The 46,866-nt window shown below is 40.4% G+C and carries 42 protein-coding genes, 2 tRNA genes and 1 pseudogene; 30 read left to right on the plus strand and 15 right to left on the minus strand.

Translation table 11 applies throughout. The annotated features are described in order from the left end of the window. Positions 1–5 precede the first annotated feature (5 nt). A tRNA-Asn gene (locus CWC17_RS11580) sits at positions 6–82 on the minus strand. 1,061 nt (positions 83–1,143) lie between these two features. Here CWC17_RS11580 and CWC17_RS11585 point away from each other — a divergent pair. From CWC17_RS11585 to CWC17_RS11605, 5 genes are all read left to right on the plus strand, one after another. Then, the gene (locus CWC17_RS11585; RefSeq protein ID WP_138612975.1) at positions 1,144–2,514 is read left to right on the plus strand and encodes an MATE family efflux transporter; all 1,371 of its coding nucleotides are present in this window, start codon (positions 1,144–1,146) and stop codon (positions 2,512–2,514) included. 4 nt (positions 2,515–2,518) lie between these two features. Next, positions 2,519–4,513 (plus strand): excinuclease ABC subunit UvrB, encoded by a 1,995-nt coding sequence (gene uvrB, locus CWC17_RS11590; RefSeq protein ID WP_138612976.1) that lies wholly within the window; start codon positions 2,519–2,521, stop codon positions 4,511–4,513. Next, positions 4,514–5,452, plus strand: a complete 939-nt coding sequence (locus tag CWC17_RS11595; protein ID WP_138612977.1) for a class I SAM-dependent methyltransferase — start codon at positions 4,514–4,516, stop codon at positions 5,450–5,452. It abuts the gene before it with no gap. Continuing rightward, entirely contained in the window at positions 5,453–6,124 is a 672-nt protein-coding gene (locus tag CWC17_RS11600; RefSeq protein WP_138612978.1) for a tRNA (adenine(22)-N(1))-methyltransferase, read from the plus strand. A gap of 101 nt (positions 6,125–6,225) precedes the next feature. Continuing rightward, a complete protein-coding gene (locus CWC17_RS11605; RefSeq protein WP_138612979.1) occupies positions 6,226–7,263 on the plus strand; it encodes a DEAD/DEAH box helicase family protein in 1,038 nt (345 codons plus the stop codon). Here CWC17_RS11605 and CWC17_RS11610 read toward each other — a convergent pair. Next, positions 7,260–7,502 carry a hypothetical protein gene (locus CWC17_RS11610; RefSeq protein WP_024034198.1) on the minus strand — a complete coding sequence of 81 codons (243 nt, stop codon included), beginning with the start codon at positions 7,500–7,502 and terminating at the stop codon, positions 7,260–7,262. The two genes, CWC17_RS11605 and CWC17_RS11610, sit on opposite strands and share 4 nt — an antisense overlap. Before the next feature lie 196 nt (positions 7,503–7,698). On the opposite strand from CWC17_RS11610, the gene CWC17_RS11615 reads away from it, so the two are divergent. Next, positions 7,699–8,148, plus strand: a complete 450-nt coding sequence (locus CWC17_RS11615; protein ID WP_138612980.1) for a methyltransferase family protein — start codon at positions 7,699–7,701, stop codon at positions 8,146–8,148. Positions 8,149–8,218: 70 nt separating this feature from the next. Here CWC17_RS11615 and queC read toward each other — a convergent pair whose 3' ends face one another. Further along, positions 8,219–8,875, minus strand: coding sequence for a 7-cyano-7-deazaguanine synthase QueC (gene queC, locus CWC17_RS11620; protein ID WP_138612981.1), 657 nt, complete (start codon positions 8,873–8,875; stop codon positions 8,219–8,221). A 145-nt stretch (positions 8,876–9,020) separates the two neighbouring features. Between queC and queE the strand changes: the two genes are divergently transcribed. From queE to CWC17_RS11645, 6 genes and pseudogenes are all read left to right on the plus strand, one after another. Next, positions 9,021–9,686, plus strand: coding sequence for a 7-carboxy-7-deazaguanine synthase QueE (gene queE, locus CWC17_RS11625; RefSeq protein ID WP_055016296.1), 666 nt, complete (start codon positions 9,021–9,023; stop codon positions 9,684–9,686). 532 nt (positions 9,687–10,218) lie between these two features. Next, positions 10,219–10,968, plus strand: coding sequence for a hypothetical protein (locus CWC17_RS11630; protein ID WP_138612982.1), 750 nt, complete (start codon positions 10,219–10,221; stop codon positions 10,966–10,968). Positions 10,969–11,089: 121 nt separating this feature from the next. Further along, positions 11,090–11,347: a LexA family protein gene (locus CWC17_RS11635; protein ID WP_138612983.1), complete on the plus strand. Its 258-nt coding sequence runs from the start codon at positions 11,090–11,092 to the stop codon at positions 11,345–11,347. Between the two features lie 282 nt (positions 11,348–11,629). Then, positions 11,630–12,151 (plus strand): GNAT family N-acetyltransferase, encoded by a 522-nt coding sequence (locus CWC17_RS11640; protein ID WP_138612984.1) that lies wholly within the window; start codon positions 11,630–11,632, stop codon positions 12,149–12,151. A 142-nt stretch (positions 12,152–12,293) separates the two neighbouring features. Next, positions 12,294–12,380, plus strand: a pseudogene (locus tag CWC17_RS19765) (twin-arginine translocation signal domain-containing protein); the annotation flags it as partial. A 72-nt stretch (positions 12,381–12,452) separates the two neighbouring features. After that, entirely contained in the window at positions 12,453–12,950 is a 498-nt protein-coding gene (locus CWC17_RS11645) for a lactoylglutathione lyase family protein (RefSeq protein ID WP_235576495.1), read from the plus strand. A gap of 88 nt (positions 12,951–13,038) precedes the next feature. On the opposite strand, the gene bcp is transcribed toward CWC17_RS11645, so the two are convergent. Both bcp and CWC17_RS11655 read right to left on the minus strand, forming a co-directional pair. Beyond that, the gene (gene bcp / locus CWC17_RS11650) at positions 13,039–13,518 is read right to left on the minus strand and encodes a thioredoxin-dependent thiol peroxidase (protein ID WP_055020355.1); all 480 of its coding nucleotides are present in this window, start codon (positions 13,516–13,518) and stop codon (positions 13,039–13,041) included. Positions 13,519–13,528: 10 nt separating this feature from the next. Next, positions 13,529–14,065 carry a glycine cleavage system transcriptional repressor gene (locus CWC17_RS11655; protein ID WP_138612986.1) on the minus strand — a complete coding sequence of 179 codons (537 nt, stop codon included), beginning with the start codon at positions 14,063–14,065 and terminating at the stop codon, positions 13,529–13,531. 360 nt (positions 14,066–14,425) lie between these two features. On the opposite strand from CWC17_RS11655, the gene bamC reads away from it, so the two are divergent. Next, positions 14,426–15,484, plus strand: coding sequence for an NlpB/DapX family lipoprotein (gene bamC / locus CWC17_RS11660; RefSeq protein WP_055016291.1), 1,059 nt, complete (start codon positions 14,426–14,428; stop codon positions 15,482–15,484). 71 nt (positions 15,485–15,555) lie between these two features. After that, positions 15,556–16,926 carry a YjiH family protein gene (locus tag CWC17_RS11665; protein ID WP_055016290.1) on the plus strand — a complete coding sequence of 457 codons (1,371 nt, stop codon included), beginning with the start codon at positions 15,556–15,558 and terminating at the stop codon, positions 16,924–16,926. A gap of 120 nt (positions 16,927–17,046) precedes the next feature. Here the strand turns inward: CWC17_RS11665 and CWC17_RS11670 are convergent, their stop codons facing one another. Beyond that, complete coding sequence (locus CWC17_RS11670) at positions 17,047–17,583, minus strand: acyloxyacyl hydrolase (RefSeq protein WP_138541829.1); 537 nt, start codon at positions 17,581–17,583, stop codon at positions 17,047–17,049. A 246-nt stretch (positions 17,584–17,829) separates the two neighbouring features. On the opposite strand from CWC17_RS11670, the gene CWC17_RS11675 reads away from it, so the two are divergent. Together CWC17_RS11675 and CWC17_RS11680 are read left to right on the plus strand one after the other, a co-directional pair. Continuing rightward, positions 17,830–18,423, plus strand: a complete 594-nt coding sequence (locus CWC17_RS11675) for an MlaC/ttg2D family ABC transporter substrate-binding protein (protein ID WP_004589167.1) — start codon at positions 17,830–17,832, stop codon at positions 18,421–18,423. Positions 18,424–18,632: 209 nt separating this feature from the next. Next, entirely contained in the window at positions 18,633–19,970 is a 1,338-nt protein-coding gene (locus tag CWC17_RS11680) for an ankyrin repeat domain-containing protein (RefSeq protein ID WP_138612987.1), read from the plus strand. Positions 19,971–20,082: 112 nt separating this feature from the next. Here the strand turns inward: CWC17_RS11680 and CWC17_RS11685 are convergent, their stop codons facing one another. Genes CWC17_RS11685 through CWC17_RS11705 form a run of 5 tightly spaced genes read right to left on the minus strand, consistent with a single transcriptional unit; the run spans position 20,083 to position 23,603 of the window. After that, entirely contained in the window at positions 20,083–20,526 is a 444-nt protein-coding gene (locus CWC17_RS11685) for a DUF2069 domain-containing protein (RefSeq protein ID WP_055016287.1), read from the minus strand. After that, positions 20,523–21,077, minus strand: a complete 555-nt coding sequence (gene wrbA / locus CWC17_RS11690) for an NAD(P)H:quinone oxidoreductase (RefSeq protein ID WP_138612988.1) — start codon at positions 21,075–21,077, stop codon at positions 20,523–20,525. The genes CWC17_RS11685 and wrbA overlap by 4 nt, the downstream gene beginning before the upstream one ends. Then, complete coding sequence (arsC, locus tag CWC17_RS11695; RefSeq protein WP_138612989.1) at positions 21,077–21,424, minus strand: arsenate reductase (glutaredoxin); 348 nt, start codon at positions 21,422–21,424, stop codon at positions 21,077–21,079. Before arsC ends, wrbA begins: the two co-directional genes overlap by 1 nt. Before the next feature lie 54 nt (positions 21,425–21,478). Beyond that, positions 21,479–22,936, minus strand: a complete 1,458-nt coding sequence (gene bepA / locus CWC17_RS11700) for a beta-barrel assembly-enhancing protease (RefSeq protein WP_138612990.1) — start codon at positions 22,934–22,936, stop codon at positions 21,479–21,481. Between the two features lies 1 nt (position 22,937). Further along, the gene (locus tag CWC17_RS11705) at positions 22,938–23,603 is read right to left on the minus strand and encodes a hypothetical protein (protein WP_138612991.1); all 666 of its coding nucleotides are present in this window, start codon (positions 23,601–23,603) and stop codon (positions 22,938–22,940) included. Between the two features lie 147 nt (positions 23,604–23,750). On the opposite strand from CWC17_RS11705, the gene CWC17_RS19575 reads away from it, so the two are divergent. From CWC17_RS19575 to CWC17_RS11760, 11 genes are all read left to right on the plus strand, one after another. After that, entirely contained in the window at positions 23,751–23,969 is a 219-nt protein-coding gene (locus tag CWC17_RS19575; RefSeq protein WP_055016282.1) for a hypothetical protein, read from the plus strand. Beyond that, positions 23,962–25,038, plus strand: a complete 1,077-nt coding sequence (locus tag CWC17_RS11715; RefSeq protein WP_138541822.1) for an AI-2E family transporter — start codon at positions 23,962–23,964, stop codon at positions 25,036–25,038. The genes CWC17_RS19575 and CWC17_RS11715 overlap by 8 nt, the downstream gene beginning before the upstream one ends. Before the next feature lie 126 nt (positions 25,039–25,164). After that, a complete protein-coding gene (locus CWC17_RS11720) occupies positions 25,165–27,390 on the plus strand; it encodes an aminotransferase class V-fold PLP-dependent enzyme (RefSeq protein WP_138612992.1) in 2,226 nt (741 codons plus the stop codon). A 340-nt stretch (positions 27,391–27,730) separates the two neighbouring features. After that, positions 27,731–29,377, plus strand: coding sequence for a glucose-6-phosphate isomerase (gene pgi / locus CWC17_RS11725; protein WP_138612993.1), 1,647 nt, complete (start codon positions 27,731–27,733; stop codon positions 29,375–29,377). 267 nt (positions 29,378–29,644) lie between these two features. Next, a complete protein-coding gene (gene zwf, locus CWC17_RS11730; RefSeq protein WP_055016278.1) occupies positions 29,645–31,117 on the plus strand; it encodes a glucose-6-phosphate dehydrogenase in 1,473 nt (490 codons plus the stop codon). Between the two features lie 3 nt (positions 31,118–31,120). Next, positions 31,121–31,831, plus strand: coding sequence for a 6-phosphogluconolactonase (pgl, locus tag CWC17_RS11735; protein ID WP_138612994.1), 711 nt, complete (start codon positions 31,121–31,123; stop codon positions 31,829–31,831). A 338-nt stretch (positions 31,832–32,169) separates the two neighbouring features. Further along, positions 32,170–32,877 carry a SapC family protein gene (locus tag CWC17_RS11740; RefSeq protein WP_138612995.1) on the plus strand — a complete coding sequence of 236 codons (708 nt, stop codon included), beginning with the start codon at positions 32,170–32,172 and terminating at the stop codon, positions 32,875–32,877. A 124-nt stretch (positions 32,878–33,001) separates the two neighbouring features. After that, positions 33,002–34,036 (plus strand): isoaspartyl peptidase/L-asparaginase family protein, encoded by a 1,035-nt coding sequence (locus CWC17_RS11745; RefSeq protein WP_138612996.1) that lies wholly within the window; start codon positions 33,002–33,004, stop codon positions 34,034–34,036. A 93-nt stretch (positions 34,037–34,129) separates the two neighbouring features. After that, entirely contained in the window at positions 34,130–38,017 is a 3,888-nt protein-coding gene (hrpA, locus tag CWC17_RS11750) for an ATP-dependent RNA helicase HrpA (protein ID WP_138612997.1), read from the plus strand. Positions 38,018–38,091: 74 nt separating this feature from the next. Continuing rightward, complete coding sequence (locus CWC17_RS11755; protein ID WP_055016273.1) at positions 38,092–38,472, plus strand: response regulator; 381 nt, start codon at positions 38,092–38,094, stop codon at positions 38,470–38,472. Positions 38,473–38,481: 9 nt separating this feature from the next. Continuing rightward, positions 38,482–38,778: a PilZ domain-containing protein gene (locus CWC17_RS11760; protein WP_055016272.1), complete on the plus strand. Its 297-nt coding sequence runs from the start codon at positions 38,482–38,484 to the stop codon at positions 38,776–38,778. Positions 38,779–38,875: 97 nt separating this feature from the next. On the opposite strand, the gene CWC17_RS11765 is transcribed toward CWC17_RS11760, so the two are convergent. After that, complete coding sequence (locus tag CWC17_RS11765) at positions 38,876–40,066, minus strand: class I SAM-dependent methyltransferase (protein ID WP_138541816.1); 1,191 nt, start codon at positions 40,064–40,066, stop codon at positions 38,876–38,878. A gap of 139 nt (positions 40,067–40,205) precedes the next feature. Between CWC17_RS11765 and CWC17_RS11770 the strand changes: the two genes are divergently transcribed. Further along, positions 40,206–40,862 carry an HD domain-containing protein gene (locus CWC17_RS11770; RefSeq protein WP_138612998.1) on the plus strand — a complete coding sequence of 219 codons (657 nt, stop codon included), beginning with the start codon at positions 40,206–40,208 and terminating at the stop codon, positions 40,860–40,862. Position 40,863: 1 nt separating this feature from the next. Continuing rightward, positions 40,864–41,292, plus strand: a complete 429-nt coding sequence (locus CWC17_RS11775; protein WP_138541814.1) for a VOC family protein — start codon at positions 40,864–40,866, stop codon at positions 41,290–41,292. On the opposite strand, the gene CWC17_RS11780 is transcribed toward CWC17_RS11775, so the two are convergent. Then, entirely contained in the window at positions 41,289–42,284 is a 996-nt protein-coding gene (locus CWC17_RS11780; protein ID WP_138541813.1) for a response regulator, read from the minus strand. The genes CWC17_RS11775 and CWC17_RS11780 overlap by 4 nt on opposite strands. A gap of 9 nt (positions 42,285–42,293) precedes the next feature. Beyond that, positions 42,294–45,626, minus strand: coding sequence for an MHYT domain-containing protein (locus CWC17_RS11785; protein WP_138612999.1), 3,333 nt, complete (start codon positions 45,624–45,626; stop codon positions 42,294–42,296). Positions 45,627–45,936: 310 nt separating this feature from the next. Between CWC17_RS11785 and CWC17_RS11790 the strand changes: the two genes are divergently transcribed. Continuing rightward, positions 45,937–46,587: a M48 family metallopeptidase gene (locus CWC17_RS11790; protein ID WP_138541811.1), complete on the plus strand. Its 651-nt coding sequence runs from the start codon at positions 45,937–45,939 to the stop codon at positions 46,585–46,587. Between the two features lie 62 nt (positions 46,588–46,649). Here CWC17_RS11790 and CWC17_RS11795 read toward each other — a convergent pair. After that, positions 46,650–46,734 (minus strand) — tRNA-Tyr (locus CWC17_RS11795). Positions 46,735–46,866 lie beyond the last annotated feature (132 nt).

Raw genomic sequence — 46,866 nt, forward strand, 5'->3', positions numbered from 1 at the left:
ATCATTGGCTCCCCCTCCCCGACTCGAACGGGGGACCTGCGGATTAACAGTCCGTCGCTCTAACCAACTGAGCTAAGGGGGAAGCGTCATGCCTTTCAACGGGGCGAAATATTAATGATGGAGCCGCAAAGTGTCAACATATAAAAGTCATAAATTTAAAAAAGTGGTTTATTCGTTGTTTTTATGTTCGATCTGCGCATTTTATAACTCTATTTATGCAAATCATAGAGATAAATCTGTATTTAAACTTACATCAATACGAAAAAAACAGCGCTCATGAATTAGTCATTGTTTAATTTATGTGTAAAAAATGCCAGTGAAGTAAAAGTTATCGCAGCTAATTAGTAAATTTGTATTTAATCCTATTGTCATAAAACCAAGTATAAATTTAGCTAGCAGAAGTTTTTTAAAAATCCAGTAATGGGTTTTTCTTCTACTGCAGTGTTTTAACATAGCCAATCGAGTAAACACGTTTCTTAGTAGTTTATTTTGAAAAGCTACACAAAAACAAAACTATCAATAAGTTGCTAAATAATTAGCTAAGATAAATAAGTGATATATGGAGGCATCCGAGGCAAAATTTTGCTTATCTTAATTTTTTGTTTGCAAGCATTGATAAGTTTTTAACTTTAGCATTTAGCAAAAGGGAAGCGAGAGCTAAATTATAGTCAGCGTGCAAGCCTTTATAAATGCGGGCTGGACTGAGTTATCCACGGTTTCTGTGGATAACTCTGTTTATGAAACTTTAAGAACAGTGTTCCGACCAGAGTTTATGGGCACTACAACGATTTCAAGCTTTTAAATCAATTTTTTTATTACATTTAAAAACATAGGCTTATAAATACATACTGAATTACCATGCGGTGATGAGTAAATTAATTTATTGCAATAATGATTAATACTGCGCTGTGTAAAAATTCAGCGAATTAGCAGGGGGTAATGTTAAAAAAGTGATAAAAATGTTCACTTATTGTTTTTTAGCGCTCTAAGAGTGTATTTATCTACAAATGCATAAAAGTTCGACTTTACCTAATTTTTATATTGCTGCTTTATTAATAGTACAAAATCCATTGATAAATCCGTGGCTTGAATTGCTATGATGCTTTAAAATGGCAAGCTCAGTAAAAGAGGCTTATTTATTCCATGCGCGAAACTTCACATTCTCAGTCACGCCCAGATTTACTTAACGATCCCATCTTGCCTACATTAAAGAAAATGACCATTCCGATGATCTTTGGCATGATCACACTAATGATGTTCAACATTGTTGATACATTTTTTATTAGTATGTTGGGCACAGAGCCCCTTGCGGCGGTAAGCTTTACGTTTCCGGTAACCTTTACGGTAATAAGCCTGGCCATAGGTTTAGGCATTGGCACATCAGCGGTGATAGCTAAAGCTTTGGGCAGTAATAAAATTGAAGAAGCGCGCTTTGATGCCAGTGTGTCGCTTATTGTAGCGCTACTACTAGTTATTTTACTTTCGTTTGTTGGATATTTACTAATAGACCCAATATTCACTTTATTGGGGGCCGGACAATTAGTGCTGCCACTTATTCATGAGTATATGAATATTTGGTTTATTGGTAGCGTATTTTTGATCACCCCCATGATAGGTAATTCGGTATTACGTGCCAGTGGCGATACTAAAACCCCTAGTATAGTAATGGGTGGGGCAGGGCTTATTAATGCCATACTCGATCCTATTTTAATATTTGGCTGGGGCCCAGTACCGGCATTAGGCATTCAAGGTGCCGCTATTGCCAGTGTTATTGCCTGGGGCGTTGCTGTTGTTATTATTCTATACGTGTTGGGTGTTAAAAAACGACTATTGAGCTTAAAAGCGGGTAATCAAACAGCGCTAAGTGCAATAACAAAAGTGCTTAAAATCGGCTTACCCGCAGCGGGGGCTAACATGCTTACCCCAGTGGCAATGGCTGTAATGACCGCACTCGTTGCTAATCATGGACCCGAAGCGGTTGCCGCTTTTGGTGTGGGCAGCCGTATTGAATCAATTGCCAGTATTTTAGTGCTGGCTTTGTCGATGACATTGCCTCCTTTTGTTAGCCAAAACTTTGGGGCGGGTAAATTAGGCCGCGTAAAAGAGGCGTACATTGGTACGCTTAAATTTGTGATGATATGGCAATTTGCTATTTATATTTTACTCATTGCGCTTTCAGGGGTAATAAGCCAATTATTTGGTAAAGAACAGGCTGTAATCGATGTTATTAAGCTCTTTATATACACCATACCGCTAAGTTATGGTTTTCAAGGGGTGATCATTTTATCAAATTCATCGTTTAATGCTTTACACAAACCTATGAATGCATTGTTTTTAAGTATTATTCGTTTGTTTGTTTTTTACCTGCCTTTTGCTTATGTAGGCAGTATGCTAGGTGGCTTGATTGGTTTATTTATTGGCGCTGCGATCGGTAATGTATTCACAGGGTTAGTCGCGTACAAATGGTTTATAAAAGAACTAGATGCAATATGTAGTAACACGGTAACGGAGTAAATGAATGAGTGATCACTTTGAGCTAAAGTCACAATTTAAACCCGCGGGCGATCAACCCACAGCGATTAAACAGCTTGAAGAAGGCTTAGAAGCCGGGCTTGCGCATCAAACCTTACTCGGTGCCACAGGTACAGGTAAAACATTTACCATGGCCAATATTATTAGCGATTTAAACCGCCCAACAATAATAATGGCGCATAATAAAACACTAGCCGCGCAGTTGTATGGAGAAATGAAAGAGTTTTTTCCTAATAATGCAGTTGAGTATTTTGTATCTTACTACGATTACTACCAGCCAGAAGCCTACGTGGTTGCAAGCGATACATTTATAGAAAAAGACGCCTCTATTAATGAGCACATAGAGCAAATGCGTTTAAGTGCTACTAAGGCACTGCTTGAGCGACGCGATACCATAATAGTGGCCTCTGTGTCGGCTATTTATGGTTTGGGCGACCCCGACTCATACATGAAAATGATGCTGCTTTTAAAAGTAGGCGAGCAGGTCGACCAACGGGATATGCTACGCCGCTTAGCTGAGCTGCAATATACTCGTAACGACATTGACTTTAGCCGTGGTACTTACCGTGTACGTGGCGAAGTAATAGATATATTCCCGGCCGAGTCAGACACCTATGCAGTGCGTGTAGAAATGTTTGATGACGAAATAGAGCGCCTCAGTATTTTTGACCCCCTTACCGGTGCGGTAGAAAAACACATAGTTCGTGCCACTATTTACCCTAAAACGCACTACGTAACGCCTCGCGAAAAAATTCTTGATGCCATAGAAAAAATAAAAGCTGAGCTTAAAGAACGCAGAGCACAATTACTAAGCGCCAATAAATTGGTAGAAGAGCAGCGCATAGCGCAACGTACTCAATACGACATAGAAATGATGACCGAGCTTGGTTATTGCTCGGGTATAGAAAACTACAGCCGTTATTTGTCGGGGCGTACACCGGGCGATCCACCCCCCACATTGCTTGATTACCTCCCTGACGATGCATTAATGATCATCGATGAATCACACGTAACCGTATCGCAAATTGGTGCCATGTATAAAGGCGACAGAAGCCGTAAAGAAAACCTAGTTGAATATGGCTTTAGAATGCCATCGGCAATGGATAACCGCCCATTGCGCTTTGAAGAATTTGAAGCCATAGCACCGCAAACGATTTATGTATCGGCAACGCCGGGTGATTTTGAATTAGAGCGCAGCGCAGGCGAAGTAGCAGAGCAAGTTATACGCCCAACAGGCCTGTTAGACCCAGAAATAGAAATACGCCCTGTAGGCACCCAAGTAGATGATTTACTCTCAGAAATTTATAAATGTGTAGAAAAAGGTGAGCGAGTACTGGTTACTACGCTTACTAAGCGCATGTCAGAGGATTTAACAGATTACTTAAGCGAGCACAATGTAAAAGTACGTTACCTGCACTCAGACATAGACACCGTAGAGCGCGTTGAAATAATTCGTGATTTACGCGCCGGTGTGTTTGATGTGTTAGTGGGTATTAACTTATTAAGAGAAGGCCTAGATATGCCAGAAGTGGCGCTAGTTGCCATTTTAGATGCCGATAAAGAAGGCTTTTTACGCTCAGCACGTTCGCTTATTCAAACCATTGGTCGTGCTGCACGTCACCTCGACGGGCGCGCCATTTTATACGCCGATAAAGTAACTAAATCGATGGACAAAGCGATTAGCGAAACGCAGCGCCGTCGTGAAAAACAGCATGCCTACAACATAGAGCACGGCATTGAGCCACAAGCCTTGGTTAAAAAGATCACCGATATTATGGATGTGGGTGAAGAAGCTGCACCACAAGATAATCTTAAACTAGTGCGTAAAGAGTCTAAAAAAATACTCAGTGCTAAAGAAATTGCCACACAAATTAAGCAACTTGAAAGCAAAATGCATGCTTATGCCAGCGATCTTGAATTTGAAAAAGCCGCGTCGGTACGCGACGAAATACACGAACTACAACAACAGTTGATTAACTAAATGACACCCGATTTTTCGCCTCTAATAAGCGCGCTTGAAGATGCGCCATTACTACAAAACGAACTATGCCGCGTATTTCATGGCCGCGGGCATAGCGTGGCATCGCTAAGCCATATTAATTTAGATTTTTACCCGCCGAGCTTATTTTTAATTTCGTATGATGAAATTGACGACGCCACGTTAAATACACTGACCAATACCCTTTGGACATGGGCGCAGCAGCATCACCCCGAGCTTATTACTGGGCTTGTGTATCAACAGCGCGCGGGTGTACAAAGCAATAATCGTTTAGTGCATGGCAATCTTCCCTCGCCACATGTGGTAAAAGAAAACGGCATCAGTTTTTTAGTGGATTTAATAAGCCGCCAAAATACCGGAATTTTCCCCGATATGCGCAGCGGCCGTGAGTTTGTTTCTGCCAATAGTAAACATGCAAAAGTACTTAATTTGTTTTCATACACCTGTGGGTTTTCACTTGCGGCAATGCAAGGCGGGGCTGATCATGTAATGAACATGGATATGAGCAAAGGCGTACTTAAAGTTGGTAAGCAAAACCATCAACTCAACGGTTTTGAGCGTGGAGTGAGTTTTTTACCTCATGATATTTTAAAGTCGTTTGGTAAATTAAAAAAAGCAGCGCCGTTTGATTTAATTATTGTAGACCCGCCAAGCTTTCAAAAGGGCAGCTTTATTCTAACTAAAGATTATCAAAAGGTACTGCGCAGATTACCAGAACTTTTGTGCGAAACCACACAGCTTTTATTATGCGCTAATAGCCCAGAGCTAACCGAAGATGCGTTTAAAGCTTTAATCAACGAGCACACCCAAGGCGCAATAGAATTTGTTGAGCGCCTTGCACCTACAGCCCGTTTTGTAGAAGTAGACGGTAATAAAAGCTTAAAAGCGTTAGTGTATAAAACGGCGCACACTTTAACTTAAATGAAACTGAGTAAGCGTTTAAACGCAATTAATGCGTTAATTACTAACCCAGTAGATGTTATTTGGGATTGCTGCTGTGACCATGGTTACTTAGGCATTGCACTATTAAAGCGCCGCGCTGCAAAACAGGTTAATTTTGTTGATGTGGTAGATAAAATAATGGCAGAGCTGAGCGAGCACCTAGTAAATATTAGCCAAACACTGCCAAGTGATGTGCAATACGAAGTATTTTGCCAAGATGTTAGAGAAATAAAACTGGTTCCTAATGAATTAAATACCGTGGTTATCGCCGGAGTTGGCGGCGAATTAATGCTAAAACTTGTCGCCGGCATTATTAAAAACAATTGCGCTGCATCAGTGGCAAGCACCCGCTTTATAGTTTGTCCTATACACCATACTTATCATTTGCGCAGTGGCTTAGCCAAATTAGGCTTTGGCCTTGAAAGCGAGCAATTGATCACTGAAAACAACCGCTATTATGAGCTTATAGAGATAAGCCAACGTAGCGCCACATTGCTTACATCTACTGGCAACAGCATGTGGGATTTAAACAATGCATTGCACAGGCAATACCTTAAACAGTTACTCACTCATTATAATAATATGCTTAATAAAGATGAGCTTTATTATCAAAAAGTTATAACAGATTATAAAAACCTCATCGACGCTTAAAAATGACTTATTTAGGGCTAATTGTGTGATCTAATTTAAGGCGCTAAAACGTAATATCAACATAGATTATATCGCCTTGCGCGAGCTTATTTGGTTTACGTATGTCAGATAAAAAAAGTCGCATTGAGCCGTTACTCAGTGCAGAGCAAAAGTGGCAAAACAGTTACGAGCAACCAATTTCGTATGCGCCATTAGTGCAACTTGCGAATAAAAGCTGGATAGTTCCACAGCATTTTTTACGCTATAAACACACCTTATCAAGCGTTAATCAGGTGCTTGAAGATATTGATTTTTCGGCGCACTTTAGGGTGCTTGCTGCGCAAAAAAATGAACAACTTTATTTGCAAGTTGCCGTACTTAGCCCCGATAACTACAAAACAAGTAGTTATGCGGGCGAGGGCACCGACAAAAAGCTCCTGTTTGGTAGGCGCTGGATAGTAGAGGATAACTTACCGACCTCAGAACTTATTCAAACAGCGTTTTTAGCGCTTAAAATAGCGCGAGAGCACGAAGTAAGAGAGTTGTTTCAACTTACTCACAGCGATAATACAACCAGCACCCCGTTTAATAATCATCATGATCTACCAGTTATGGCACAAAATGCAGAGCTCGTTACTGCGCATGCACCGCCGGGCACCGGGCAATGCCATACTATTGAACAGTTATTAAAACGGGTGGTATTTGCAAGTGCTAAGGTATCGCTAAGTGCTATGCAGCAAATAAGCTCGCAGCAGTGTTTATACACCTTAAAATTACACTGCAACACTTGCCAGCTTGCTGAATTTAATAACAAAACTTTTGCATTTTTAACCAGTGATAGCAGCGAAAATAGCTTTTTACATAGCCTTATCAATGCGCTGGTTGATATAAGTAATAAGTATGTGAGTGAGCAATTTAAATACCAAGGGTTTGCCCGATTTAGTAAACACAACTGTGTAGAAAAAATAGGGGAGCTTAGTGTCGCAATGCGCTCGCCTAAAGTGTTGGGCTTGTGTTCACTTGGCAAACAACATGCTAATAAACTTAATTTTGAAATAGATAGCTCTCGTGCGCCGCAGGGCTGCGGCCAAGCTATTGATGGGTTTTTAGCTGCTCATGGCATAGAGCAGCCAGAAAACGCTCATTTATATCGTTTTTAAAGGCGGTTAATTTCTTCTTTTGTGGTGTAGCTTGAATCTGTCACTATGGCCTCAAGCGTTTGCACGCGCTCTTTTAAAGCAACCACTTGCGCACTTACCTCGGCAAGCTGTTTATTCGCATCTTGGTTGCTATCTTGCATTTTGTGTTTAAACTCAAGGTGCTTTTTGTACATATCGTAAATAACCCCAGAGCCAACCGAAATAAGTACAATAAGTACTATCATTGTAGTGCCTGACATAACCACTTCCTTTTATATTCATCGCTTTAGTTGTGTAAAGTATAACCGTATTTTAAAGTGGTTAAACCTGACAATTGTAACTTTATTTGTCGATTGTGGCTGCATGAAGCGGTGTTCATCATTGATACATACGGTTTATTGTTTAATACTGATAAAATAAAAAGTACGTATTTTATAATTAATACAGTGAGTTGCTATGTTAAATAATAAAATTCCACCGGTTATAGTGGTCCTGTTTTTTGCAGGCGTTATGGCTTTAATCGCGCATTATAGTGTTATTGATTTTACAGCGTTTATTACCTATTTAGCGGCAAGCTTAGTAATCATTGGCTGCGTGTTTTGTATTGCCGGCGTTGTTAGCTTTAAGCTTGCCCGAACCACAGTAAACCCTAATAAGCCCGAGCAGGCATCTAAACTTGTGACTGGGGGTATTTATAAAATTTCGCGCAATCCTATGTATGTTGGGTTTGCATTTATTTTAGCAGGGTGGGGTATATGGCTGAGTTCGCTGTGGGCACTTTTATGCATCATTGGTTTTATTGTGTATTTAACGCTTTTTCAAATAATTCCTGAAGAACGGGCATTAACTAAATTATTTGGCCAAGAATTCACTGAGTATAAAAACAAAGTAAAACGCTGGCTTTAACTTTAAGCAATAACAAAAAAGGCTATCGAAATGATAGCCTTTTTGCGTTTTATGCATGTGTTAGTGTAGGTTATTCGTATTCTAACGGGTCAGTAACGTTATTAAGCTTAAATGCTTCTAAACGCTCTTGGCATGCGCCACATTTTCCACAGGCTTTTTCGCGTCCGTTATAACAGGTCCACGTTTGGCTGTAATCTAAGCCCATTTTTATACCGTCGGTTAAAATATCAATTTTGGTGTTATTTAAGTACGGGCTAAAAATTTCTACTGCATCGTAGTTTGCAATACGACATACATCATCCATTTTTTGCACAAACTCAGGGCGGCAGTCAGGGTAAATAGCATGATCGCCCGAGTGAGCACCGTAATATACTTGGCTTGCTTTAAGTGATACTGCGTAACCAACCGCAAGCGAAAGCAAAATCATATTACGATTTGGCACAATGGTGCTTTTCATGCTTTCTTCTTCGTAATGGCCTTCGGGTACATCAATATCATCAGTGAGTGATGAGCCACCAATAAGCTGATTAATTGCTGATATATCTACAATTTTATGTGGAACATTAAGCTTTTTACACACGTTTGCAGCCACTTCAAGCTCTTTAACATGACGCTGACCATAGTCAAATGAAAGGGCATAAACATCATGGCCTTGCTGCAAGGCTTTATTTAATACGGTAAACGAATCCATACCGCCGGAATAAATAACAACTACTTTTTGCGTCATATCTGGATTGCTCTTTAGTTTTAATAGAGGTTTATATCAGGGCGCGATATACTACACGGCCGCAGCTTAAATAACAATTTTTGGGCAGCGCTTTTTCGTCTTTTATAGTAGCAATGTTGCAGCTAGGCAGTAAGTGAGATCTCTTTTGTACAAAATTAATGAAGTGTTTGAAACCATCCAAGGTGAAGCAAGTTTTACCGGTACACCCTCAATATTTTTGCGTTTGCAAGGCTGCCCAGTGGGCTGTGCATGGTGTGATACTAAACAAACTTGGGAAGTCGATAACGTGTACAAAGTATCACTTGATGAAACTGTAGAAAAAAAAGCCGATTCAGATCATTGGGCCGATGCCAGCGCCGAGCAAGTGCTCGAACTATTTAAATCGCGTGGTTATACGGCAAAGCATGTTGTCATTACCGGCGGCGAGCCATGCATGTACGATTTAAACCCAGTGTGTAACTTATTACATGCACAAGGCTTTACTACGCAAATAGAAACCAGCGGCACTTTTGAAATACTCGCCCCAGAGCAAACTTGGGTGACCGTATCGCCTAAAATTAACATGCGCGGCGGCTACGAAGTACTTACCAGCGCCATGAAGCGCGCCAACGAAATAAAGCACCCCGTTGCCATGCAAAAGCATGTAGAAGAGCTAGAAGAACTATTTACTAAAACAGGTGTTAACCCGAAGCTTGTATACTTACAGCCAATCAGCCAAAAAGTATCAGCAACCAAACTTGCAATCGATACCTGTATCGCCAAAAATTGGCGCCTATCAATACAAGTACATAAATATTTAGGGATTAGCTAAATTAAAGAGCAGCTGTAAGTGCTTAGCTGTAAGCGACAAGCTTTTCGGCGTTAAGTTATATTACGTAGATACAAGGTTGGGTTGAGTGAAACTAAACCCAACGAACCTGCAATACCCACACCCCAATAATCCGCATTATATATTTAAAACGTAGGTCGGATAAGCGAAGCGTCATCCGACACAGTAACTTATTTCAGTTTCGACAAACATATATAGTTAATTAATTATGATGTATGAAGTCAAGATTTGACCTCTTTGGTTTTAAAAGGTTAAGGATAATTTAGATAACCTTCCATCATCATAGCATCATAAAGCCCAGCAATCTGGGCTTTAACTTTTAGCTTTTAATTTTTTAAAACAAGCTATTAGTAATTATCTGCGCACTTTTACTGTGCATTTTCTAGTACTTCATTATATCCATATGATTTTATTAATATAAAATAAAGTATATTCATTGGAATGCGTAGAATTACGATTAAATGCGCTATAATAAAAGAAACTCAGCTAAGCATTAAAAGGAGGTTAGCAGTTGATGGGAAAATTTAGAAAGTACTTTATTTGGATAACAGCTGGGTACTTATTACTTATTATTTCGTTATTCTTGCTTTATGGTTTTTATGTAAAAGATGGAAGCTGGGGAAGTTTTAGCGATGTTGTTATTGCATTTTTTACTCTTCTTATTTCTTATTCAACAACTTTATTGGTGGTTGCTGCTAACTCTTGGCGAGAACAACAAAAATACCAGATGGGCTCGGAGTTTTTGAGTAAATTTGTATCTTTTTACTTCCAATTGACAGAGTGTAGAAGCCAGGAGGTTTTAATCTATTATTTAATAGATGAGATCAATTGCACACAAGGAAAAGCTAAATATGGAGCTATTAGTTATGACGAGCATATAAATACGTTGAAAAGTAAAAAGAAAGAGCTTGAGGAAAATTACGAAAACTCATTATTAAAATTAAATTCTCACTTTGAAGATGCTGCAAAAAACTCATTTCTTTTTGGTAGTTCCACGAATATTTTAGAGTTGATGTATGACGCACAATTAATAAGAAGCGATTTCTATTCTAAATTATCACCTGCTTTTGAAGTGCTTTCTACTACGTGTATAGGGCATGCGACACAGCTTCCAAAAACGAAAGAGAGTGAATATATCTCGAAATATAAAGACGTAGTTTACGAAACTTTGTTTGGTAACCTTCAAAAAATACAGGACCTCCCTGAGTATGAAAAAGAAAACTACACTTTTGATAAAAAAAAATGGGCTAAATTTAAGTTTTGATGATTAATATTGAAAGCAACGTAAACAAAACCAAGCACTATCAAGACCTACCAGACAGTTTAGGCGGATTACTTGAGGAAAATAAAGGTGCTACTTTCTACGGGGTAGCAGCGGCCGCTCAATGGAAGGTGTTGGCATATTTGATGGTGATGTGCTTTTGATTTATAGAAGCTTAGACGTAAAGTCAGGTGATGTGATTGTGGCCGTATTAAACGGTCAGTTTGTATGTAAAATTGCAGACCTTAGAAATAATCAATTATTGTCTGCAAGTGATGATTACCAACCCTATAAGCTTAATGATGGCGATGAATTTACCTTGGAGGGCTTAGTTAGTCGGTCTATTCGCATACTCTGCAGAAATAGTAAGGATTCTATCTAATATGTACAATGCTGAAATAAATGCCCTAGGGTCAAATGCCCTAGGGTCAAATCTTGACTTCATACATCAAAACTATCGACTGCATATTCATACCTTGATCATGCTTTTACTTAATCAAAGTTTGAGTATTCACATAAAAAACGTTGCCCTAGAGCAACACTTTTCTGTATCTTTTTAATAGCTCAAATGTTAATCAGCCGCTAAATGAGTTTGAAGCTACTTAAGAGCGATCTTTAGTTTTAAACTTATAATTATAAAATCAATACTCATTAGGAAGTACACTTGCATATCCAAATTTCAGAACACATTAAACTAGCTCCTTTAGTGGAAAGCGATGCTGCGGACATATTAAAAGCTGTTAATGTAAGTCGGGCAAGTTTAGGTAAATTTTTACCCTGGGTAGAAGGGGTAAATAATATTGAATCAGCTAAAAAGTACATACTCGAAAGAGTAAACAGCGGGCTTAATGGTTCGCAGTGGTTTAAAATTTATTATAAAGATAATCTGAGTGGTGTTTTTGCAATTAAGTATATTTGTCCTGATTTGAATATAGCGGAACTTGGTTACTGGTTAAGTTGTGATGCACAAGGCAATGGTATTATCAGTCAAGTAATCACAAAAGCTCCGCAGCTACTCACGAGCACTCATGTTAAATTTATCGAATTTAGGTGCCTAGAGAAAAATGCGGCAAGTATAAAGGTTGCGTTGAAATCAGGCGCTCTGCTTGTAGATGTTATACCTAATTTTTTAGTTGCGGATGATGTATGGCAAAACCTGAATATTTATAGAGCCGCAGTAAAATAATAAATATGTTTCAGCTCTATAATCACAAAACGTAATCATAAATATCATATTTGATAATTTTTTGTCCTCACTACATTCATTTATTATGGCTAATTAATCCCCTTTAATTACTTTTAACGTCCTTGCCGTTAAGGAATATGCCATGAATAAAAAAGAGTTAAACCGTAGAGGCTTTATGAAGTTATCGGCAGCAGGGCTGGGTGCTGCGGCGCTGCCTATGCTGCTTACTAGTTTAAATGCTAATGCCAACCTGCAAGCGGTTGGTAAAGGCGAGCAAGCAAATGGCTTACCTGCTTCACGCATGCCTTATCCGCGTACGTTTTCGCATATAGGTGTGTCAGTACCAAACTTAGAGCAAGCCGTTAAGTTTTACACTGAGGTGTTGGGCTGGTATTTAATTATGAAGCCTACAAAAATAACAGAAGATAAATCACCAATAGGTGAAATGTGCACAGATGTATTTGGTGCGGGGTGGGGCAGCTTTAAAATAGCCCATTTATCAACAGGTGATAGGGTGGGCGTTGAGCTATTTGAATTTAAAAATCAGCAAAACCCTAAAAATAATTTTGAATATTGGAAAACAGGGATATTTCATTTATGCGTTCAAGACCCTGATGTAGAAGGGCTTGCTGATAAAATAGTGGCCGCAGGTGGTAAAAAGCGTATGAAGGCGCCGCGCTATTATTACCCAGGGGAAAAACCATACCGCATGATTTATATGGAAGACCCGTTTGGCAATATTTTAGAAATTTATAGCCACAGTTACGAGCTTATATATTCGAGTGGCGCTTATGGTTAATTAATTATGTAACGTGCAACCGTACTTAAAAAACGTCAATAAAAAAGCGTTGCTCAAGAGTAACGCTTTTTTACAGCTTACAGCTTACTTATTCTGCTGCTAAGTAATCTAAAACCACTTGATGGTGATCTTTAGTTTTAAACTTATCAAATAAGTGTTTAATTTTACCGTCTTGGCCTACTAAAAATGTTAGGCGGTGAATACCATCGTATTCTTTACCCATAAACTTTTTGTAGCCCCATACACCAAATGCTTCAGCAATGGCGTGATCTTCATCGGCTAATAAATCAAAATTAAGCTCTTTTTTAGTTTCAAAGTTTTTAAGGCGCTTAATTGGGTCTGGGCTAATACCGACAACACGGGTGTTAAATTTAGCAAGTTCGTTTTGTTGGTCACGTAAGTTTTCGGCTTGAACCGTACAGCCCGGTGTAGAGGCTTTTGGGTAAAAGTACACCAGTACTTGTTGCTCTTTTAACAGCTCGCTTAATGTGACTGTTTCGTCGTTTTGGTTTTGTAAGCTAAATTCGGGTGCAGTATCACCGGCTTGTAGTGGGCTAATTTTGTTCATGCTGTGCTCCTTAGCGAATACGTTTAAAAATATAATCTACGTTAAGTGTGTGAGAAAGGTTTTCAAAGGTCACTTTAAATTGGTCTATATCAACTTCAACAGGGATATTAAACTCAACTTCGCAGCGCATTTTTGTGTCGGTTTCTTCATCGTAGGTGTCTGACTTTAATGAGCAAATGCTAATGTGGTGATCGGCAAAAAAACGCGTTACTTTACTCAGTGTGCCAGGTGTGTCTATCCCTGTGTATTCAAGGGTGTAGCCTGCGCAAAATTCACTCTCGGTGTGGCGAGTGGTGCTGCGCTTCATCATGGTGAGTAGGCCAAGCTCCATGCCTTTAGTGGGCAAAGTATGCTCTATGCGGCTAATGGCCGACATATCGCCGCTTAGCAACATGGTGAAGGTAAATTCGCTGCCTAAAATGGCTATTCGGCTATCTATAATATTGCAATGACAATCACTTACAAGTTGTGTAAGTTCACTTACAATTCCCGGTCTATCTTCGCCAATAGCGGTTAAAACAATTTGATGATTTGAAAATGCAGTCATGAAGTTTAATACCTACGTTTTTTGAATTATAACAACCGAGTTGATATAGCCCGTTACACCTACAATACGATGCACGGCGGCGAAGTTTAACACAAAAAACAGCCTAAACTACATAGGTGCTTAATTAAAGGCGCTTTAAAACGTTGTGTTCCTTGTTTTTACTGGCACAGGAAAGTACCATAGCTTAAATTTGTCTTTTTGCTGTGAATGATTTTATAACGCTTAGGTGTGAACTTTATTGCAATTAGACAGCCAAATAATAAATGTAAAGTTAATGTTGATTTTACACTGAACCAAATTCGGTATTACCCACTCATATACGTGTAAAACAATTAAAGGGTATGCTAAGGAGAAATATCTGTGCAGTATTGGATCCCAAAAGCACTTGCAGTGAGTGTATTGGTAAGTTTATCAGGGTGTAATGTTTTTATTAATGAAGCGCACAACGAACGCAATTATCGCACCCATGAAGGTGTTAAAACCCCGCCATCGTTATCTCAACCAGCGCAAGATCCTGTTTATAAAATGGATGTGGGCCAATACGATAACAACCCAGAGGCAACAAACTATCGTCCACCAGCACAGGTTTTAACTGTTGCTAAAGGTAGCTGGGTAGAAGAAGGCGACAAACAAGCGCGTATTTATTTTGATAAAAACGATGGCATTGTTGATTTAGATGAATTTGTATGGGATTCAATTAAAGCGGTTATTGCCGAAAATAATGCAACGACCACAAAAGAAGATAAGCTACTAGGTATTATCGAAACCGATTGGTACGCCATAATTAAAGCGGAAGAAAGCTGGTTGTGGGATGATGAGGTAAGCGAAAATCTAGAGCGCTTTAGGTTCACAATTGAAGAAAAATCGCATCAGCGTACTGCTTCGCTACGTGCTGAACTTATTGATTTTAAAGGTGATGACACATTAACTGATTTACTTAAGCAGCAATTAGAAGTACGCGCACTTAACCAAGTTGTGGCTGAGTTTGACTATCGCTATCGTCAACTAGAAGTAGAAAACCGTAAGCGCCAAGGTATTATTTCTTTAGAAATGGGCTTTGATAATAAGGGCAATGCTGCTCTTGTTACTGAGCAATCATACGATGCAGTATTCGATCGCTTCTCAGGCTTTTTAGAGCGCCTATCGTTTACTATTGTTGAGATTAAAACCGATACCGGCTTAATAACTGCCGACTACAACAAGCCAGAGAGCAGCGTATGGGATTCTATTTGGGGCGATGACGTTGCGCAGCTTCCTATTGAAGAAGGCCAATACCAAATTTTAGTCAGCAAAACTAAAGAAGGCGGTACAAGCTTAACCTGGATGGATGATAAAGGCGAAACACTCGAACCTGGCACCATGAATGGCTTACAACAAGCGTTAGAAGCAGCACTTATTCAGCGCGGCATCAAAATTTAATAATTAATAATAAGTTTTTACTACAAAAAGAGCGCTTTGCTCTTTTTGTAGTTTTTATGGATTAAAAAAATATGTCTCAGTTACCTCCTCGCGGGCACTATACGTGGCGCACTTGGTTTACTTTTTTAGTACCGTCGTTAATTGGTGTGTTTTTATTTATGACACCCATTCCTACCGCCGACGGAATGACCATTCCTATTGCGTTAATGGCTAAAGGCGTGCAAGCGTTGATGTCTGGTTCAGCGCAAGCAATTATTACCTTAATTATTTGTATTACTGGCGTTATGTCGGTGATCACTAAAGTATTTAAACCCGCCGCTATTTGCCAATCACCCCTGTTAAAACATTTATTTGATGTAAGTGTCGTGTGGTTAGTGGTGCGTTTATTTGGTATGGCGTTTGTGCTAATGACCCATTTAGGGTTAGGTAGCGAGGCTATTACCTCAGCAAACACAGGCGCTTTAGTATTAAACGACTTATTACCTGTTTTGTTTTCGGTATTTATACTGGCCGGTTTATTACTGCCTTTACTAATAAACTTTGGGTTATTAGAACTTGCTGGCACCATGCTTACCAAGGTAATGCGCCCTGTATTTGGTGTACCTGGGCGAAGTGCGGTTGACTGTACTGCGTCATGGTTAGGTGATGGCAGTGTCGGTATTTTAATGACCGCAAGGCAGTACGACCAAAAGCATTACACGCAACGCGAAGCCGCTATTATTGGTACTACGTTTTCGGCAGTTTCAATTACCTTTAGTTTAGTGGTTTTAGGCCAAGTTAAATTAGAGCACTTATTTGCCCCATTTTATGCCACCGTATGTTTAGCTGGTGTGGTTGCCGCTATTATTGTGCCGCGCTTACCACCACTTTGCTTTAAAAAAGATTTGCTTATTGATGGCAGTGAGCCAAATCGCGATGCCGAGACTATCCCAACGGGTAAAAGCTTAGTAGGCCACTCGCTTGATGTTGCATTAGCTAAAGCCAATAACTCATCAGGTTTTAAAGGTACCTTAAAAGAGGGCGTACATAATGCCCTTGATATGGTGTTTGGTGTACTGCCTGTAGTTATGGCGGTGGGTACATTTGCACTTATTATTGCAGAGTACACGCCGGTATTTCAGTACTTAGGTATGCCGTTTGTGCCATTTTTAGAATGGTTACACGTCCCCGAGGCACAGGCCGCGGCACAAACGATTATGGTGGGATTTGCCGATATGTTTATTCCGTCAATTTTGGCAGCAGGCACCATTGAAAGTGATGTAACGCGCTTTATTATTGCTGCAATGAGCGTAACTCAGCTAATTTACATGTCTGAGGTTGGCGCACTTTTACTGGGTAGTAAAATACCGGTAAACATTGTTGAGCTGTTCGTTATATTTATTTTGCGTACGCTTATTACACTGCCGGTTATTGCCTTAATGGCGCATTGGTTAGTTGGCTAGTAGCGTATTTTAATCAAAAAAAGCCCTGATTTATCGGGGCTTTTTTGTGGCTAGTTATTTCAATTCAGCTTAATACTTAACATGATTAAGTAGCAAATTGATACTAGATGCAAATGAAGGTTAAAAACGCCTTGCCACCGAAAGAGTTAAAAAGTTTAAACCCGGGTTAGGGGCTTTAAATCCGGCGTTTGAGTAATGAATAACCCGAAGCGCTACGTTAGTGTGGCCAAAGTCTGCAACTAGGCCTATGCGGTCTTCAAATTGGTAGTGAGTGCTCATGTTTTTGCCCGCAAATTTAGTTTCATCAATAAGCGATACACCAATACCTGCTTCAATATAAAACGGGGTATTGTGAAAACTAAAAGCAGGAAACTGCAGCACAGGCGACATAGCCAGCACAAGATTAGATTGCGAGTTGTCACCATGGCGGTACTGCCACATATTAACGCTGGTTTCAAAATAAAAGCGCGCATCGCCCACTAAGTTTTGCAAACTAGGAGCGTGATATTGATAAGCTAGCTTAATACCATTTACGTTGCCTTCGCCTTTGAGCATATCTACGGCGTAACCATGATTAGACTGCGCAAATACAAAGTTACCCCATACAGAAATAATTAAAAATAAAGTAATAGTGAAAGTTTTATATACCGTTTTCATAACTGCCAAATTGGTGTGTGAGTCGAATGAGTAATTAAATGATAAGGGCGGGATATTTACATTTTCAATGAGGACAAAATACCGCTTGTTTATGGGGTGTTAACAAGGGATGCTTAACTGACTGAAATTAAATAGTTTATTTTATTGGTGCTGTTTTGGCATTAATAAGGTGCATTTTTGTGTCTTTTTTTGTGATTTAAAATCGCGTAATTTAGCCACATCTTAATCACACACATGGTCACGCTCATGAAACTTTTTAACACTATCTTTATTGCTGCTGCTTTTTTTAGCAGCGCGTTATTTGCGCAAACTGCACAGTCACCTCAACATATGCTTGAGGGCGTTGCCGATACGCTTTTTAGCGATATTGCAAAAGTAAATGCACAAGGTGATGCAAGCAAAGCCGATATGGCGCGCATTGTAGAGACGCGTTTAATGCCAAACATAGATATTAAGTTTGTGTCGTTTAAATTGCTTGGAAAACACATAAAAGGCATTGAGCGTGAGCAAGCTGTACGCTTTATTGATGCGGTAGAGCATTATTTAACAGGCACTTACGCAGGTGCGCTAATGAAGTACACCGGGCAACAAGTAGTCTTTGAACAAGATACCGCTAAAAGCGACTCTGAGTACGCCACGGTTAAAACGCAAATTATTGAGCCAAACGCGCCTGTGATTGACCTGCATTTTAAGCTTCGCCAAGGAAAAGACCAGCAATGGAAAGTATACGACATTGTTGCCGAAGGTATTTCGCTATTAAGTGCTAAGCAAAAAGAGATCATTCAACGTATTTCTGATGTCGGTTTAGAGCAAGTAATTACTGAACTAAAAAATAAATAGTTCCTTCCTGATTAAGACCCCCTCCAACCACAAAAGCAGCCGCACTTGAGTGTATTGGCTGCTTTTATATTTTCTTAATATTCATCTACTTTAAGCTCGCAGCAAAAAAAAGGTGTGATAGAATATCACCACGTCGATTAAGCGTGGTGTCAGCTAAAAACTGCTATAACTGACCCCTCATCAAGCTACACTGGAGTTGTGCTGTTTTAATGGAAAATGTACTGATTTGGCCAAAGGAATACCCATTACTTATTAAAGGACTTGTAGAACAAAACGGTGCCTTTATTTTAGATGCTTTAGAAGCTTGGCCTGCATGTCGTTCTACTATTGAAGATGACGGTGTATGCACCACTGTGCTACCACCCATTTACTATTTGATATGGTTAACCCCGCTTGAACCCTTTGAAGAGTGTTATTTTCAGCATATTAGTGAATATGATGAAGATGCGCATGCTTACATTGCTGCTGTTAAAAATCATTATTTAGATAACGAATACACCAACGAATCTATGGCGTTAATGCTGTGCCAGCGCTTAGAAAAATACGCCAGCGTGGCGGCGCAAAATGCTCTTGATACGCCGCTTTCTTTGTTTAGCTTATTATTTAGTAAACGTTATTTTTCATTAATTGAACATGCCCTGAACAGTGGCAGTAAATTAAGTGCACACGACACACTGGCGCTGTGGCAAGAGGTTGATTTTAGAGACCGTTTAAGCGCTTTTTTACCTGAATCGGTCGCGGATTTAAATGAGCTTACAGAACTTGCCAGTCAAAAAGTAGCAAACGGGAAAGACTATTTTACGCTGTTAACACAAGTTTCGCCTGATGTTGATTCTATAGTATTGCTTGAAAAAGCATTACTAGCTCATTTAAGCCAAAATGGTGCTAAGCAAACCATGGCGATGCGCTTTATCGAGCAAGGCGCTACCGGTACCTTGGCCGATGAAAACAATAAAACAGCCTTTATGTGGGCAGCCGAAAAGGGCTATGTAAACGTAATAGAAACCCTGCTGGCAAAACAGGATCAAAAAGCGCAAGATACGTTAGGCAATACAGCCTTGCACTATGCGGTGTTAGCCAAAAATGAAACCCTTATGGTGTTATTACTAAAAGCAGGTTACGACTTTAGAGCACGCAATAACGAGGGCCTAAGTTGTTATCGGTTAGCGGTAAGTATTAAAGCAACCAATTTAGTTAAATGCCTTGAGCGCGACTTTGGTATAAAAGAGCTTTCGCCTGAAGGGCAGTTTAACCGCATTAAAAAGGTGCATGCCTTACACGCCATTGTGACTATTTTATTCCCACTTCAGCTCTATTTCTTTTTTGATGAAAGCATTGCTATTAAAAGTGAGCTGACTTTAATTTTTACACTGATTGCATCGGTGTGTTTTTTCTTTGCGGCAAGCTTAAAACGCTGTGCGCTTTATCCTCATATAAAGCACCCGTGGGGATTATTTGTTCTGCGTGTTTTTTCGTTATTGAGTTTAATAGCTCAGCTTGGATTAGCCAGTATCGTTGCACTTGCTGCGCTGAGCGAATTGGTATAACGCTTAGCAGACTAAAAGCTTAAAAAACGCGCTTACATTGTTATGTTAAGCGCGTTTTTTGTATGTATAAGCTGTTATTTCAGCTTAAATAATTTATTTTGCGAAATTAGTATTATTTAGTATATTCGTTAGCGGCTTTTTCTTCTGCGAGCTCTTCTTTAAGCTTACGTATTTTTAAGCCTTGTTCTTGTCCACGGTGCCTTGCGTAATAGGTGCAGCCTACAAACATCGCTGAGGCAAACACAAGCTCTAATAACACCCATATTAGCTCATCAGGCGCAGCCCATAGCATGGTTAAACCGTGTATAAAGTACAGCATAACGACAAAGTTGGCCCAAGCGTAAGTGTAAGTATTGTCTTTAATAAAGCCTCTAAGGGGTAATAGTAAAGGTATAATAGGCACAAACAACGATACAAAACTTGCGTTGCCGTTTAGCGGCGGGACAAAGTACATCCACAAAGGTAATAAAAGTAATAAACCCACATAGCCAAAAATAGCAGTACGCTGAAATTTTACAGTAATTGGCTTTTTAGCTGGGGTGTTTGCAGTATTCATTGAAGTTTGCTCGCAATGTGAGTGAGGCGTTTACCAACGCTTTGGCATATTTTAATTTCATCTTTACTTAATGTATTTGTATTACTACTGCCGGCTACATGCGTAGCCCCGTAAGGTGTGCCGCCGGTTTGCGTAGCTAGTAACTCTGGTACTTCGTAAGGTACCCCTAATAACATCATGCCGTGGTGTAGCAGCGGTAATGATAAATTAAGTAAGGTGGCTTCATTTCCGCCATGCATACTGCTTGAGGACGAAAACACACACGCTGGTTTATCTATTAATTGACCTTTTAGCCACAGATCGCTGGTGGTTTCCCAAAAGGTTTTTGCCTGCGATGCCATCATGCCAAAGCGGGTAGGTGTACCAAAAGCAAGGCCGTCACAATTTATTAAATCATCTTTTGTAATGACTATATCGTGCGGATTTTTAGCCACAAAAGTACGCAATACCGCTGTGGCACCCTGTTGCTCTATAGATTCGGCTATCTCGTGCGCCATAGCCTCAACCGAGCCATGGCTTGAGTGATACAGTACAACAATGCGGGTTGTCATTATAATACGCTTAATACGTTTTCAGGCGGACGGCCAAGGGCTGCTTTACCATTGTTTTGTACAATAGGGCGCTCAATAAGTTTAGGATTGTCTACCATGGCATTTATTAGCGCTGACTCGTTGGTTTCTTCTTTTAAGTTAAGCGCTTTGTATGCATCTTCTTTTGTGCGCATCAGCTGGCGTGCTGAGCTAAAGCCTAGTTGTTCTAAAAGCTCTGCAATTTGTTCATGGTTAAGCGGTGTTTTTAAATACTCTACTACGCTGGGAGTTACATTATTTTGCTCAAGTAATGCTAAGGTTTCACGCGACTTTGAACAACGCGGGTTATGATAAATAGTCACTGACATACAATTAATTCCAAAATGTAATTTGCCACTATTTTAGGGCAAGCGCTTGCAGACTTAAAGTCTTGCAAGCTCTTTTTGTAAACGGCGATACTGAGTAAGCAAGGCTTTTAAACGTTGCTGTTTAACCAGCTCTGAGGGTTCTACGAAGTTAAGCGCTTTTTGGATTTCGTCTGCGGCTTTAATGTAAGCACCATATTGGGCAAGCACATCTGCATTGGCTTCGTGATAAGCAGCGAGCTTGTCTTGTTTTTTGTAGGCGTCGGCTAAAAGCTGTTTGCCTAAGTTATGGTCGGGCTTTTCAAGTAAAAAACTTTTTAAAATGTTTTCCGCTAATTCAAACTGCTCAGCTTCTAATGCCGCATTTGCATAGTTTAAAGTAATAACTTGGTTGTTAGGACGATAGTTGTTTAGTTCAGCCAAAAACGTTACAGCTTCGTCGGCTTTTTTTTGCGCTATGAGCAAATCGGTATGGGTATCGATATAAAATAAATTTTTAGGGTTTTGTGCAAGTAGTGGCTCTAATATTTCTGCGGCTTCATCGAGTTTGTCTTGGTCAAGCAAGCTTATACCCAAGCCATATTTAAGCGCGGTGTTGTTGTAAGTGTTTTCACGCATTAACTTTCTAAATAGCGCCTCGGCGTTTTCAGGCTTATTGGCATAACGGGCGAGTACACGGCTTTTTGCTAAATTAAACTCAAGGCTTGGGTTTAAATGACGCACAGGGTATTGCTCTGCACGTAGGCGTACGTCAGACACGCGGCTCTCTGGCAATGGGTGGGTCAGTAAAAAAGCGGGTGGCTTGTATTTGTACCTTATTTGCGCTGCAAGTTTAGTTAAAAACTCACTCGAAGCACGCGCATCAAAACCAGCGTTATTAAGGGTTTGCATACCAATTCTGTCGGCTTCTTGCTCGGCGGCACGGCTGTGTGTGAGTTGGCTAAACGCAGCTTGGGTTTGGTTAGCCGAAATAATAGCAATGCCCGCATCAGGGGCCACCACTGTTGCTAATATACCGGCTATCATACCTGCAATAGTCAGTGCACTGTTGTCTTGTTGTTGCTGAATACGACGCGCTAAGTGGCGCTGAGTTACGTGCGCTATTTCGTGTCCAAGTACAGAGGCAAACTGGCTTTCGTTGTCTGACTGCGCAATAAGCCCAGTATGCACACCAACATGCCCGCCGTAAAAAGCAAAGGCATTAATTTCGTTGTTATTGACCCAAAAAAACGAAAAAGGAAAACGCACGTCGTTTGCATTAGCGACTAGTTTACGGCCAAGTGTGGTTAAGTATTCGTCTAAAACAGGGTCGTTTACCACAGGTGATGAGCCTCTTATTTGCATCATCATCACTTCGCCAATGGCTTGTTCTTTTTCAAGTGGCAAAACTTGTAGCGCAGACGTGCCTAAATCGGGTAGCGTAAAGTTTGTTTGTGCCTTTAACGGCTCACTAAAGAGTAGGCTAAAGGTAAGCGCGGCGCTGCATAAAGTGATAAAGGCTGATTTTAGCTGCATTTTATTCCTTGTTTATTTGTTCACCAATGGCAATTTTTGCTATGTCAATTTCGTCGCTGCTTGCACGGCTGTCTTTTTCGCACAATTGGTAGAGTTCTTTTATTGAGACTCCATCAAGCTTTACAACGTTCAATTCCTGCTGCAAAAATTTAATAATTTTATGTACTACCTTATGTGCATGTAAAATAATGGCTTTATCGGCCTTATCGCCGCGCTCAAAATAAAAGCCAATAAACTTATGGAGCTGATTTATGCGGATCAGATTTTTCATTGAATGCGGATCCCATACTTTAAACTCCATAAAGCGGTTATCTTTAACGTATTGATCAATAATAATATCTTTAGCATAGGGTTGCGCCCACAGCTCAAACCCGCGGTCAGTAAATACTTGGTGTAGTGCAATACGGGGCTTATGTTTGGTATGTATTTCGCCAAAGTTATCTTCATAGCCTTCAAGTAAGTCTAAGTTCCAATTGCGTCTATTGAGCAGGCTTTTTACAGCGTTATCAAACCCGTGCTCCAATATTCCCTCAGCTTCGCTGACCGAAGAAGCAACGAGGTGATAAAAAGGCGGAAGCTCTCCCCAGTTTATCTGCTTTTTATACCAATTAATCTCTTTGAGAGTTGGATTACTCGGTAGTTGAGCTTTATTATGCGTGCCAGGCATTAACTTATCCTTACTGCTAATTATGCTATAAGGATAAACCATTGCAGGAATGGTTTTAAGAAAAAGTTACTGCTGTTCACATTTTATAAATAGAATGACCGACAGTATACGACTTATTATTCATTTTACTTGGCGAGTAAAGTAGTTATGTTAGAGTGCGATTTAAAAAAATTTAAATGCCCACAACAGTTTGTACAATTTAAATTAGCGCTTCGAAATGCGCAGGCATCAAATCAGGCAATAACGTTTAGTATTAATAACAATGAGAGCGCTGATGATATTACGCGTTTTTTAAGCAAAAATGCATATACATATAAATTTGACCAACACCTAGGACTATTACGAGTGGAGCCATTGCATGTTTGAATACGTTAAAACATGGTACGAAAGGAAGTTCTCAGATCCTCATTCAGTCACCTTACTTTTTTTACTTATTGCCTCAGTGGCATTGCTGTACTTTTTTGGTGCGTTAATTGTTCCTGTATTAGTGGCATTGGTAATTGCTTATTTACTTGATTGGCCGGTCGTACACTTAGAACGCTTTGGGTTAAAACGCTTTAGCGCCACGGTCATTGTTATGCTGATATTTACCGGGGTTATGCTTACCCTTATTTTGGTTATTGGCCCTGTGCTTTGGAAGCAAACCAGTAATTTAGTACAAGAAACCCCGCACATGGTAGAGCAAGGTAAGTCATTTTTAATGGCCCTACCACAGCAATACCCCAGTTTAATTAATGCCGAGCAGGTTCAAGCTATTGTAGCCAGTGTAGAGGCCAAGGCGCTCGAATTTGGCCAAGTTATTGTCTCGTTTTCACTCACTTCGTTAAAAGATGTTGTGGCTTGGCTTATTTATTTGGTACTTGTTCCTTTACTGGTATTTTTTATGCTTAAAGACAAGCTTGAGCTTACCAGCAGTGCCGCTACGCTTATTCCGCGACAGAGACGGTTAATTTTGCAAGTGTGGCACGAAATGAATCAGCAAATAATGAATTATATTCGAGGCAAAGTATTCGAGATTTTAATTGTCGGTGGCACCTCGTTTATTGCCTTTACCGTACTTGATTTACGTTACGCAGCATTACTTGGCGTGCTGGTTGGGTTTTCGGTGTTAATTCCGTTTGTGGGGGCGGCGTTGGTTACCATACCTGTTGCAGCGGTGGCATTATTTCAATTTGGTATTGAAACACAGTTTTGGACCGTATTAGTAATTTATGGAATCATTCAGGCGCTCGATGGCAATGTATTAGTGCCTTTATTGTTTTCTGAGGCCGTTGATTTGAACCCCGTATTTATTATTGTTGCAGTGCTATTTTTTGGCGGTTTATGGGGGTTTTGGGGCGTGTTTTTTGCCATTCCGCTCGCATCGCTCGTAAAAGCGCTAATAAATGCATGGTCATCCACCCATGGAGAAATAACAAAAGAGCTGCCAGAGTAACGTATTTTTAGTTTAAAAAAGCATAGTAAACGCACCTAAGTTACTAATTGATTATTACCCAATGTGAACAAACTTATGTACTATTGGGTATAAGATATATTTTTTAGTAATAAAGGTGCGTTTTTAATGTCTGATTTTTTATTGCACGATGAACAAGCAGCCCAGGTTTATCTTGATGCAAACGCTACAACACCTGTTTTACCCTGTATTGCCGACGTGGTGTCGCACACCATGCAAATTTGTTTTGGTAACCCCTCAAGCCCGCACATTAGCGGTATTCAGGCTAAATATTTATTAGAGCAAACAAGGCAAAACGCACGTAAAGTGATTGGCGCACCAAATGGCGATATTTTATTTACCTCCGGCGCTACTGAAGGTATTCAAACTGCGATTGTCTCTACGCTAATTAATGCTAAAAATCATACGATTAAAAACCCTGTATTACTTTATGGTGCAACAGAGCATAAAGCCGTGCCTAATACGTTAAAACATTGGAATAGCGTACTGGGAATAAACGCTGAGTTACTTGCCATTCCGGTTGATAGTAATGGCATTTTAGACTTAGCCTTTATAAGTGAACATATTAACAATGCGCTCATGATTTGTACTATGGCGGTTAATAACGAAACCGGAGTTTATCAAGACCTAAACGCTATTGAGCATGCTATTCGTAGTCGTAATAAATCGGTTTCGTGGATGGTTGATTGTGTACAAGCTTTAGGTAAACAAGCACTTAAACTTAGTAGTACCAGTATAGATTATGCCCCATTTTCGGGCCATAAGCTGTATGCACCTAAAGGTATTGGCTTTTTATACATTAAAAATGGCAGTGCCTACACACCATTTATAGCAGGGGGCGGGCAAGAAAGCGGCATGCGCTCTGGCACCGAAAACCTACCAGGCATAGCAGGGCTTAATAAATTGTTTGATTTGCTGCTAGATAAAAATGACGACACGTTTAAATCGGTGGAGGTATTAAATAACTACAGAGCGCAACTGCTTAATGCGCTGCAAAGTACCTTTGGGGGTATTACTTTTAATCATGACTTTTCTCAGTCTGTCCCTACCACCCTTAATTTTGCTGTCGATACGCTTACCTCTAAAGAGGTGATTGATTTATTTGACGCAGCTGGCATTAGAGTCAGTAGTGGTTCAGCGTGTAGCACAGGCGCAACACGCAGTTTTGTGCTTGATGCAATGGGCGCAACCGATTGGCAAAGCGAAAATGCGATTAGACTTTCGTTTGGCCCAGCCGCTACTCAAGCACAAATAGATCAAGCGTATGCACGTATTAGCTCTTTAAAAGCCGTGCTAGAGGCTAACTGTTTAATTGTTTCTGACAGTGCGTCGCCAAAGCAAGAAGTGTGCGCGCTGGGATTAACACAATTTAGGCATAAAGGAGCGTGTAGCTGGTTGTATGTAAGTAACGACAATAGCGCCGTTATTATTGACCCCGTATTAGAGCTTATACCGCGCTTTGAAAAAATAGTCAGCACACAACAGCTCAATGTAAAAGCAATTTTAGATACGCATAAGCACCAAGACCGTCCAAGCGCAGTGGCTTTATTAAATGAAGTACTGGGCACAACGCATGCGATGCAAAATAGCATTGACCTTGGCACAAAAACATTAATTACAGTGCCAACCCCAGGGCACAGTAAAGACAGCGTGAGTTATTTATTAAAAGAGCGCTCCACAGATCATATTGATTATTGTTTTTGCGGGGATTTAATTTTACCTGCAGGGCTTGGCAATACTTCGCTTGAAGGGGGCAGTGCAACGCAAATGGCACACTCACTTATTAGCCTTGGCGAGCAAATAAGTGACGATACAGTTATTTGTTCGGGGCATGACTATCAGCAATGCTTTGCCATTAACTGGCGAACTGTACGTGCACAAACGCCTTTACTTAGTCCATTATTAAATAAAGAAATAAGTACGACGCAATTTGCACAGCTAAAAGCGCAACACGATCAGCTGCATGTGCAAACCAGTAACCAACTGTGTGGCTATGTTCAAGCGGCGGTTCAATCTGACACTAAGCAGCTAGACTTTGCGCAAGCAAAAATGTTGCTAACGCAAAAAAATGTGTATTTAATTGATACCCGTGAGCCGTATGAACATGGTGTTATTAATGTAGCGGAGCTTTTTGCTGCGCCTTTAGCTAATACGCTTAATATTTCACTTAGTCGTATGGCTAACGCTATAGTCCAAAACCAGTTAAACCCGCAGCACACCTATATATTACTGTGCAGAAGTGGCAATCGTTCTAAAATTGCAGCGGCAAATTTACAGCAATTAGGCTTTGCGAATATTTATAACGTAGCGGGTGGCTTGGCGTTGGTAAGCTAATTATTGGCCTAGTTTTGTGGGTGTTTTAACCACCTATAAAGCGAGGCGAGTGTAGGCAATGCATTTTATGCGTAATTCATGAATATTTAATAAATGTTGATTAAACTGTTAAATGGTTAAAATTTGTGGGTAATTAATTCATAAAATTTTTATGATACCGGTGTCAAAAGTAAAAAATTGCGTTATTATCTGCATCATAAATTATAAAAACAGCATTTTTATTGCTTTTTTCGTTATACTAGGCGCTTGCTTTTTTACTAGCACTAAGCGCAATAAGCGAAGTCTTTTTACCTAAAACTGTTTTTAAATCATTAGTTTAAATATTTTAGAGGATATTTACATGTCTAATCGTTCGCAATTAGCAAGTTGGCAAGCACTACAAAATAGTGCCGCGCAGATGAAACACACCCATCTAAAAACGTTATTTGCACAAGATGATACACGATTTGATGCATTCTCTACTCAAATTCCGGGTGTGTTGTTTGATTATTCAAAGCAACGTATCGATAAAACTATTTTTGCACAACTGATCGAGCTTGCTAAAGAGTGCGATATCGCCTCTTGGCGCGACAAAATGTTCAGCGGTGAAAAAATTAATATTACAGAAGAGCGTTCTGTTCTTCATACTGCTTTACGTAATCGCGACCATACACCTTTAGTTGTTGATGGCGAAGATGTAACCAAAGCGGTTGATAATGAATTAGCAAAAATTAAAACCTTTGTAGAAAAAGTACGCAGTGGTCAGTGGCTTGGTTACACAGGTAAAACAGTAAAAGATGTGGTAAGCATTGGTGTAGGTGGTTCAAACTTAGGTCCACAAATGGCTACCGAAGCGCTAAAAGCACTTGCTGATGACACTTTAAATGTTCATTACGTATCTAATGCTGACGGTGTTCAAATTGCCTCTGTATTAAAAGCAATTGACCCAGAAACAACATTGTTTGTTATTTCATCGAAAACATTTACCACATCAGAAACCATGACCAACGCCAAAACGGCCGTTGATTGGTTTTTACAAACAGCAAAAGATGACAGCGCCATTGCCAAGCATTTTGTTGCTGTGAGCACAAACTTAGAAAAAACTGCAGCCTTTGGCATTAGCGATGAAAACGTATTCACTATGTGGGATTGGGTAGGGGGTCGCTTTTCACTTTGGAGTGCGATAGGCTTACCTATTGCGTTATACCTAGGATATGACGCGTTTGAAGCTATTTTAGAAGGCGCATTTGAAGTTGACGAGCACTTTAAATCAGCACCATTTGAGCAAAATATTCCGCTGATTATGGCACTATTAAGTGTTTGGAATACCAGCTTTTTAGGCTTTACGTCGCAAGCTATTTTACCGTATGACCAAGCGCTTCATATGTTACCTGCATATTTACAACAAGGTGAGATGGAAAGTAACGGCAAACACGTCAATTTTTCAGGTGAAACGGTACCTTATACAACGGTACCTATTATTTGGGGTATGACCGGTATTAACGGCCAACATGCGTTTTATCAGTGTTTACATCAAGGTAATGTAATTGTACCAGCTGATTTTATTGCCTCAGTTAAGCCACAGATAGCCGTAGATAAACATCACGATATTTTATTATCTAACTTTTTAGCGCAAACAGAAGCAATGATGAGCGGTGTAGATGCACAGCAAGTCACAGAAGATTTAGCCGCTAAAGGTAAAACCCAAGCGCAAATTGATGAGTTGCTAAATCATAAAATTCATCAGGGTAACCGTCCTACTACATCTATACTGCTAGATACAGTTGATGCAAAAACAGTAGGACGCTTAATTGCGCTGTACGAACATAAAATTTTCTGCCAAGGCATAATTTTAGAAATTTGCTCTTTTGATCAATGGGGTGTAGAGCTTGGTAAAGGCCTTGCCTCTAAAATTGAAAGCGAACTAACCGATGACAGCGTAAAACATGCGCACGATAGTTCAACAAATGGCTTAATTGCGTACTACAAGCAGCACCGTACGCAGTAATATATTCGCTTATGTAATAAGCAAACCGAGTACCTTTGAACGGGTAGCGCTGGAGTTCTTAGGGCCTGTATTTTTGTGAGAGGATTTACAGGACTCCTAAGACTCATTTAATTGTGCAAAGAGTCAAATAATAAACACAACAACTTAGCGTAAAACATTCAATAGGCTTTTATTAACACTAAGAGCCACTGTCATTCAAGCACTAAACCTGCATACCAAGTGGCTTATGGAAGTCGCTTTTAGGTATTACAAACGTAGAGAGTAACTATGCTTAATCCTTTTGATATTATAATTTTTGGGGGCGGTGGTGATCTTGCGTTACGCAAATTGCTACCTGCAATGTACAGAGCATATCAAGAAGGCAACTTACCAGAAGGCTCGCGCATATTGCCTACAGTGCGTGAAGAAAGTAAGCGCGCTGACTACATAGAAACAGCCCACAACGCACTGAAAGAATTTTTAAGTAAAGGCGAATATAACGCTAAAGATTGGAAAGCATTTTCTACTTACTTAGTGCCTGTAGTAAGCAACGTAACTGAAGCTGACGACAACTGGGATGTACTTAAAGGCATTTTAGATGAGCACGACAGCAATAAATCTCGCGTATTTTATTTATCACTTCCGCCTGCTGTTTACGGCACATGTTGTGAAATTTTATCAACGAAAGGTTTAATCACACCCACTTCACGTGTGGTTGTTGAAAAGCCAATTGGTTATTGCGGCGAATCAGCAGAGGCTATCAATGGTAAAATTGCAGAGTTTTTTGACGAAGAGCAAATCTTCCGTATTGACCACTACTTAGGTAAAGAGACAGTACAAAACTTAATGGCGCTACGTTTTTCAAATTCACTGTTTGAAAACATGTGGGATGCTAAATCTATTGATAATATTCAAATTAGTTTATCTGAAACAGTAGGTCTTGAAAGCCGTGCAGGTTTTTACGATAAAGCCGGCGCATTGCGTGACATGGTGCAAAACCACCTTTTACAGCTATTGTGCTTAGTGGCCATGGAATCACCAAATAAACTAAACGCAAATAGCATCCGTACTGAAAAACTTAAAGTATTAGAAGCTCTTCGTCCGCTACTTGAAGGTGACGTAGATGAAAATATCGTTCGCGGTCAATACGTACCAGGGGATTTAAACGGTAAAATTGTACCGGGTTACTTAGAAGAGCTTAACGAAGGTTCAAGCAAAACAGAAACCTTTGTGGCTATTCGTGCACACATTGATAACTGGCGCTGGGCAGGGGTACCATTTTACCTTCGTACTGGTAAGCGTATGGCTAAACGTTGTGCAGAAATTGTGGTTGAATACAAAAAAGTATCGCACAATATTTATGAAGAAAACGTGGGTAATATTGAGCCAAACCGCCTTGTTATTCGCTTGCAACCTGAAGAGACAATTCAATTAACGCTTATGTCTAAGCGCCTTGATAACTTGGAAATGCAATTAGAGCCGGTAACGATGAATATTGAGCTTTCTCAAGCATATAGTAATGGTTTCCATTCTGATGCGTACAAACGCTTAATGCTTGATGCTGCCGCTAATAACCCATCGTTATTTATACACCGTGACGAAGTTCGTCAAGCGTGGAAGTGGATAGATCCAATTATTGAGCGCTGGCAAACCAAAGGCAAACCTGCACTTTACCGTGCTGGTAGCTGGGGGCCAGATGATGCTGATGAATTATTAGCTGAAAACAATCACGTGTGGTTTAACACAGGCGATAAGGCGTAAGGTATGGCAACACTTGTTGAAAAATTTTTTGACTCAAAAGATGAGTTAACCGCTGAGCTATCACGCACGCTTGAGCAGTCTTTACGCGATGGCATAAAAAGTGATGGCCGAGCCGTGCTTATGGTATCGGGCGGTTCGTCTCCGGCGCCGGCGTACAAGCACTTATCAACGCTTGATTTAGATTGGCAAAATATAGATGTAGCCATGGTTGATGAACGCTGGGTTGAGCCAAGCCACGAAAAAAGTAACGAAGCGTTTATAAAAAGCACCTTGTTACAAAATCATGGCAGTGCCGCAAATTTCATTACCATGAAAAATGATGCAGCAACGGCCGAGCAGGGCACACAAGTATGTGAAGCCGCTTATAGCGCTTTAAAAGCACCGTACGATGTAACAATTTTAGGCATGGGCCCAGATGGCCATACAGCGTCTTTATTTCCGCATGCACAGGGCCTTGAGCACGGTTTAACAACACAGCAAACTGTGTGCGCTATTAATGCAATTGAAAGTGAAGTAACGGGTAGCATCACAGAGCGTATGACACTTACGTTAAATGCAATAGCTAACTCTAAAGTGGTTAAACTCCTGATCAGTGGTGAAGAAAAGCTAGCGGTTTACAAGCAGGCTAAAGCGGGGGGCGATGTAAACGACATGCCACTTCGCGCTGTGCTAAACCATCCAAGCATAAATATTGAAGTGTATTGGGCGCCTTAATTTAGCCGCTTGTTTACAGTTTAAAAAGGCAGCTTAATTAAGCTGCCTTTTTATTTGCTTAAATAATGTACTAAAGCTATTCAAAAAATACGGTTAAACTGTTAACCAATGTTAATGAGTTTTATGGGGTTGTATTAAAATTACTCGTTATTTGTGCTTTTTTTGAGCGTATTTTCAAAGTTTTTATTGTCTGTTTTTTAGCAACGCACAGATTTAGTTAAACTTTATTTTTTCATGACGGTTGTCATAAAACTTTCCCTTCCTTTTTCCGTTCAAAAGCATTAGCCTAAAGGCATTAACAATGAAACATATATATTAAAAATAAACGGAGCAGTAACATGGCGGAGCAACAAGTACAGCCTCTACACAACGAAAAGCATGCCAACACTAAAATTCAAAACGGCATCAACGTTGAATTTATGAAAACTCAACATTTAGTGCCAGTCGTTGCACATGAGTTTGCACGCGTAGCAAATGAATTCCCAATGTCTTTTGTTAAAAACAACGAAAGCGGTACTTTTCAAGCAGTTGCAATGTTTGGCCTAGAGCCAGGTGAAAACCTGTTTGTAGAAGATGGCAAATGGACAGCAGCTTTTGCACCTATGGCATCTACACGTTACCCATTAGGTCTAGTAAAGCACCCTGAGCAAGATCAATTCGGTATTGTTATTGATGAAGCAAGCTCGCTTGTGGGTGAAGAGGAAGGCAACGCATTATTTGAAAACGGTGAAGAAACAGAGTACTTAAAGCGCCGTAAAGAGTCTTTAGTGTCTTTCATTGAGTTTTCTCAAGTAACAGAAGCATTCACTAAATACTTAGCTGATAAAGAGCTACTAGTAGCGCAAACGCTAACCGTAGACATTAAAGGCGAGAAAAAAGACATCAACGGTATTTACCTTATCGATGAGAAAAAACTAAACTCACTAAGCGATGAAGACTTTTTAGAGCTTCGTAAGCGCGGTTACTTAGCACCTATTTATTCGTTCTTAACATCTACTCACCAAGTAGCACGTTTAGCACGTTTAAAAGCAAAGCAAAGCGCGTAACTACATACACGTTTAATAAAAAGCGCCTAATGGCGCTTTTTTTATGCCATTAATCTTGCTTTAGTTGAAATTTTTGTTGTGACCATTCACATTGTTTTTAACCTATATGTAAAAAGAGCCCACGATGAAAAAAACAGTCTTATTATCGGTTTTAGCCAGCAGCTGCTTAACATTCAGTACACTAGCGTTAAGTGAACAAGCCCCGTTTGCCATTGCGATTCATGGTGGCGCAGGCACAATTGAAAAAGCCAAGTTTACCCCAGAGAAAGAAAAAGCCTACCGAGCTAAACTAGCCGAAGCAGTAGAGGCTGGTTATAGTGTGCTTGAAAAAGGCGGCGAAAGTTTAGATGCAATAACCACTGCCATTAAAGTATTAGAACAGTCACCTTATTTTAATGCCGGGCGCGGTGCAGTGTACACTTATGATGGCAGCCATGAACTAGATGCCTCAATAATGGATGGGCGAAACCGTCAAGCAGGTGCAGTTGCTGGTGTAAAACACATAGAAAGCCCAATTGAATTGGCTCGCTTAGTAATGGATAACTCTGTACATGTAATGCTTAGTGGCCAAGGGGCTGAAGAATTTGCCAAAGAGCAGGGCGTTGAGCTGATAGAAAACAATATATTTGATACTAAACATCGTTATGAAGCACTTTTAAAAGCGAAGCAAAAATTAGAAAAAGAACAAGCAACCAGCAAAAACTACCAAGCTGCACATAAAGCCCTGCCAACAAATTATAAAATGGGCACAGTAGGGGCCGTGGCTCTGGATAAAAATGGTAATTTAGCGGCAGGTACATCTACAGGAGGCATGACCGCAAAACGCTTTGGCCGTATTGGCGATGCTCCTGTGATTGGTGCGGGTACTTTTGCTGAAAACGAGACGTGTGCGGTGTCGGCCACCGGTCACGGTGAGTATTTTATTCGCTACAGTGTTGCCAGTGATATTTGTGCACGTGTTAAATATCAAAATAAAACCATTGAGCAGGCAGGGGATGAGGTTATTGACCAAGTGCTTGCGCCTATAGGTGGTACAGGTGGTGTTATTATTGTGGATGCTAAAGGTCATATTAGCATGCCATTTAATACCTCGGGTATGTACCGAGCGAGCAAATCGAACACGCAAGCAACCTTTGTAGGCATTTTTAAAAACCAATAGCGATATATAAGCCTTATAGGGATTGTAGGATTAACGCTGCGCGTTTATTTTGATACTATTAGCCCTCATTTATTAAATTTATAAGGTGTGCGGGTGGTAAACCTAGGTCAGTTGTTTGGCGAGCTTAAAACATGCTTAAAAAAAGATCAGTTTATATTTAAAAAACGCTTACATGGCGTAAAAAAAATACAAGACGAGACTAAGCAGGCCAATGCCCTTGAAAAAATAGCGGCTGATATTACCCGCAGCCAGCAGCTACGTGAAAAACGTTTAGCTGAGCTGCCCGCTGTAACGTACCCTGAGCAATTACCGGTAAGTCAAAAAAAGGACGTCATTAAAGACGCTATTGCGAATAATCAAGTGGTGATTATTGCCGGTGAAACAGGCTCAGGTAAAACCACGCAAATACCAAAAATGTGTTTAGAGCTTGGCCGTGGGGTTGATGGCTTTATTGGCCATACTCAACCAAGGCGGTTAGCCGCGCGCAGTGTAGCTAATCGCATTGCTGAGGAAATGAAATGTGAGCTCGGCCAACAAATTGGTTTTAAAATACGTTTTAGCGATCAGGTTTCTAATAATACTTATGTAAAACTAATGACCGACGGTATTTTGCTCGCCGAAATACAACAAGACCGCTTTTTAAATCAGTACGACACCATCATCATTGATGAAGCCCATGAGCGCAGCTTAAATATCGATTTTATTTTAGGGTATTTAAAAAACTTATTGCCAAAGCGCCCCGACTTAAAAGTTATTATTACCTCGGCGACCATTGATCCTGAACGTTTTTCAAAGCACTTTGATGATGCGCCAATTATTGAAGTATCGGGACGTACATTCCCCGTTGAGGTGCGCTATAACCCTATAAGCGATATTAATAAAGACGCTATGGAAGCCGAAGGCGACCAATTGCAAGGTATTTTTGATGCGGTAGATGAACTGTGTGCTGAAGGGCCTGGGGATATCCTTATATTTTTAAATGGCGAGCGCGAAATACGCGATACCGCAGAGGCGCTCTCTAAACGTAATTTAAAACATACCGACGTACTACCACTTTACTCGCGCTTATCTAACGCAGAGCAAAACCGTATATTTGCCCCGCATTCGCGCCGCCATATTATTTTATCAACCAACGTGGCCGAAACCTCATTAACGGTGCCAGGTATTCGTTATGTAATAGACCCAGGTACAGCGCGTATTAGCCGTTACAGCTATCGTACTAAAGTACAGCGTTTACCTATTGAGCCAATTTCTCAGGCAAGTGCCAACCAGCGTATGGGGCGTTGTGGCCGTGTTGAAGCGGGTATTTGTATACGCTTGTACTCAGAAGATGACTTTATATCTCGCCCAGAATTTACAGACCCAGAAATACTGCGTACCAATCTAGCCTCTGTTATTTTGCAAATGTTGGCATTAGGGCTTGGCGATATGAGCGAGTTTCCGTTTGTACAAGCGCCAGATAGTCGCAATATTAACGATGGTTTAACCCTACTTGAAGAACTACAGGCGATTAAGCCGAGTAAAAAACGCCATCAAACGAGTTTAACGCAATCAGGTCGTGAGCTTAGCCGCTTACCGGTCGACCCGCGCTTAGCTAAAATGGTGCTCACGGCTAATAAGCTCGGTGCACTGCGAGAAGTTATTATTATTGTGGCTGCGCTGTCGATTCAAGACCCACGAGAGCGCCCGCAAGAAAAACGTGCCGCAGCGAACGAAAAACACAGCCGCTTTGACGACCCTGACTCGGATTTTATTGCTTTTTTAAACCTTTGGAATTACCTAGAAGAGCAGCAAAGTGAGCTGACCAATAGCCAGTTTAGAAAGTTGTGCCAAAAAGACTTTTTAGCTTATATGCGTATTCGTGAGTGGCAAGACATTGTTTATCAAATAAGCACTGTGTGCAGCGAAATGAAAATTAAAGCAACCACGCAAGTGGCTGACTCTGAGCTAATTCACAAAGCGCTACTGAGTGGCATGTTAAGTCATATTGGCTTTAAAGACGAAAAGCAAATATATAAAGGCGCTCGTAATAGCCAATTTCATATCTTTCCGGGGTCTGGGTTATTTAAAAAGAGCCCCAAATGGATTATGTCGGCAGAGCTGGTAGAAACCAGTAAACTATACGCACGTATTAATGCCAAAATAGATATTAATTGGGTAGAGCCCCTTGCACAGCATTTAGTAAAACGAAGCTATTCTGAGCCGCATTGGGAGAAAAAACCAGGCGCTGTTATCGCGTTCGAGCAACAAACCTTATACGGCCTATTGGTGGTTAATAAACGCCGCTGTGTGTATAGCAATATAGACCCTAAAGTTAGCCGTGAGCTGTTTGTACGCACCGCCTTGGTAGAGCAAGAGCTTGGCTTAAATGAGCAGTTTTTAACGTACAACCGCGAGCTAATAGAAGATATTCAGGTGCTTGAGCATAAATCGCGACGTCGCGATATTTTGGTTGATGAGCAAACGTTATTTGAATTTTACGATAAAAAAATACCGAAAGAAATCAACAACCGTGCAGCCTTTATAAAGTGGTATAAAGCGCAAAAGCAAAAAGATAAACGCTATCTATACATGACCCGTGAAGAGCTTATGCAACACGGTGCAAGTAATATAACTGAATTTGATTACCCTGATACATGGCAGCAAGATAATATCATTTTACCGCTGAGCTATCATTTTGATCCAGGACAAGCTGTTGATGGGGTGGCTGTACAAATACCGGTCGCACTTTTAAACCAAGTGCAAGAAACCGGGTTTGATTGGCACATACCTGCCTTTAGGCATGAGCTAATAAGTGGTTTAATAAAATCGCTGCCTAAGTCGTTACGTCGTAACTTTGTACCTGCTCCTAATTACGCTGATGCTGTACTGGCTGCCATTGAGCCTATGCAAGGCAGCTTACTCGATGCACTTACTACACGCTTACTAAGAATGACAGGCGTAAAAGTAGAGATAGAAGCGTGGGATTTAAACGCACTGGCGCCTCATTTACGCTTACAGTTTGAGGTACGTGACGAGCACGATAAATTGCTTGCACGCGGTCTCGATTTAGCAAAACTAAAAGCACAGCTACAAGGCAAAGTAACCGATACGCTGTCAAAAGTGGCCGATAAAGGCATTGAAAAAGCCGATTTAACACACTGGGACTTTGGCGCTTTGCCTGCCTCGTACGTTAAAAAGCAAGGCCAATACGAAATAAAAGCTTACCCAGCGCTGGTAGATAAAAAATCCACTGCGGCAATTGAGCTCTTTGATAGCGAAGAAAAAGCACAGCAAGCACATCAGCAAGGTTTACGTCGTTTAGTATTATTAAATGTACCCTCACCAATAAAGTACCTTCAGCAAAACTTGCCCAATAAAGCTAAGCTGGGCTTGTACTTTAATCCGTTTGGTAAAATTGCAGATTTAATTGACGATTGTATTGCAGCCGGTGTAGACAGCTTATTATTAAAGCATGGTGATATACGCGATGAAGAGGCTTTTGATAAAGTTAAAGAGCATATTAGGGGCGAACTAGGCGATGTTGTAGTAGAAATTGCCACCCAGGTTGAACAAGTTTTAAGCATTGCCCACGCGTTACATAAAAAAATGAAAGGGCGTGTCGATTTAACTATGATAACTGCCCATGGCGATATAAAATCGCAGCTTGAGTCTCTTATCTTCAAAGGGTTTGTGAGTGCTCACGGTGCAAATAAAATGCCCGACCTAATTCGTTATTTAAAAGCGATTCAAAAACGTTTAGAAAAACTGCCTGTTGATCCTAACCGCGATAGACTGTGTGTTTTAGAGCTTGAAAAAGTAGCGCAAGAGTACAAAAAGCTCGTAAATAAAATTCCAAAAGGCTTACCTATCCCGCAAGAGGTAGAGGCTATTTTTTGGATGCAGCAGGAGCTTAGAGTATCACTGTTTGCGCAAACCTTAGGTACCCCATATCCTATTTCTGCAAAACGCGTTATGAATGCGATAAAAGAGATAGAATAAAACTTGCATTTTCTATTAAGCTTAGTACCTTAATAGAAGGATTTATTTTTGGTTGAGAAGGAAGCGACATACCTATGTCCTCATCGGTTGAACATAAGATTAAGCGGTTGTTAGTTGTAGATGACGAGTATTTTAATTATGAAATGCTTAAATCTGCGCTGACTTCAAAATTTGAAGTTAGTTATGCTGACTCAGGCAAAAGCTGTTTGGCGTCTGCCATTGCTAACCCGCCGGATATTATTTTGCTTGATGTATGTATGCCAGGCCTAGATGGGTATGATACATGTCGGATGCTTAAGCACACGCCTGAGACTAAAAATATACCCGTTGTTATGGTATCGGGATTAGAGTCGCCTTCGGAAAAGCAGGCGGGGTTTGATGCAGGGTGTGATGCCTATGTGGTAAAACCGTTTTCGATGGGTACTTTATTTGAGCAAATAAACACGGTTGTTTAAAGGTGATGCATGTTTACTGAAGATAAGCGCAATTTTAGACGTATGCAGGTTAATACGCCTGCGCAATTAACAACAATTGAGCCTATTGCAGGGCTAAATTATACCGCAGAATGTGTGGATTTAAGTGCCACTGGTTTATCACTTCATTTAGATGATTTACTTGAACTCGATACTTTGCTTCAGGTTAATATAGAGTCAACTCACCCAAGTATTGCCTCTTTAAACGCAACGGCTAAGGTTATACGTGCTAGCAAAGAGGACGATGGCACTATTACAGCAGGATTAGAAATAGTCCAGTTTAACTAAATTAAATAAGCACCTAGCTGGTGGCTTTTGCCATCGCAGGGGTTAAATTACGTTCGATTTTTATTACCTACGTCCTTGTAGGTAATGACAATAATTTTTAGTAAACCTTACAAATTAAGCCCTTTAAGTAAAAGCCTTCAGGGTAACTGCCCGCAATAGGGTGATCGGCCGCTTGATTTAAACGTTCCATAATCAATAGCTCTTTACCCGCATCTAGCGCAGCGTCTGCTACCACTTTTTGAAACAAATTTTGCTCCATTAATCCAGAGCACGAAAAGGTAAGTAATGTACCGCCTGGCTTTAAAATTTGCATAGCAATCATGTTTATATCTTTATACCCACGACACGCTCCAGTTAACTGTGCTTTGTTATCTGCAAACTTTGGTGGGTCCATTACAATAGTGTCAAACTGTTTGCCTTCATCTCTGTACTGGCGCAATAGCTTAAACACATCTTGTTTTACAAAATCGACTTTATTTAAATCTAAGTTATTGTGCTCTACGTTACGCTTAGCGGTATCTAACGCTGGTTGCGATACATCAACATTAGTAACGTGTTTACAACCACCGCGTAAGGCATACAATGAAAATGTACCTGTGTAGCTAAAGCAATTTAATACGGTTTTATCTTTTGAAAAACGCTCAAGTGCTGCGCGGCTATCACGCTGGTCAAGGTAAAAGCCTGTTTTGTGACCTTCTAAAATATCCACTTCAAGCTTTAGGCCATTTTCTTCAATAAGTACAGGTGCTGAAGGCTCGTTTCCCCACAAAACGCCTTTGATGGGCTCTAAACCTTCTTTGGTGCGCACGTCTACATCAGAGCGCTCATAGATATTTGCACCAGGAAAAATAGCCATTAATGCGCCTACAATTTCACCTTTATGGCGCTCAGCACCAGCACTTAATAGTTGACATACTAAGGTGTTATCAAACTTATCGATAGTAACACCAGGTAAATAGTCAGACTCAGCAGCACATAATCTAAATCCAGTTAAACCGCCTTCGGCGATTGCATGCTCACGTGCTTGTAAAGCACGGCGTAAGCGACGCTCAAAAAATTCTTGGTCTATTACTTCTTTTTCATCAAAGCTCCACACACGCGCTCTTATTTGTGAATGAGGGCTATAAGCTGCGGTGGCAAGAAATTTACCTTCGCTGTCGTGTATTGTTACCGTATCACCTAGGCCTGGTTTACCTTTAATTTTTTTGATGGCTTTAGAAAATAACCATGGGTGTTTTCTTTTTAATGATTTTTCGCGACCGGCTTGGAGGTAAACGGCAGATGACATAAGGCTTCTCAGTAGTAATAAATAAGCGCTGTATTTTAGTCAAGCAAAGAGCAACATACAATGAATGTTTTGCAAGGAAGGTGTAAAGCACGGTAAAGTATGAACAATTTTTATATTAATTTGTTTTTGGAACATAACTGTGGCCAACTCTGTTTTAACCCCTGAGTTACAACAACTAGATTCTCAATGTCGTACATTTATTACTTCGCTAATACATGCTGATGTAGCCCACGACATAACACATATAGAGCGCGTAGTACGTGTTGCTATTCAATTGTGTCACGCCGAGCAAGCCAATATGAATATTGTTTTGCCCGCAGCATGGATGCATGACTGTGTTGCAGTGGCAAAAAACCATCCTGACAGAGCAAAAGCGTCAACCATGGCGGCAGATAAAGCCATTGCGTTTTTAAAGTCAATTAACTATGACGCGAGTTTGTTTGATGATATTCATCATGCTATAGCCGCCCATAGCTTTAGCGCCAATATAGCGGTTAAAACTTTAGAAGCTCAAATCGTGCAAGATGCCGATAGGATGGACGCACTCGGTGCAATAGGTGTCAGCCGCTGTATGAAAGTAGGGGGTTCTATCAGTCGCTTACTGTACAACCCTGATGATCCGTTTTGTGTTAATCGCGAAGCAGATGATAAAACCTATACTCTGGATCATTTTTTTATTAAATTGCTTCATATTGCTAAGAGCATGAATACGCCCTCAGCTAAAGCTGAGGCAGAGCGACGCACAACGTATATGTATGCGTTTTTAGAGCAGTTAAAATCAGAAATTGGCCAATAGTATGAGCGCTCCATTATTATCGGGCATAGATCATTGCCACCTAAATGTTGAAAACATCCAAGAAGCGCTAAAATGGTACAAGCAGGTGTTAGGCTTTAGCGTTGTTGAAGAGCTTGCCTTTTGGAATGAAAATGGCAAGGGGCCACTCACACTTGAAGATACCGCAAAAACAACACGTTTAGCGTTGTTTGAAGCACAAGGGCGAAGTAAAGGGATTGCGTTTTCAGCCACAGGTGCACAGTTTATTTGTTGGATTGATTATTTAAAAGGCTTAAACATAAAAACAGTGCTGGCCGATCATGGTGTTACGTTTTCACTTTATTTTAAAGATAACAGTGGGAATAGCCACGAAATAACCTCTCATGACTACCCGCACATAAAAGCGGTATATGGCGATGTAAAACAAGGTTCGCGCAAGCGCAATACTTAGTGTTGCTCTTGGTATGCGTTTTTGATTGCGATTATACCATCGAGCTTATTTACAAATAAGTTGATGAGGTCGGGGTCAAAGTGTTTACCTGCTTGTGCTTGCATATGTTCAAGCGCCTCTTCTACACTCCAAGCCTCTTTATAAGGGCGTTTTGAGGTAAGGGCGTCAAATACATCTGCAATCGCTACAATACGCCCTTCAACCGATATTTGTTCGCCTTTTAAACCATTAGGGTAGCCACTGCCATCCCACTTTTCGTGGTGCTCTATAGCCAGTTTATGGGCAAGTTGTAATAGCGGTGATGAGGAATTTGCTAAAATTTGTGCGCCAATAGCCGCATGCTGTTTCATGTGGTCAAATTCGTCAGGGGTCAATCGCCCAGGCTTTAATAAAATAGCATCCGGAATACCTATTTTACCTACATCGTGCATAGGGGCTGCTTGGCGAAGTAGCTCTGCTTGTTGCTCACCCATGCCAAATTCTAATGCTAATAATTTACTGTATTGGCTCATTCTAGCAATGTGCTCACCAGTGTCTGTGTCTTTGTACTCTGCAGCGCGGCCTAATCTATGTACTAAATCAACATGGGCTTGCTTTAATTGCTCAGCTTGTACAAGCGATAAATGTGTTTTAACACGTGCGCGTACAATCGCAGGACTAATAGGTTTAGTAATGTAATCAACCGCACCGAGTTCAAACCCTTTAAACTCATCGCTTTCATCGCCAAGAGCCGTTACAAAAATAATCGGGATGTGCGAAAGCGTGGGTGTGCTTTTAAGTATTTGGCATACCTCAAACCCATTCATATCGGGCATCATGATATCGAGTAATATGAGCTTAGGCTGTTCTTTCTCAAGTAGGGCAAGTGCTGCAGCGCCTGATTTAGCAAAAGACATGCGGTATTGATTACCTAATACTTCTCGCATAACTTTTAAGTTAGCAGGTTCATCATCAACGATTAATATACGCGGCTTGTCGTTGCTAAAATCCATTCAATATTCTCATTCTTCGGTAAACTCTTTAATTAAATCGTCTAGTATGTGTTGTGCCTGATCAAAATCAAATTCATCAAACGCGTTTACAACCTCACTAATTTTAGTTTGTAAGTGTGCAGGGACGTTATTTTCAAGCAGTGCAAGTAAATCATCGTTGAGCTCAGCACTTTGCGCTTCATGGTGCAGCGTTTCACACAGTGACTTTAATTCAGCTGTGCTTAGCGTGCTTTTTTGCTCAATATCCTCACTTTCAGCAGGTGTGATTTGTGTGCATTCATCGCCTGATATTAATTGCGTTATGGTCTCTAATTCATCTTTTATTTGTGTAACTAACGCTTGAGATTGCTCAGGTATTTGCTCGCGTTCTAAATTGGCTAATAAAGTCATTAATGTTGTAAGACCTAAATTACCAGCAACTCCTTTAAGGGTGTGTATTAGGCTATGCTCGTTTTTAACCTGCGATAATTTAGTATTAAATAAAATATCAAATCGTTTATTACTGTCATTTATAAATTTGGCAATTTCGGTTAACTGCTTGTATTTATTGCCCCAAAGCATCACACCTTTTTCAAAGTCGATGTGTTTAGCCTCAGGGTCTGATTGGCTAATCACCATATCTTTTGCAATACCTAAGCCAAGCACTTGGGCAATTTCTTGGTTAAGCTGATTTATATCTATAGGCTTATTAGCAAAGCCGTTCATACCAGCACGTTTAGCTGTAAGTTTATCTTGCTGAAGCACGCTGGCTGTTAGGGCAATAATAGGGGTGAATTTCAACTGTCTTTGTTTTTCGATAGCTCTAATTTTCGTGGTGGCTTCTATGCCATCACACTCAGGCATATGAATATCCATCAGAATGACATCAAAGCTTTGCTTTTCAAATATTTCCACAGCGTCTAAACCGTTGCTTGCCTTGGTAACTAAATGCTGATCTTTAGAAAGTAATAAAGAGAGTAACTCGGTGTTTTGCTCGATATCATCCACCACCAGCACTCTTAGTGAGGGTAACTGGGTGTGTAGGCCATCGAAATGATCTATTTTTTCTGCATCGCCTTGTTTAAGAGGTAATGAGAAATAAAAGCAGGTGCCTTTGTTTTCTTCACTGACTAGGTTTATGGTGCCGCCCATCAGCTCTACTAATTGTTTACTAATGGTTGTGCCAAGTCCTGTACCACCAAAGCGACGAGTTGTGGTGCCATCGGCCTGAACAAACGGCTGAAAAATAGCTTTAACACGGTCTTTAGCAATACCTATGCCGGTATCTTGCACTTCAAAAAAGAGCTGTTCGGTTTGTGTGGTGCTTACAGTGAGCTCAACCGATCCTTGCTCGGTAAATTTAATGGCGTTACCGATTAGGTTGGTTAAAATTTGCCTTAACCTATCTGGATCGCCATAGTAGGTGCTGGCCACAGAGTCTTTAATGTTTAACTTTAAGCGCAGGTCTTTCTTTTTTGCTTCAAGCCAAAATGTCGAAATAATGCTATCGAGTACCTGCTTCAAACTAAAGTGTACTGGTTCAATCGTTAACTTTCCGCGCTCAAGCTTTGCGGTATCAAGCACTTCATTAAGGAGTCTCAATAATGAACGCGCCGCATTATTGACTGTAACCAAATGTTTTTGCTGTTCTTGGTTTAGCGGTGTGTCCATGAGTAGGTCGCTAAAACCGATAATAGAATTCATTGGTGTGCGAATTTCGTGGCTCATATTAGCCATAAACGATTGCTTAGCGTGCGCAGCTTCTTCAGCTTGCAATTTAGCTTGTTCTAGTTTGTCTTCGTATTCTTTTTGCTCTGTAATATCAACGAGCACCCCATCTATCCACTGCGGGTTATTCTCTTTATCAAGGGTTATACTGCCTTTATCGAGTACCCAGGCGACTTTACCGTTGCGGTGGCGTATACGGTATTCTACCGAGTATTTTAAGCTTGAGGTCATGGCTTGTGCTACGGCTTCGTTAACCGTTGGTTGATCTGTTTCTAAAATGAGATCATTAAATTCAATGCAGCTTTCTGTGAACTCTTCTGGCGTGTAGCCTGTGAGCTCCATTATAGTCGGGCTGATAAATAACATGCTCCAGTTTTCATCGTATTTACAACGAAAAGCAGCGCCAGGCATATTATCCATCAAAGAGCGGTACTTTTGCTCTTTTTCAATAAGGCTTTGTTGCAAGGCGCGTTGTTCGGTTAAATCTGTAATAAAACCAACATATAATGGCATCTGGTCGGGCTGGTTAACTTCTCCTATGCCTAAGCGTATTGGGAAGAGGTGGCCATCTTTGTGCTTAGCAGAGACATCTCTATTTATACCAATTACCTTACCAAGATCTACATTTTTGGCGTTAGATAAATAGCCATCGTGGTGGCGGGCGATTTCATCGGCCATCAGCATTTTTACATTTTGCCCCTGAACGTCACTTTCTCGCCAACCAAAAATTTTGCTGGCAGCTTCGTTAAAGCTCAATATAATGCCGGTGTGATCAATAGTTACAATGCCATCAATAGCAGTGCCTAAAATAGCATTTAAGCGCGATTCATCCGCCGATTTTTCCTCAAGTAATAAGCGGTATCTTACCATGCCATTTATAACTGCAATAACACAAGTTATAGCAACCGTCGCGGTAGCTACGGCAATAGCCACAAAAGCAAGCTCAGTGGTTGACTCTTGATAATCAGGTAAAAGCGGTGTGGTTGCAACAAATCGGGTAGCGGCCATACCCATGTAGTGCATGCCCGCCACTGCTGAGCCTAAAATAATAGCGGTAATAGCACGCGCTTGTATCTGTGATAAATTAGGTAGCAAACGCGTTAAATAATAACGGGTAAAAAGTGCTATAAACGATAAACCAACAGCGACCACAATCGATAAAGCAAACATGGCTGGGTCGTAACGTAGTAAGGGGGCCAGCTCCATAGCCGCCATGCCACTGTAGTGCATTGTGCCAATACCTGAGCCAAGTAAAATAGAGCAAATAATCAGGTGTTTGAGCGAGCCTTGCGATTTTACTAAAATCGAAAAGGCATATTGGCATGCAATAAATGCAGGTAAAAAAGATAAAAGGGTTATCAGCGGATCATAACTTATATCTGTACATAGCGAAAAAGCCAACATACCTATAAAGTGCATGCTCCATATGCCGGCCGATAAAACAGTGGCTCCGGTTATATTGGCTAGGCGTTTATAGCTTTCGAACTGTGTTTGCTTAGCTACATCAACTAACCATACGGTAAAAAAGGCCGCAAAAATAGCGGTAACGACCGATAAACTAACCAGTATAGGGTTATATGCACCATTGATAATAAGGCTCGGATCTTGATCGGTTATAAAAAATGCAGAGAGCATAACGACTCAAATTAGTATCTTTATTAAACTAGTTTAATAGATTTATTATATAAATAAACTGTTAATCTAATAATTTATACTATAAATCTGTGAAGTTACTTTTTCTTGTGAAAATATTAACATACGCAGTGCACTTCATTAATAAAACGTTATTTTGAGTTAGTAAAAAATACTGAACCTATTTATTTATTTATTTATTTATCGTTAAATAACTACATTGAATAGATAAGGCTTTATAATAGGCTTTTTTAGATTTTGAGCATACACCTTGTTTGAGTATCAGTTAAAGCGAAGTACAAGGCGTAAAACAGTGGCAATAAAAGTTAGCCAACAATTAGTTACTGTTTATGCACCTACGCACGTATCAAAAATACATATAGAACAATGGCTGCTCAGTAAAAAAGAGTGGGTAGCTGCGCAATTACATAAACAACTTAATGCTATTGATGTTCATCAATATCCATTTAAAAGTCAGAAAGTTACGGTGTTTGCTAAACCATATACTATTACTTTCGCTAAAGGGACACGCTCGTATGTTCAGCAGTCCGACAGCGAGTTTATTATTTACACTTCTAAACGAGTAAAAAAACAGCTCGAAAAACGTAAGCAGCTACTTTGCCTTGCTCTTGAAGAAATGCTAACAAACTACATTGAAATGCGTTTAGCCTATTATTGCCAACAGATGTCAGAAGCATTACCGACTAAATTGACGATTGGAAGTTATAAACGTAAGTGGGGGAGTTGTAATTCTCGACGAGAACTAACCTTTAACCTAAACCTTGTTGGGGCACCGCATCATATAATTGATTATGTTATTGTGCACGAATTGGCTCATTTAACGCATTTAAACCACAGCAACGCTTTTTGGAAGCGCGTAGCTAAATTTTATCCCGATTATAAATTGGCATCAGCATGGCTTAAAAACCACGGGGCAACATTACAGTGGGTATTTGATAATTAGTCTAAAAATGAAATTGAAATAGTGATAAAAAAGAGATAGAAAAAGATACTGAAGATAAGAAGTGGTGGAGGGAGCTGGATTCGAACCAGCGAAGGCTGAGCCGTCAGATTTACAGTCTGATCCCTTTGGCCGCTCGGGAACCCCTCCACACTATTTTGTTACATTTGGCCCCACTTAACTTAGCGGTAAGAAAAGTGGTGGAGGGAGCTGGATTCGAACCAGCGAAGGCTGAGCCGTCAGATTTACAGTCTGATCCCTTTGGCCGCTCGGGCACCACTC

It is taken from the genome of Pseudoalteromonas sp. S3785 (assembly GCF_005887365.1).
Taxonomy (GTDB): domain Bacteria; phylum Pseudomonadota; class Gammaproteobacteria; order Enterobacterales; family Alteromonadaceae; genus Pseudoalteromonas.

What these genes read in the sequence shown, in the direction of transcription:
- CWC17_RS11755 (WP_055016273.1), top strand. Translation starts at nt 38,092, where the DNA reads ATGTCCTCATCGGTTGAACATAAGATTAAGCGGTTGTTAGTTGTAGAT.
- CWC17_RS11665 (WP_055016290.1), top strand. Translation starts at nt 15,556, where the DNA reads ATGTCTCAGTTACCTCCTCGCGGGCACTATACGTGGCGCACTTGGTTT.
- bcp (WP_055020355.1), bottom strand. Translation starts at nt 13,518, where the DNA reads ATGAACAAAATTAGCCCACTACAAGCCGGTGATACTGCACCCGAATTT.
- CWC17_RS11585 (WP_138612975.1), top strand. Translation starts at nt 1,144, where the DNA reads ATGCGCGAAACTTCACATTCTCAGTCACGCCCAGATTTACTTAACGAT.
- wrbA (WP_138612988.1), bottom strand. Translation starts at nt 21,077, where the DNA reads ATGACAACCCGCATTGTTGTACTGTATCACTCAAGCCATGGCTCGGTT.
- CWC17_RS11715 (WP_138541822.1), top strand. Translation starts at nt 23,962, where the DNA reads ATGTTTGAATACGTTAAAACATGGTACGAAAGGAAGTTCTCAGATCCT.
- CWC17_RS11705 (WP_138612991.1), bottom strand. Translation starts at nt 23,603, where the DNA reads ATGCCTGGCACGCATAATAAAGCTCAACTACCGAGTAATCCAACTCTC.
- arsC (WP_138612989.1), bottom strand. Translation starts at nt 21,424, where the DNA reads ATGTCAGTGACTATTTATCATAACCCGCGTTGTTCAAAGTCGCGTGAA.
- CWC17_RS11760 (WP_055016272.1), top strand. Translation starts at nt 38,482, where the DNA reads ATGTTTACTGAAGATAAGCGCAATTTTAGACGTATGCAGGTTAATACG.
- CWC17_RS11610 (WP_024034198.1), bottom strand. Translation starts at nt 7,502, where the DNA reads ATGTCAGGCACTACAATGATAGTACTTATTGTACTTATTTCGGTTGGC.
- CWC17_RS11745 (WP_138612996.1), top strand. Translation starts at nt 33,002, where the DNA reads ATGAAAAAAACAGTCTTATTATCGGTTTTAGCCAGCAGCTGCTTAACA.
- pgl (WP_138612994.1), top strand. Translation starts at nt 31,121, where the DNA reads ATGGCAACACTTGTTGAAAAATTTTTTGACTCAAAAGATGAGTTAACC.
- zwf (WP_055016278.1), top strand. Translation starts at nt 29,645, where the DNA reads ATGCTTAATCCTTTTGATATTATAATTTTTGGGGGCGGTGGTGATCTT.
- CWC17_RS11635 (WP_138612983.1), top strand. Translation starts at nt 11,090, where the DNA reads ATGGAAGGTGTTGGCATATTTGATGGTGATGTGCTTTTGATTTATAGA.
- bepA (WP_138612990.1), bottom strand. Translation starts at nt 22,936, where the DNA reads ATGCAGCTAAAATCAGCCTTTATCACTTTATGCAGCGCCGCGCTTACC.
- CWC17_RS11675 (WP_004589167.1), top strand. Translation starts at nt 17,830, where the DNA reads ATGAAACTTTTTAACACTATCTTTATTGCTGCTGCTTTTTTTAGCAGC.
- CWC17_RS11680 (WP_138612987.1), top strand. Translation starts at nt 18,633, where the DNA reads ATGGAAAATGTACTGATTTGGCCAAAGGAATACCCATTACTTATTAAA.
- CWC17_RS11720 (WP_138612992.1), top strand. Translation starts at nt 25,165, where the DNA reads ATGTCTGATTTTTTATTGCACGATGAACAAGCAGCCCAGGTTTATCTT.
- queC (WP_138612981.1), bottom strand. Translation starts at nt 8,875, where the DNA reads ATGACGCAAAAAGTAGTTGTTATTTATTCCGGCGGTATGGATTCGTTT.
- CWC17_RS11630 (WP_138612982.1), top strand. Translation starts at nt 10,219, where the DNA reads ATGGGAAAATTTAGAAAGTACTTTATTTGGATAACAGCTGGGTACTTA.
- CWC17_RS11655 (WP_138612986.1), bottom strand. Translation starts at nt 14,065, where the DNA reads ATGACTGCATTTTCAAATCATCAAATTGTTTTAACCGCTATTGGCGAA.
- CWC17_RS11645 (WP_235576495.1), top strand. Translation starts at nt 12,453, where the DNA reads ATGCCTTATCCGCGTACGTTTTCGCATATAGGTGTGTCAGTACCAAAC.
- CWC17_RS11765 (WP_138541816.1), bottom strand. Translation starts at nt 40,066, where the DNA reads ATGTCATCTGCCGTTTACCTCCAAGCCGGTCGCGAAAAATCATTAAAA.
- CWC17_RS11595 (WP_138612977.1), top strand. Translation starts at nt 4,514, where the DNA reads ATGACACCCGATTTTTCGCCTCTAATAAGCGCGCTTGAAGATGCGCCA.
- CWC17_RS11615 (WP_138612980.1), top strand. Translation starts at nt 7,699, where the DNA reads ATGTTAAATAATAAAATTCCACCGGTTATAGTGGTCCTGTTTTTTGCA.
- CWC17_RS11600 (WP_138612978.1), top strand. Translation starts at nt 5,453, where the DNA reads ATGAAACTGAGTAAGCGTTTAAACGCAATTAATGCGTTAATTACTAAC.
- CWC17_RS11670 (WP_138541829.1), bottom strand. Translation starts at nt 17,583, where the DNA reads ATGAAAACGGTATATAAAACTTTCACTATTACTTTATTTTTAATTATT.
- CWC17_RS19575 (WP_055016282.1), top strand. Translation starts at nt 23,751, where the DNA reads ATGTTAGAGTGCGATTTAAAAAAATTTAAATGCCCACAACAGTTTGTA.
- pgi (WP_138612993.1), top strand. Translation starts at nt 27,731, where the DNA reads ATGTCTAATCGTTCGCAATTAGCAAGTTGGCAAGCACTACAAAATAGT.
- CWC17_RS11785 (WP_138612999.1), bottom strand. Translation starts at nt 45,626, where the DNA reads ATGCTCTCTGCATTTTTTATAACCGATCAAGATCCGAGCCTTATTATC.
- CWC17_RS11685 (WP_055016287.1), bottom strand. Translation starts at nt 20,526, where the DNA reads ATGAATACTGCAAACACCCCAGCTAAAAAGCCAATTACTGTAAAATTT.
- CWC17_RS11775 (WP_138541814.1), top strand. Translation starts at nt 40,864, where the DNA reads ATGAGCGCTCCATTATTATCGGGCATAGATCATTGCCACCTAAATGTT.
- CWC17_RS11605 (WP_138612979.1), top strand. Translation starts at nt 6,226, where the DNA reads ATGTCAGATAAAAAAAGTCGCATTGAGCCGTTACTCAGTGCAGAGCAA.
- CWC17_RS11740 (WP_138612995.1), top strand. Translation starts at nt 32,170, where the DNA reads ATGGCGGAGCAACAAGTACAGCCTCTACACAACGAAAAGCATGCCAAC.
- CWC17_RS11780 (WP_138541813.1), bottom strand. Translation starts at nt 42,284, where the DNA reads ATGGATTTTAGCAACGACAAGCCGCGTATATTAATCGTTGATGATGAA.
- uvrB (WP_138612976.1), top strand. Translation starts at nt 2,519, where the DNA reads ATGAGTGATCACTTTGAGCTAAAGTCACAATTTAAACCCGCGGGCGAT.